This is a genomic window from Rhodococcus sp. IC4_135, from assembly GCF_011602025.1.
Taxonomy (GTDB): domain Bacteria; phylum Actinomycetota; class Actinomycetes; order Mycobacteriales; family Mycobacteriaceae; genus Rhodococcus_F; species Rhodococcus_F baikonurensis.
Window position 1 is genome coordinate 230687 of record NZ_JAAOLG010000006.1, and the last position, 57671, is coordinate 288357.

Here is a 57671-nt window from a genome sequence, read left to right on the forward strand (position 1 = left end):
TCAGGCTACTCCGACGCGCAATACCGACTACGCGTCGACGGAAATGATCACGCCGGTATCGCCGTACGGGAACGGCCCCTTGCCGATGTGGCCGAGAGTGTTGAAGAATTTCGAAATAGGCACCATCACACCGTATTTCGCTTTCACTTTGCTGCGAATCTCGTCGAATTCAGCTCCACCGCTCACCAACTGAGCTGTCCCGGCGACCGGCGACGTACCGTCGGTCACCTTTCCGCGGTTGTTGCACGGCACGACGGTGACGCGTGGGTTGTTCCGCAGCCGCTTGGCCTTGCCCGATTTCGAGGATGTCCAGAAGCCGATACGTCCGCCAGAGAGCGGTACGACCCACGTCGGAGTGGCCACGCCGTCACCACTCTTACGGAAGGTGGTGACCGAGATCGTCTTCTCTTCGCCCAGGGACATGAGACGAGCGTATGCCTCCACACACTCGACGACCATGCACGCGAATGAACTTTCTCTGCCCCAGGCGTTTCAAAACGGACAATTATCCGGACGAAGATGAACAACAGGTGCCGAATGGTGGAAATGTCGCGGAACGACCCCGCCTCAGGTCGATTTGTGGCCCGCCGATGTTGGAACATGACTTCTCGTGAATGCGGAACTCATCGTTCTCCTCGTCGTCGTCGTAACCGCTCTGGGGTTCGACTTCACCAACGGTTTTCATGACACTGGCAACGCTATGGCCACGTCGATTGCAACCGGCGCCCTCAAGCCCAAGGTGGCAGTCGCTCTGTCTGCTTCCTTGAACCTGGTCGGAGCTTTCCTCTCGGTAGAGGTTGCTGCCACCGTGGCCAAGGGCGTGGTGAACCTCGGAAATGTGGGTGGCCAAGCGCTGCTCACCATCGTCTTCGCCGGCCTTGTCGGCGGCATCATCTGGAACCTGGCAACGTGGTTGCTCGGCATCCCCTCGAGTTCCTCACATGCGCTGTTCGGCGGATTGATCGGCGCCGCCATCGCGTCCCTCGGAATGAGCGGTGTCGCCTGGAGCGGCGTCCTCAGCAAGGTTGTCATCCCCGCAGTTCTCGCCCCCGTCGTAGCCGGCTTGGTTGCAGCGGCCGGAACCTGGCTCATCTACCGCATCACCTCCAACGTCGGTGAGGAAACCAAGGACAAGGGTTTCCGACTCGGCCAGATCGGTTCGGCTTCACTCGTTTCCCTCGCCCACGGCACCAACGACGCTCAGAAGACCATGGGCGTCATCTTCCTCGCCCTGGTCGCCCACGGAACCATCTCCGCCGACGCGGACATGCCGTTCTGGGTCAAGCTCACGTGCGCACTCGCGATCGCTGCCGGAACCTACCTCGGCGGGTGGCGAGTCATCCGCACGCTCGGCAAGGGTCTTGTCGAGATCGCCGCACCCCAGGGCATGGCGGCCGAAGCATCTTCTGCTGCAATCATTCTCACCTCCAGCCACCTCGGCCTTCCCCTCTCGACCACCCATGTGGCGACGGGTTCCATCATGGGAACCGGTCTGGGACGCAAGGGTGCCGAGGTTCGTTGGGGCGTCGCCGGACGTATGGCGGTCGCCTGGTTGATCACTCTCCCGTCCGCTGCGATCGTCGGCGCTCTGTGCTGGGGCCTGGCCAACATCGTCGGCGGCCTGCCCGGTGTCCTGGTCGTCTTCGCTGTGCTCATCGCCTTGGCCGGTTGGATGTACCTGCGCTCCCGCAAGGAGCCCATCGATCCGAGCAACGTCAACGCCGAGTGGGACGGCGGCCTGGTGCCTGCAGAGGTCCCCGGTCCGGACGCCCGCGTCACCACCGACGTCAAAGCCTGAAAGAGGGAATCGACATGGATATCTTGAAAAACACCGTCGACTCGCTCTGGCAGGTCGTACTGGTCGGCCTCCTGCTGGGCGCCGGACTTCCCGCGATCTTCGCAATCGGCCTGAAGTCCCTCGACGCCGGGCAACGTGGCAGTGGCGGCGGGAGCACTGCCGTCGCGGCTCGCAGTCCCTTGGCCGTGGCAGGCGCAGTGGTGTGCTTCGCAGTAGTGCTCATCGCGATCGTCACCGGAATCCTCTTCATCATGCAGGGCTTCCTCAGCCACACATTCGGCATCGAGATCTTCTGATCCCGTGCGCCCTCACGAGCGGAAAGACATCACCGTGACTGCACCGACTCCATCCCTTCCGCAATCCATTCTGGAATGGCTTCGCGCCGGCTACCCCGAAGGCATACCGCCCAAGGATCGCATTCCGCTGGTCGCATTGCTTCGACGCAAGCTCTCGGACGCGCAAATTCGAGACATTGCCATCGGCGCTGCGCTCGCAGAACTGAGCGATGTCAACAGCGACCAGGTGATCTCGAGCGACGAGATCAGCGCTCAGATCGCCGATCTGACGAGCCAGACTCCCTCGGACGACGATATTGCGCGCGTTGCCTCCGTCCTGGCCGCCGCCGGGTGGCCCCTCGCTGATCTCGACAACGACTGAAGCTCGATTCGTTGAGTCTTCCACCACTTCTGGCTTCGATACTCGGCTGGCTGCGTGCCGGGTATCCGAACGGTGTGCCGGAGCAGGACTACGTCCCTTTGATGGCCTTGCTCCGGCGACAACTGTCCGACGACGAGATCGCCGTTCTTGCCGACGATCTCGTCGCCGAGTTTCCGGTCCCTGTCGATCCGATCGACATCGGCGTCCTCATCACCAAGGTCACCGACGATATTCCGCACGAAGCAGACGTCGCACGGGTACGTGAACACTTGATTCGTGGAGGTTGGAAAATCGAGGCGCAGCCTCCGGTTGACGACGCCTGACGGCACTTCGTAAATCGGACCAGTTTGATAACGAACCGGTAACGGTGCCGTCGAGGTCAATACAGACCACTTAGTGTCATAAGGAATTCCGCGCCTCGGGGGGCTCGGTCGGATTTCGGTGTGCAAGCACCTTTGGGGCGGGAGTGATTCATGCACGAGATACACACAGGCCTTGCAAACAGCCGAGATTCTTCGAAGAAGCAGATTTCGAAACGAATCAAGCGTCGGATCCTCGGCCTCGCCGCGACAGCACTCGCACTCCCCCTGACCGCAGGCCTGATCAGCGGATCAGTAGCGACCGCAGCGCCCGCGCGTACCGCCCCGGCCGGTGGCTACGAGGATGTGTTCGTCGACTCCTCGATGGGGCCGATCAAGGTCCAGATCCAGTGGGCTTCGCGCGGCGGCAACGCGGCGCTCTATCTTCTCGATGGTCTACGAGCACGCGACGACCGAAACGCATGGAGTTTCGAGACCAACGCTCTCGAGCAGTACCGCGGCGACAACGTCACCCTGGTCATGCCGGTCGGCGGGCAGTCCAGCTTCTACTCGGACTGGTATGCGAACAGCAATTTGAATCGCCAGCCGGTCACGTACAAATGGGAAACCTTCCTCACCCAGGAACTTCCCGCCTATCTGGAATCGCGTGGCGTCTCCCGAACCAACAACGGTGTGCTCGGATTGTCCATGGGTGGCAGCGCGGCCCTGACGCTCGCCGCCTATCACCGCGATCAGTTCAAGTTCGCCGGATCGCTCTCGGGGTACCTCAACATCTCAGCTCCAGGCATGCGTGAAGCGATCCGCGTGGCCATGGTCAGCGCCGGGTCCTTCAATGTCGATGCCATGTGGGGACCGCCGTGGAACCCCGCTTGGCTCCGCAACGACCCCTTCGTGTTTGCACCCGAACTGGCCGGGCTCTCCCTGTACATTTCCGCCGCGAGCGGCCTACCCGGACAGTTCGATCAACCGCGTCGACCCGTCGACTTCGTGAATACCGGTAGCGCCATCGGCCTCGAAGCCCTTGCCCTGATGAACTCACGCGCATTTCAGTTGCGCATGAACTCCCTGGGAATTCCGGCAACGTACAGCTTCCCGGCCAACGGCACTCACTCGTGGCCGTACTGGGGCGCGGAACTGTGGAAGGCGCGAGGCCAGATCCTCGACACCCTCGACGCTTGGTGAACTGACAACGACTCGATCACCGACAATCGCAGGCCCCGACCGAATTTCGGTCGGGGCCTGCGTCGTTCGAAATCAGAGCGAGGCAAAGAGATCCACGGTGTTGCCGTCGGGATCGAGCAGGACGGCGTAACGCTGGCCCCACACCGCATCGAACGGTGCCTTGTGCCCGGGGAAGTCGGCTGTGATGCGCTGATACGCCTCGTCGACGGCGGCGGGTGTCCCGAAATCGAAGGCCAAAGCGACGGGGTGTCGACCTTCCCCGACCGCGAAGTCAGGATCGAAGCTCGCAATGGTGGACAGCGCGTCCCAGGCCAGCCGAAGGCCACCGTCGAAAGTGAACTCCACATGCGGAGCGTCAGCGGGTGTTTCCGGAATGTCGAGCCCGAGCGTTCGGTAGAACGCGAGGGAACGAGCGAGATCGTTGGTGACGATTCCGACGAGATCGAGTCTCGGAGAGACGGACACGGTATTTCTCCTGTTTCGGGTCGAGAAGTGATCGGCGAGTGTGTGACGATGATCTGATGACCGGCACTGACACCCTCGCTCTCGACGGTAGTCGGACGATGGCGTCGAGTCTTGAACAAAACGGCCACACCTATGTCGAAACTCGGATCACCGATTCGGCCGGCCTCTTCAGTTGCACGTGGAAAAGCACTACCGAAGCCCATACGCCAACGGAAGCAAAACGAATTCTTCCCGATCTCTGCGCAGACTTCATCGTCGACAGCACCGGAAAGTCGTGGCTCGTCGGACCTGCCACCAGTGCCGATCTGGTTTCGGTCGCCGCCGGGACAACCATGTGGGGCATCCGGATCAATCCACCGGCTCTGCGGAGCCTGCTCGGCGCAGCGGCCGACGCGGTGCAGGATTCGAAGATCGCCTTCGACGACATCCTCACTTCCAGACAGGCGCGGGTGCTTGCCGACGCACTCCGTCACGAAGCAGTCGACGCTCGCCTACTGGGCGAGCTGTGGCGGGGACTGGAACCCGACCACGGAATCGAGCGTGGTTACTCCGCGCTCATCTCCTCCCCTTCGACTCCGATACGAGAGATCTCCGCAGACCTCGGTGTTTCCGAACGTCATTTTCGACGCTCGATCACGTCGTCGATCGGGCTGTCCCCCAAAATGATTCAGAAAGTGCAACGTATCCAGGACCTGTTGACCCTCAGCCGCGATGCTGATCTCACGCTGTCGTCGCTGGCGGGTCGCGCCGGCTACGCCGACCAAGCCCACCTCGCGCGCGATACGCGAGCGCTGACAGCCCTGACACCGACTCAGCTACTGCGCGAGCACCGGTAACGATGAGCGAAGACCTGTTCTCCGCCCTCGATCACCTGGCTGCCACGTCAACTGTCGTGATCGATCGCCCCCGAGGGTCGGCACACCCGCGTTACCCCGCTGCGATTTACCCGCTCGATTACGGCTATCTCGACGGGACCGTCAGCGCGGACGGCGACGGGATCGATCTGTTCCGAGGCTCTGCCGTCGGCAACGGCGTTGTTGCCATGGCCGTTATTGCCGACATCGACAAGAAGGACGTGGAAGTCAAGATCCTTCTCGAATGCACTGCCGATGAAATCGGCACTGCTGCAGCATTTCTCCGCGACACTTTAGGCCTCGGCGCCACTGTCTTGCGGCGCGAAGTCAGCTGAGTTCGTCGAATCGCGGAACAAGATGCTCCGCAACCCACTTCGCTTCCTCGATCAGAGGCCAACCGGCCAGGATCAGTGCAGTCAAACCGGTTCGGCTGCGAAGCGTGCGCACCGAGTCCGTGATCGAATCCGGATCGCCGACGTAGTACACCGCCGATGACCCGGTGCCGAAGATGTCGAGGGGTGACCACGCTGTGATACCCGCGTACAACCCGTCACCGACGTACAACTCCTCTGGTTCAGGAAGTCGGCCGGAGGCAATCTTGTCCGCCCAGCCCTGCCGCTGTGCGTCGCGGGCGGTGAAAGTTTTGAGGTCCTGCTTCCCCTGAGTACGACGACGCACTGCGTTGTCCAGGACATGAGCGATCTGCTCGACGCCAGTCTTCTCGAACAACGAACGGAACCGGTCGTGCGCCTGCGCTTTGGTGGGGCGAACGATCACACCGGTCAGCGCACCGAAATCGGTGAACTCACGTCCGGCTGCCTCCGCTGCCGCCCGCGCGGCAGAGAATTTGTCTTCGATGAACGACGTCTCGCGCAACATCGCCAAGTAGGTATCGAGAACCTTGCCTGAATTCGCCAGGCCTGCAGGCGAATCACCGGTGCCCCACAGCGGAACCTGATGCCCCGTGGGCGCATCGATACGCAGTGGTGTGTTGGGAAAGTTCGACTCGGTCCCTTCGGAGTAGATGCGGCGGAAGTCTGCCCAGTACTGCTCCCCCAACTCGTAACGCTCGTCGTGAGGCACGTTCATGTCGTACTTGGTCAGGATGTTCTCGCGTCCGTTGACCGAGTTGATCAACAGTCGGCCACCGCTGAAGGCGTCGAAGGTCAACGCCTTCTCTGCCAGCAGTCTCGCCGGCGTCATGTTCGCGTAGACGGCGACGAGGAACTTCATGCGCGTGGTGTGCGCTGCAGCCCAGGTCGCCGAGATGAACGGATCGTTCGGCCAGGTGGCAACAAGAGCACCTTCGAATCCGCCGTCGTCGATCGTCTTCGCGAGCTCGATCTGCCTGGCCCCGTCCACGGGGAACAGTCCGCCGGGGCTCCACGGGTAGTCCCCGTCGGCCTGGGTGAGATACCAGAATGTCTTGACGCCCATCAGTTCTGCACTCCAGCCGGCAGGTCGAACGATTCGATTCGGGCACGCGAGCGGATGGTGTCTGCATTCACGTTGTAGAGCGCGTCGAGGTACGCGACCGCGAAAGAACCGGGGCCCGAGGCATTTTCCTCGGCGATCTCCGACGCCACGGCAACATGCGTGTGCGCGGCAACCAATCCGTCCAGCGCGGTCGGCGTCACGGCGAGGTAGGCCGCAACAAGGCCGCCCAGAGAGCAACCGGTACTGGTCACGCGCGGCAACAGTGCGCTGCCACCGGAAACTCGGACACCCCGAACGTCGCCGCCACTATCGCGGCCCACGATGTAGTCGACCGGGCCTGATGCCGACACCGCGTCCGCATGCTTCAGGAGTGCCAGAGCGGCGGGCACTGCGTCGGCGGAGTCGGACGCACTGTCGACGCCACGGGTGTCACCGCCGAGTCCCGCCAGCGCGATGATCTCCGACGCGTTCCCTCGGATCGCGCTGGGGTGAAAGCGCAGCAAGTCCACAGCGATACCGCTCCTCCAGGGCAGTCCGCCTACACCGACCGGATCCAAAACCCATGGCGTACCGGCAGTTCGGGCCGCTTCAGCGGCTACCAGGAAGGCTTCGGCCGTTCCGTCGTCCGGCGTTCCGAGGTTGACGAGCACTCCCCCGGCGATGGCAGCGAACCCACCTGCCTCGTGAACATTGTCGATGTGAGCGTTGCTTGCGCCGGCAGCGAGCAGAACATTGGTCAAGAAATTCGCCGAAACGATGTTGGTCAGCGACTGGACGAGCGGCACCTGGTCGCGGAGTGCGTCGATCGCAGAGGCGACGGTTTCGACAGAGACAGTGTCAGACATAAGATTTCCTTCAAAGCGGATGGTGGTATCGGGACTACGGCGATTCAGGATCGCTGACATCGATCGTCCGGAATCGCGCTTTCGGACTCACGGCCGACAACCATCGGCAAAGCCGGAACTGCAGTCCATTCCTCCAACGAACCGTCGTACACTTTGACGTCCTCGTAGCCGCTGCGGATCAGCGCAAGCGCCGTCAAGCACGCCGAAACGCCACCGCCGCAATAGATCACGACAGGTTCGGCGACGGCAGGCACAACCTCGGCAGATCTCGACAGAAGATCGTCCACCGGAAGCATCCTGGCATCGGCGTCGAGAAGACTCTTCGCGGACAGATTCACACTCGACGGGATATGCCCGCGTCGCGAGTATCGCGTCTTCTCCGTTCCCTCGTACTGCTCAGGCGAGAGAGCACACACCAGCGTGCCGGCTACTTCTCCCGAGGACAGTGAGGCAACGCGCGGTAGATCGACCCATAGGCCGAGGTCCGTCACGCTCCAACGCGCCGAAGCCGACGTATGAATTACGTCGTCGCCGCTCGCGAGAGCGAAGCCGCGTCGAGTCCATTCGGCGAGGCCACCGTCGAGGACTCTCGCTTCGATGCCGACATTGCGAAACACCCACCAGAGCCGTGACGCCCAGGTGGTCGAACCCTGGTCGTAGATCACGATTGTCGCGCCAGGCTCGATACCACTGGATTGGAGATCGGAAACCAACTGCTCCGTTGACGGGTGTGTGAAATGCAGCGCCGCTTCCCTTTCGGAGAAGACGTCCATGAGGTCGATGTGCCGAGAACCCGGGATGTGCGAGGAGGCCCAGCCGTCGTACCCGGATTCCGGGCGGTAGTCACCGTCGAATCGCGCAGGGGGAAAATGAACCGTCGCGTCGAGCACAGCGACGCCTCCCTCACGCAGCATCGCGTCGAGTTCAGCGGCACCCACCAGCGGCGACGCGGTCTCTCCAGCCACTTCGGACCCTCTCCCTCGGAATCGAACAACCACGAACCTAAATGAGTACTAGCGTATACGCAAGTACTCACTCGTAGTCGATGGCATAATCGAACGCGTTCTACTTGAACGCACAGGAATGGGGACACATGGAACTCGACGCCGATACGAGCACCACCGATCTGCTGGTGCCGGAGGCTGCGCTGGGCCGGTCCGATCAGACTTCGAGGCAGTACCTGCGCCTGCGGGCCGACATCCTGGCCGGCAAGTTCCCCCAGGGCGCTCCGCTGCACGAGACTCAATTGTGCGAATCGTACGGCGCATCGCGTACCCCGATCCGGGAAGCACTCAACTGGCTCGCGCACGACGGTCTACTCGAGCGAGCCGCCCGCGGTTTTCGTGTCCGCTCCGGCACACCCGAGGACGTCATCGAAATCTACGCAGCGCGGGTGGCCCTCGAATCGGAAGCTGCCGGTGCTGCCGCACTCCGCCACAGCGATCTCGACCTTGCCCGCCTGGACGGATTGCACGAGTTCTGCTGCACTGCAACAGAAGGAACCGAGGTTCGTTCCGGGAACTTCAAGTTTCACGAGGCCCTGTGGCAAGCCGCCCACAATTCCACCATCACCTCACTGCTGATCCGCCTCACCACCCAATTGCGAATCTACGACAGCGGCCCGCCGTCGAACTACGGAGAACCGGACCTACTCAATTCGGAACATCACGAGATCTTGAACGCCATCCGCGCCAGGGACGAATCGTCCGCACGTGGCCACATGCGCAACCATCTCGAACGCAGCCGCGACCAGCGGATAAGGATGTTCGCCAGCCGCTGACTTCGGACAGCCGAGAGTTGCACACCGCCGCTTACGTCGCCGTCAGTCAGCCGGGGAGCGGGCCGATCTCGACGTCGTACACACTCTCGGCCGGGCTCGACATCACGCGGTCCGCCATCTCCTGCTTGAGCACTGTCAGCCGCGCTTCGTCTTCGGCCGTCCGGTCAGCCTTACGGGAAAGAGCGATGAACTCGTCGACGACAAATCCCTCACGAACAGTCAGCGTGACGCTCGCACCACGATAGTCGACTCGAAAGACGTACAGTGCGAGCGTATTTCCTCGTTCCGGCCGGGCCAGGGAGCTGTCGACGGTGTACCGCCCTTCGGTCACCGCGCGCGTGACCAACTCGAACGCGTCGCGCACGCCTGGTCCGCGATGTGCGGTGGCCACGACCAGGTCACGACGCTCGACGGAGCCCTCCCCGCCGAGCACCTCGAGTGCGCGCTCGAGAACCTTGTAAGCATGCGCCACGCCTCCCGGAGCCTGCGGACCGTGATAGCGCAGAGCATCCTCGTGCGTGAATTCGAGCGTCGTCCCGTGATCGGTCACGGTGAGCGTGCTGGTCATCATGGGCGTCCTTGCCGGTCAGCGCTGGCGGTCGATCGGATTGTTCCGCGAGACGATGAGCGGATCGATCGGGGTGAAAGGAAATTCCGGCAGATCGCGTTCCGGAACACCGAACGAGGCCGAGAGAACGCCGCGCGAGAACGCGGAAGCCGTTGCACGGTAGCCTATGTCGCCTGGAGTCGGCTGGTCGAAGAAGATGAGGAAGTTGATGTCCTCGTCACCTAGAACCTCGATGTGATGGGGATAGGCACGCGGAACGAAATACACCTGACCCGGCTCGAGTAGATAGGTGTCGAGCGACCCGTCCGGATCGAGAACCGTCATCCGCCCGTGACCACGATGCACGTATCCCATTTCAGCAGTGACGGGATGCCAGTGTGGCTCACGCATCCCACTCTCGCGAATAGTCAACGAGTACATCGAAAGATCCTCCAGCGCCGCCCAATACTGCTTGCGCGCCACCTTCGCCTGTCCGTACGGATAAGCGAGAGGGGCGATCTGGCCTTCGAGGTCGAAGAGATGCGCGTTGGGAAAGCCGGCGGTGTCGGGAACGACGGCGGCGCCGTCCCGCCGCACTATCTGCGACGCATCGGCCCTACCCAAGACGTCAAAGGCCGACGCGGCGAGGTCGTAGGTATTGCCGAGCACCGCGTTCGACATTGCGCTTACGCTGCTCTGCAATGAAAAGTGCTGTGGGAGAGAAGTTCGCAAGGCAGCAATGATCTCCGCTTCCCCCTCTCCGACATTCTCGATGTGATAAATCGCGCCGGATTCGACGTGATACATCTGCCCCGTTCGCACCACGAAACTGGCGAACTCGTCGGCATTGCCCAGCAACGAGACGAGCACGGTTCCGCTGGTGACGTAAGCGATCTGGTTCGCGTTGACGTTCCATTGTGGTTCGCGGATCGCGCCGGGGCCGAGAACAATTCGTTTGATCGACAGACCGGACAGGATGGGCAACGAACTCGAGTCGAGCTGCGAGATCGATCCGAGTTCGTTCTCGAAAACGCTGGGACCATCGCGCAACGTGGCAACGTGTGTAGACATGGCTGTGGGTCCTTTCGACTCTGGTCCTTCCGCCTCGCTGACGTCAGTCCTCGATGAACGCGAGAATGTCCTGGTCGAGTGTCTCTTGATATGAGCCGTAGATGCCGTGCGGTGCGCCGGGATACACCTTCAGCGTCCCCTTCTTCACCAACTTGATCGCCTTCTCCGCCGCCGCGCCGATCGGCACGATCTGATCGTCGTCCCCCTGAGCGATGAGGAACGGAACGTCGATGGCTTCGAGATCGGAAGTCTGGTCTGTCTCGGAGAATGCCTTGACGCAGTCGTAGGCCGCGGCGAGGTTGACCAACATCCCCTGCCTCCAGAAGTCGTCCTTCGCGCCTTGCGAGACGTCGGCCCCTTCGCGGTTCGCACCGTAGAAGCTCTCGCTGAGATCCTTGTAGAACTGCGATCGGTCTCGCAGAACTCCCTCACGAATGCCGTCGAACACCTCGATCGGTGTGCCTTCGGGGTTGCCGTCCGACTTGACCATGATCGGCGGAACGGCGCCGGCGGTGATCACCTTGGCCACGCGCCCTTTGCCGTGCTGCGCCGCATAACGGACCACTTCCCCGCCGCCGGTCGAATGGCCCACCAGGATCAGGTCTTTCAGGTCGAGTGTGTCGATCAGCTCAGCCAGGTCCTTGGCGTATGTATCCATGTCATTGCCGGTGTACGTCTTCGACGAGCGACCGTGTCCTCGACGATCGTGCGCGACAGTCCGGTATCCGGCGTCGGCGAACAGCTTCATCTCGACCTGCCACGCGTCGGAACTCAGCGGCCACCCGTGGCTCAGGACGATCGGCCGGCCGGTGCCGTGCTCGGTGTAGTAGATCTCGGTTCCGTCGGAGGTGGTGATGTAGGGCATGTTCTGCTCTTCTCTGTCGAGTCATGGAGTGAGGTCCGGACACGGTGCCCGGTACCCGCACTCTGCGAGTGCCCACTACGGGGGCAGTCGACTCATCGATCGACAGAAATCTGCGGGGGGCAGAAGACTGCGGCCCGGCACCACGAAGCGTGGTGCCGGGCCGGACCCTTATGCCAGAGGGAAACGATCAGTAATCGTCCTCCGTGTAGACGATCATGCCGCGCAGGTTCTTTCCCTCGAGCATGTCTGCGTAGCCCTCGTTGATCTCCTCGAGCTTGTAGGTCTTGGTCACCAACTCGTCGAGTTTGAGTGCGCCGCTTCGGTAGTGATCGAGCAACTTGGGAATCTGAGACCGTGGTCCTACCCCGCCGAAGATGGCTCCCTGCAAACGCTTCTGCAGAAGGGTCAGCTCGAAGAGGCTGAGCGTCACCTGCGAATCCGCGTAATGCCCCATTCCGACGACCACAACCTGACCACCCTTACCCGTCGCACTGAGCGCGGGCTGAATGATGTCGCCGTGGATTTCTCCCACGGTGATCACGGTGACGTCGGCCATCTTGCCCCAGGTGATCTCACCGATCACCGGTAACGCTTCCTCGAGTGAGGCAAACGTGTGTGTGGCGCCGAATTCCTTTGCCTTGTCGCGCTTGAATTCGACGGGATCGATCGCGATCACAAAGCGCGCTCCAGCGGACGCCGCGCCCTGCACCGAGTTGATTCCGACGCCGCCGACGCCGACGACCACAACCGTGTCACCGACCTTGGCTCCGCCGATCGCGGTGGCCGATCCCCAACCGGTGGCAACACCGCAGCCGAGCAAGGCCGCCTTGTCGAGCGGGATGTCCTTCTCGATCTTGATCACGGACGCCTCGTTGACGGTCACGTACGGCGAAAAAGTTCCGAGCAGGCACATCTGGATGACCGGTTCGTCGTTGAGCGTTACGCGATAGGTCTTGTCGGAGATCGCCTGCCCGGTCAGCAGGCCGGCTCCCTCGTCGCAGATGTTCTGCAGACCCTTCGCACAGGACGGACAACGTCCGCACGCGGGGATGAAGGCGAGAACCACGTGGTCGCCTTCTTCGACGCTCGTGACGCCCGGGCCGACCTTCGTCACCACTCCGGCACCTTCGTGCCCGCCGAGGGCCGGGAAGAAGGGCAGCGGGCTGGCACCCGTACGCAAATGTTCGTCCGAATGGCACAGTCCCGATGCGGCGAGTCGGACCTGCACCTCACCCGAGACCGGGTCCCCCAGCTCGACCTCTTCGATCTCCCACGCCTGACCTGGCGCCTTGACTACCGCTGCCTTGACCTTCACCTGCACTCCTCGAAAATCTTCGTGATGCACGGACGACGAAAGAACGCGCCGGCATTTGTGTCGCCGATCACACTCCATGTACGAGTGTGCCTGAAGTAGCCCGAGAATACCGCCGGTCCGCGCGCCTTTTTGGTAGCCGCCTCTACCGGAAAGGCACACGGCTAATATGGACACAGTGGCCAAGGGAACTCGCAAGACCAGAACTCGCAGCAGTACTCCCGAGCGAGGCGAGTCCGGCCCGGTCGCCGGCACTTTCCCCATCGATACCGGGACGTGCGAACTAGTCCGCGATCAATACTCCGACGACAGCTGGATCATCCAGATCAACGGAGTGCCCAGTTCCCACGTGAACGTCGCAGATCCGACGGTGCTCGATTTCGAGTACATGCGGTGGATCGCGCATCTGGTCGATTCCGAACGTGACAAGGCCGAGCGCCTTCGGGTTCTGCACCTCGGCGGCGGAGCCTGCTCCATGGCCAGGTACTTCGCCGCCACCTACCCCGACGCGCGTCAGGTGGTTGTCGAAATCGACGGCGCCCTGGCCGAACTCGTGCGCGATTGGTTCGACCTTCCGCGCGCACCACTGCTGCGCATCCGCGTCGGCGAGGCCCGCGCCGTCACCGAAACTCTCACCGAGTCCACCCGGGACATAGTGATTCGGGATGTCTTCGCCGGCAGCACAACTCCGACACCACTGACGACGGCGCAATTCACCACCCACGTACGACGCGTACTCGCACCGGGCGGCATCTACATCGTCAACTGCGGCGACACCCCGGATCTCCAGGGCGCGCGCAGTGAGGCCGCGACCATCGGCGCCCAATTCGAACACATGGCGATCATCGCCGATCCCGCAATGCTCAAGGGCCGCCGCTACGGCAACATGATCATCGCCGGCAGCGACGTACCGATCGGCGGGCAACCGTCGCTCGCGCGCGAACTACTCGGCGGCGGAGTGCCCGCCCACGTCTGGCAGGACGCCGAAGTCCGCAAGTTCGCCGCGAACGCGCCGGTTCGACAGGACTGACCGACGGCACTACTCGCCGCCGAACACCCTCTCCACCACAGCCTTTGCCCGTCGTGTGATGCGCAGGTAGTTGTCGAGGAACTCCCCTGCGTCGTCGCCGTATCCGGCGACCTGCGCCACCGCCGCGAGGACACGGCCAGGGCCGGGAAGCTGGTCTGTCGGCTTGCCCCGCACCAGAACGAGGCAGTTGCGTGCCTTCGTCGCGGTGATCCAGGCGTCACGCAGCAGTTCGACGTCGCCTTCGCTGAGCAGTTCCGCGGCCCCGATAGCGTCGAGAGTTTCCAGCGTCGACGTGTTGTGCAACGACTCGATCTTGTCGGCGTGGCGCAGCTGCAGCAGTTGCACAGTCCACTCGATGTCGGCCAGGCCGCCGCGACCCAGTTTGGTGTGCGTGGCCGGATCGGCTCCGCGCGGGAGCCTTTCGGAATCGACGCGCGCCTTGATGCGCCGGATCTCGCGCACCGCCGCGTCACTGACGCCGCCTTCGGGGTAGCGGGTCTTGTCGATCATGTGCAGGAACCGCAGTCCCAGTTCAGGGTCACCGGCAACCGGATGCGCACGTAGGAGCGCTTGGATCTCCCACGCCTGAGCCCACTTCGCGTAGTACGCGTCGTAGGACTCGAGAGTGCGCACCATCGGTCCGTTACGACCTTCCGGGCGCAGTCCGGTGTCGACTTCGAGCGGCGGATCGGTACTCGGAGCACCGAGAAGCTTGCGCACCTTGTCGGCAATGCTGTTGGCCCACTTGACCGCAACGGTCTCGTCGACGCCCTCACGGGGTTCGCACACGAACAGCACGTCGGCATCGGATCCATAGCCGAGTTCGCCGCCGCCGAGTCGACCCATGCCGATGACGGAGAAGCTGGCCGGCGCCTCGGTTCCGAGTTCGGTGACGCTGGCCTTGATCACCGCGGAGAGCGACGCGTTGAGCACCGCGGCCCACACCGAGGACAGCGCCTTGCAGACGGCGGGCACATCGAGCATGCCGAGGATGTCGGCCGAAGCGATGCGTGCAAGTTCGTGTCGCCGCAGCGAGCGGGCCGCGGCCACAGCACGATTGGGATCACTGTGTCGGCCGGAGGCGGTGAGGATTCCGCGAGCGACGTCTTCGGGCTTCGGCTCGACCAGGCGCGGACCACTCGGTGAATCCGCGAACAAACGGATCACGTCGGGTGCCTTGATGAGCAGATCAGGTAGATACGCCGACGAGCCCAGTACGGTCATCAGACGCTCGGCGACTGCAGCCTCGTCGCGGAGCAGGCGCAGGAACCAGGTCTGGTCGACGAGCGCGTCCGAGAGCCTACGGTATGCAAGCAGACCTGCATCGGGATCCGTTGTGTCAGCGAGTGATTCGAGCAGAGTCGGCAGTAGAAGCGCTTGAATCCGACCCTTACGTGAAGCGCCACTCGTCAGTGCTGTCAGATGTCCGAGTGCATGCTCGGGTGCCGTGTAACCCAGAGCTGCCAACTGCCGAACCGCCGCTTCGGGTCCCAGGACCAGTGCTTCCTTGTCCATCCGCGCCACCGATTCGAGAAGCGGGCGGTAGAACAGTTTGGCGTGCAGGCGGCGAATACGATGTGAATTCCGCTTGATCTCGGCGCGCAGGACTCCGAGGGAATCCAGACGCCCGTCGGGCCGCATGTGCGCGGCGCGGGCCAGCCAACGCAGCGCTTCCTCGTCGTCCGGCGGCGGCAGGGTGTGCGTGCGCTTGAGCTTCTGCAACTGCAGACGGTGCTCGAGAAGGCGCAGGAATTCGTACGACGCGGTCAGGTTGGCGGCGTCGTCGCGGCCGACGTATCCACCCGCCGCCAATGCGGTCAGTGCATCGACCGTGCTCTGGACGTGCAACGAACGGTCAGCCCGGCCGTGCACCAATTGCAGGAGCTGGACGGCGAATTCGACGTCGCGCAAACTTCCGCGGCCGAGTTTGAGTTCACGCTCGCGCAGTTCGGGCGGAACCATTTCCTCGACGCGTCGACGCATGGCCTGAACTTCGGGAACGAAGTCCTCGCGCTCGGAGGCGATCCACACCATCGGGCTCATCGCCTCGGAGTACTGGCGACCGAGCTCCATGTCGCCGGTCATCGGACGAGCCTTGAGCAGTGCCTGGAACTCCCAGGTCTTGGCCCAGCGCTTGTAGTACGTGATGTGGGATTCGAGGGAGCGGACCAACTCTCCGCGCTTGCCTTCGGGACGCAGCGCAGCGTCGACCTCGAAGAAAGCGGAAGTACCGATGCGCATCATCTCACCGGCAACGCGGCTGGCCGTCGCATCGGCCGGTTCGGCGACGAACACGACGTCGACGTCGGAGACGTAGTTCAGCTCGCGCGCACCACATTTGCCCATGGCGATCACGGCGAGCCGGATCGGACAGCTGCCCTCGGGGCACACCGTTGCGATAGCCACCGCCAGTGCGGCGGTCAGGGCAGCGTCCGCGAGATCGGAAAGCTGGTGACCCACAGTCTGATACGGCACTACGGGCTCGTTCTCGACGGTCGCTGCAAGATCAGCCGCAGCCAGCAGCATCAACTGGTCCTTGTAGCTCTTACGCAGAGCAACAACAGCTTCCGGCCCGGTCAGGGTGGCGCGGTAGGTCAGTGAGCCTTCGGTAGCGCCCTCGTCGAGGGTGGCGCCCACGGCTTCGAGCAAAGCAGCGGTGGCCTCGTCCTTGGTCGGCAGAGAGGTGCCGTCGAGTAGTTTCCAGCCGATCGGATCCGCGGCCAGATGATCGCCGAAGGCCGAAGACGCACCCACCAGTGCGAACAACCGGCCCCGCAAGCTTTTGTCCTTGCGCAATGCCTGATCGAGCTCGCGCCACCCGTCGTCGAGCCCGTCCTTGATCCGGACAAGGGTGCGCAGAGCGAGGTCGGCATTCGCGGCACGCGAAAGCGACCACAAGAGTTCGATACTCTCGGCGTCGACCCAACCGAGCTGACGCAACTCGTCGGCAGCGGTGGGCTCGACCAGCCCGAGTCGACCCGGTCCTGGGACTGCTGACCTCGCAGCGGGCGGTTTCACCGTCACAGACCGAGGTAGGTCTTGAGCTCGAACGGCGTCACGTGGCTGCGGTATTCCTCCCACTCACGACGCTTGTTGCGCAGGAAGAAATCGAAGACGTGTTCGCCGAGTGCTTCGGCCACCAGCTCCGACTTCTCCATCTCGCGCAGAGCGCTGTCCAAGTTGCTCGGCAGTTCCTTGTAGCCCATGGCGCGACGCTCGGCGGAGGTCAACGACCACACGTCGTCTTCTGCCTCGGGCGGCAAGGTGTAGCCCTTCTCGATGCCTCGAAGACCGGCAGCAAGCAGGACCGCGAAAGTCAGGTACGGGTTGCAGGCCGAGTCTGGGCTTCGGATCTCGACGCGACGTGACGACGCCTTGTTTGGCGTGTACATCGGAACGCGGATGAGAGCCGATCGGTTGGACGGGCCCCACGACGCAGCTGTGGGTGCCTCTCCCCCGTGAACGAGTCGCTTGTACGAGTTGACCCACTGGTTCGTGACCGCACTGATCTCGTTGGCGTGCTCGAGGATGCCGGCGATGAACGCTTTGCCGGTCTCGGAGAGCTGCATCGGATCGTCCGGATTGTGGAAGGCGTTGGTGTCGCCCTCGAACAGGCTCATGTGGGTGTGCATCGCGGAGCCGGCCTGATCACTGAACGGCTTGGGCATGAAGCTCGCCCGGACGCCTTCACCGATCGCGACCTCCTTCACGACGTACCGGAACGTCATGACGTTGTCGGCCATCGAGAGTGCGTCGGCGTAGCGCAGATCGATCTCCTGCTGACCCGGCGCGGCCTCGTGGTGACTGAACTCGACCGAGATGCCCATCGACTCGAGTGCGTCGATGGCGTGGCGGCGGAAGTTCGGAGCCGAATCGTGCACTGCCTGGTCGAAGTATCCGCCCGAGTCGGCCGGGATCGGCGGAGTGCCGTCGATCGGACCGTTCTCCAGAAGGAAGAACTCGATTTCCGGGTGGACGTAGCAGCTGAAGCCCAAGTCGCTGGCCTTGCTCAACTGGCGACGCAGGACGTGGCGCGGATCGGCCCACGACGGCGAACCGTCGGGCATCGTGATGTCACAGAACATGCGCGCGGAATGCTGCGCACCGTCCTTGTGGGCCCACGGCAGGATCTGGAATGTCGAGGCGTCGGGCCGAGCGACGGTGTCGGCTTCGGAGACTCGTGAGAATCCCTCGATGGCGGAACCGTCGAATCCGATTCCCTCCTCGAAGGCGCCTTCGAGTTCGGCGGGGGCGATCGCCACCGATTTGAGGTACCCGAGAACGTCGGTGAACCACAAGCGGACAAACCGAATGTCGCGCTCTTCCAGGGTACGAAGCACGAATTCTTTTTGGCGATCCATGCACGCGAGACTAAGCAAGCCACGTTAAATCTGTGTTACATCAGTGGTCCCGGTTAACAGAGTGATTGGTCACCATCGAATAGGCGCAGCGTACGGCGCCGCGCCGACTAACATGTCTGGCCCTCTTCCGGCGCCTTCAAGTACACGAAGTAGTCGACGACGGCATCGTCGACGCAGGAGTTTCCGTCCAGAACGACCGTGTGCTGGGTTCCGTCGAAGGTGATCAGGGCAGCGCCCAACTGCTTCGCGAGATCCACTCCGGCCTGATACGGCGTAGCCGGATCCTGCGTCGTGGACACGACGACCAGCTGAGGCAGGCCGGCATCCGCGAGGGCCTGGGGGTCGAGCGCGTGGGGGCTGCCGGTTGCCGGAACGGGCCAGAACGCGCACAGGTCGAGCGGCGCTTGACCGGTCCCTCGGCCGTCGTCGAGGAACGGGGCCGCTTCGCGGTACCGGGTATCGGACTCGCCGGCCTCGGCGCGGTCGGTGGTTGCCGGATCGTCCACGCAGCGAATGGCGTTGAACGCGTCGTTGATGTTGGAGTAGCTGCCGTCGTCCTCACGGCCTTCGTACATGTCGGCGAGATTGAGCAGCGAGTCGCCGCGTCCGTCGGCCAGACTCGACAGACCCCCACGCAGCGGCGTCCACAACTGTGGCGAATACAGAGCCTGCTGGACGCCCGTGATCGCGTCGGAATAACTCAGCCCGCGCGGATCGGTGGTCTGTGCCGGCTTCTCGATCAACGGATCGACGAGTGCCTGAAAGCGCGCTTGCGCCTGCGCCGGATCGTCACCGAGCGGGCAGTCCGTTCGCGAGACACAGTCGGCGACAAAGGCGTCGAACGCGCCTTGGAAACCCTGACCTTGCAGGACCACTTCGTCGACCGGATCCTGTTCGGGGTCGAGCGCGCCGTCGAGGACCATCGCTCGGACGTTCTGCGGAAAGGTTTCCGCGTAAGTGGATCCGAGCCGGGTTCCGTACGAGAACCCGAGGTAGTTCATCTTCGGATCGCCGAGAACGCCACGAATGACGTCCATGTCTCGAACCACCTCGTAGGTACCGACATGCGCGAGGAACTCCGTACCGGTCCGCTCAGCGCACTTGGCGGCGTAGTCCTTGCTGTCCGCCTCGGCGAGGGCAATGCCCTCCGGTGTCATGTCGACGTTGACCTCCGCACGCTCCGCGTCTGTCTCCTCCGGCGTCAAACACCGAACCTGCGGCGTCGACGCGCCGATCCCCCGCGGATCGAAGCCGATCATGTCGAAACGCTCCTGCAGTTCGGTGCCCGAACCCGACGTGGCCATCGACAGCCCGGACCCACCCGGCCCGCCGGGGTTCAGCAACAGCGAGCCGATGCGGTCACCGGTGGCCTTCGAACGCGAGATCACCACCTTCGCGGTATCGCCGCTCGGATTCGCGTAGTCGACGGGAACGCTCACCTCGGCGCAGTCGACCCCTCGCCCCAGCGGCGCAGTTCCTTCTTCGACGAACTGGTCGCACGAACCCCAGTCGAGCGTCTGCTCGTAGAATTTCTCCAGGCCGGACGGCACCGCGGACGCGGCGGAACCAGCGGGTTCCACCGATTCGGGAGTGCCTTCCGAACTGGTGCAACCGACAACCAACACGAGCACTGCTGCGCTTCCGGCGAGGGCACCGGAGAGGCGAACGAACTTCGACATGCCATCGATGGTGCCAGGAAACCGCGATAGCCAGCGGTTCGCCTCATCTCGGCACCTACCTGATACGCGCGCGGTGATGTGACCCATTGCACCCCGTCAACTATTCGTGTCGGCGATGTCCGGTGGCAGACTGAACACGTCATCACCCACACCCGGGGACCCGAAGGCGATCAACGCTCAGGGCCTCGAGGCCAGAAAGGGACAACGATGTCCGAAACACCTCTCTACGGTTCTGTACCCACTGCAGGCTCTGTACCCACTGCAGGCTCTACCGATGCACCGAAGCGCAAGACGCGCATTCACCACCTCGCCGAGATGAAGCAGAACGGCGAACGCTGGTCGATGCTCACCGCTTACGACTACTCCACGGCACGCATCTTCGAAGACGCAGGCATCCCGGTGCTGCTCGTCGGCGACTCGGCCGCCAACGTCGTCTACGGCTACGACACCACCGTGCCGATCACCGTCGACGAACTGCTCCCGCTCGTGCGCGGCGTCGTTCGCGGCGCACCGCACGCGCTCGTCGTCGCCGATCTCCCCTTCGGCACCTACGAGGGTTCCGCCGAGCAGGCCCTGGCGACTGCCACACGGTTCATGAAGGAAGGCCTCGCGCACGCCGTCAAGCTCGAGGGCGGCGAGCGGATGAGCAAGCAGATCGCGGCAATCACCTCGGCCGGCATCCCCGTCATGGCTCACGTCGGATTCACCCCGCAGAGCGTGAACTCGCTCGGCGGTTTCCGCGTCCAGGGTCGCGGCGACGCGGCCGAGCAGCTTGTGGCGGACGCCATTGCAGTCCAGGAAGCCGGGGCGTTCTCCGTCGTCATGGAAATGGTTCCGGCCGAGATCGCGGGCCAGGTCAGCCGCAAACTCACCATCCCCACCGTCGGCATCGGGGCCGGTTCCGAATGCGACGCTCAGGTACTCGTCTGGCAGGACATGGCGGGTTACACGAGCGGTAAGACAGCCAAGTTCGTCAAGCGTTTCGGTAACGTCGGTGACGAACTGCGTTCCGCAGCCGCAGCCTATGCATCAGAAGTTCGCACTGGCGCTTTCCCGGCCGCAGAACACAGTTTCTGATCCGAGACCGGCGAACGCCGCCTGTCTCTCAACCAGCCAGGGGTGCGTTCAATGATCGGTAACCGTCGAAGTTCTACTGCCGCAGCTGTAGTCGGTGCGGCAGCTCTCGTCACGGTGCTGAGCGGATGCGCGGGAGGGTCCACAAACTCTCCCGCGCCCAGCAGCACTACGCCCGCGAGTTCCACCACGACGGCGCCGGCAACAAGCTCCGCGTCCGGTTCGACGTTCACCGACGCTCAGGTCCAGCAGTTGTGCTCGGATATGGAAGGGCAGCTGCAGAACTGGCGGACCGTCACCCCGACGCTCGGCAAGGGTGGACTGAACACGATCGTCATCACGTGGGCGACGCAGAACAGCATCAACCTGCTCGATCTCGCCCAGAACCGCGAAAGCATCGACGCGGCAACCTCGGCCGCGTGCCCCGATGTCCGGAGCGGCGCGATTTCCGCACTCGAGATCCCCGATCTCGCCTCCGGACTGGTGGGCTTCTGATGACCGACACGTCAGCCACTTCAGGGCAGCCGTCGGCTCTTCGGAGTCTGTATCCCCCGATCGAGCCCTTTGTCACCGGTTTCCTCGATGTCGGTGACGGCCAGAGCATGTACTGGGAAGTCAGCGGCAATCCGGACGGCAAGCCAGTGGTGTTCCTGCACGGTGGCCCCGGTGGCGGTGCACAACCGGCGGTGCGCCAGTTCTTCGATCCGGCCGCATACCGAATTGTTCTCCTCGACCAGCGCGGCTGCGGGCGATCCACCCCGCACGTTGCCGACGGCGCCGACCTGTCGGTGAACACGACCGACAAGCTGCTGGCCGACATCGAAGCCCTGCGTGAACATCTGTCGATCGACAAGTGGATGGTCTTCGGCGGGTCCTGGGGTTCCACGCTTTCCATCGCCTACGCCGAAACGTTTCCCACGCGCGTCACGGAACTGGTCCTGCGCGGGATCTTCCTCCTGCGTCGCAGCGAGATCGACTGGTACTACAACGGCGGCGCCGGAAACATCTTTCCGGAGCGCTGGGACAAGTTCCTCGAACCGGTGCCCGAGGCGCAGCGCGGTGAAGACCTCGTCGCGGTCTATCACCAATTGCTCCATTCCGAAGACCCCGACGTCGCAGCCCGGGCAGCGATCGCCTGGTCTGCCTGGGAAGGATCGACGAGTTACCTGTATCCACAGGCGGACAAGATCGAACAGAACTCCGAGACCAGGTTCGCCTTGGCCTTCGCTCGCATCGAGAATCACTACTTCGTCAACGGCGGATTCTTCGACGAGGGTCAGCTCCTACGCAAAAGCTCCGCACTGCACGGCATTCCGGGGACGATCGTCCAGGGCCGCTACGACGTCGTCTGCCCCGCCACCAGTGCCTGGGCACTGCACAAGGCGTGGCCCGAATCCAAGCTCGTGATCGTCGACGACGCCGGACACTCCGCGATGGAGCCCGGCATCGCACATCACTTGGTGGAAGCCACCGATTCGTACCGGTAGCTCCCTACGCCGGGAACGTGAATTCCACCGTCCGTTTGACGGTGTCGACGGCGGTGAGTCGCACCTTTGCGCGCTCACCGTCGTCGGGCGTTCCGACGCATTTCGCAATCACGGCGACCGACGGGACAAACACTTCCGCCGAGCGCTTTCCGTCCTTGGCGCGCATCACCACCGCGTCGAAGACCTCGCCGACCCGGCCGTCGAGCAGCGTGGACTCGGTCAGATCGATGCACGCGCGGTCGACCTTGTTCGCCAGTGAGTCGGACCCACTCATGATGTCGGGCAACTCGGGAAGGGCGGTGCGCACCCATTCCGGTACCGCCGTACCAGCTGTGATCGCCAGACACACCTCGGTGCTGAAACGATCGGACAGGCGGCGTAGCGGAGCCGTGACGTGAGCGTAGGGCGCTCCGATCCCCGCATGCACCGTCAACTCCGGTAATCGGCCGTCGAAGGCCGCGTAGTCTGCGCCGCGCAGCAACGACGGCGCAACCGACATCAGCGCCATCGTCGACGGCTCGCCCGAGTCGAGGCCGGCAAGAATCTGCCCGACGCTTTCCCCCTCCGGCCACGTGATACCCAGCGCCACTGCAGTTCTCCGCAAGGTCCGAACCGCGGACTCCTCGGCGGGCGGCAGCGTGCGAAGCAACCCGATACCTGCGTCGATCATCATGCGGCCGGCACACATCCCGGTCAGTAGCGACACTTCTGCGTTCCAGTCGTCCGCTTCGGTGCGTGGCTCCAACTCGATCCGCCAGCGAACCGAGGACTCGTCCTCCGGCTGCTCCCGAACCACTGACTGCTCGGGCAGTTTCAGCTCGATGGCGCCCCTGGCAACCGCTGAGGCACTGCGCAATCGTCCGAACTCCGGTAGTGCGGCGATCGACGGATGCAAGGTGCCCGCGTCCGCGTCGCGCTGCACGGTCGAATAATCCAGACGCGCCACAGATTTCACCAGAGCTCGCCTCACCTGCCACGACGTGGGCTCGGCTTGGGCATCCAACTCGATACGCCACAGCGCGGCGGGGCGAACCACGTCCGGCAGCAGGCTCGCCGATCCCTCCGACAACGCCCGAGGATGCAGCGGAACGGAACCGTCCGGGAGATAGAAGGTTTGGCCACGTTTGCGGGTTTCGATGTCGAGCGCACCACCTGGCGACACCACCGCCGCGACGTCGGCGATCGCGTAGTGCACGACGTACCCGGTCGACGTCTTCTCGATGTGTACTGCCTGGTCGAGGTCCATCGATCCGGGAGGGTCGATGGTCACGAAGGCGATACCCGTTTCGTCGACACGCCCGGCACCGAAACGATCCACGGCATTCTCGGCCTCGGCCTGCGCCGCGGCCGAGAATGCTCCTGGCAAATCGAATTCCGCCCGAACCACTCCGAAGTCGATTCCCTGCACCATCATTCGACCCGCGGGCACGCGTCCTCCATGATCGGTTCGGGCCGGTCCAGCAGCTGTACCGGTCCCAGTTGTTCCAGTCTCAGTTGTTCCAGTCTTCGTCTGCCCGATCGGCGGCTTTGTTGCGTTCGGCCGCGATCTTCAATGCATGCTCGGCAGAGTCCCGATCAGGGTACGGCCCCATCCTCGTCAGCGAGGACGCACCCTTTCCCTGCGTGACGGAACCGTCGGACACGTCGAAGTACCAGAGTCGATCTTCATCAGTCATATCCACAGTGTGACATCAGAGTGAGATAGAAGCTTGTAGATCGCTGTGAGACTGATATTCTTTCTACTTGGCCTGGCAGGTGAGAACCGGACATTCGAACGGTGAGTTCTGCTTGAATGCCCAACACAAGCTACGAACAGAAAATGGAGTGCGCATGTCCGCAATTCTTTACGATTACCTCCTCCCGCTCATGGGCCATGACGCGGCAACGTACTGGGCTACGCTGCTGGTCATCAAGCCTGTCTGACAGCTTTCGACCAAAAAAGGAAGACCCCCACCGATCCGGTGGGGGTCTTCCTTTTTGCTCTCTTGCAGATCGCGGGCGGACGAGTCGGCGTGTAAGCCGGATCCTGTCCTGCGACACCGAAGTGCCGAGTGGCGACCATCCATCTGGGCACACCGTCGCCGGGTGCCTCGAGCGGTTCACCCGCAGGCTCGGGCGAGCAGCCCTCGAACACCTGCGCAGCCGCACCGCGGGCGATGCGACCTTCAACCTTGCTCCGGGCGGGGTTTACCTAGCCACCCCGGTCACCCGAGGTGCTGGTGCGCTCTTACCGCACCGTTTCACCCTTACCTGCCTCGAAAGGCAGGCGGTCTGTTTTCTGTGGCACTGTCCCGCGAGTTGCCTCGGGTTGCCGTTAACAACCGCCCTGCTCTGTGGAGTCCGGACTTTCCTCGGCCCCAGGCCTGTGCGTGGTTCACGCTGGTTCCAGAAGCCGCGGCCGCCCGGCCAACTCGTCCGCCCCCGTATGCTACCGGGCGCCTGTCGGTGGTCGGCACTATGGTCACCTTATGACTCGGTACGTGGCCCTGCTACGCGGTATCAACGTGGGCGGCATCAACATCAAGATGGCGGACCTGGCGAGAGTCTTCGGTGACCTCGGATTCGAAGGCGTGAAAACCGTCCTGGCCTCCGGCAACGTTCTGTTCGACAGTCCGAGCACCGACATCCCGTCGTTGAAGAAACAGATCGAATCCGCCCTTGCCCGCGAGTTCGGCTACGAGGCTTGGGTATTCGTCCTCGACATTCCGACACTGCGAGCGATCGTGGACAACTACCCGTTCGAGCGCGAACGCGAGGGTTGGCATGCTTACGCGATGGTTGCCTCCGAGCCTGAAATCCTCGAGGAATTGAGCGCTGCGGCAGCGCAACTCGATGCCTCGGTCGAACGCGTGGTGGCCGGCGACGGAGTCCTGTACTGGGAGGTCGAGAAGGGGCAGACCGTCAAGAGCGCGTTCGGCAGGAACACCGGAAAACCGAAGTTCAAGGCCTTCACCACAACCCGAAATCTGAACACGCTCTACAAACTGCTCAAATGACGCTCGCCCCGACACGGAGCACCAACGCGTGACTCTTCTACCGATCCTGCTCGTCGCCCTCGTCCTCGTCTTTGCGATCGTGCGTCCACGCGGGCTCCCCGAGATCGTCATCGCCGGGCCGGCAGCCGTCGTCGTTCTCCTGACCGGCATCGTCACTCTCGACGAAGCCCGCGAAGAACTGACGAGCATGGCACCCACCGTCGTCTTCCTGGTTGCCGTGCTGGTTCTCGCTCATGCCGCGGACGCTCTCGGCGTCTTTCGCTGGGTCAGCCAGATCCTGCAGCAAAAATCCCTTGCCGATCCGCAGCGGTTGCTGATGTACGTATTCGGCGCCGCTGCCCTGACCACGGCTGTCCTGAGCCTCGACGCCACCGTCGTGCTGCTGACGCCCGCAGTGATCGCGGCCGCACGATCCATCGGAGCAAGTCCGCGGCCCCATTCCTATGCCAGTGCGCACCTGTCGAACTCGGCGTCGACGCTCCTGCCGGTGTCGAACCTGACCAACCTCATCGCTTTTGCTGCAACAGGTTTGACGTTCTTGCACTTCACCGCATTGATGGCGTTGCCGTGGGTCGTGACGATCGCTGTCGAATATCTGATCTTTCGACTGTTCTTTCGTTCGGAACTCGTGCGGGACGACAGTGCAGATCCGCCTGCGGCAGCCAGATCTGCGCCTGCGCCGATTCTGCCGCTGACGGTGATCGGACTGACGCTGCTCGGTTTCGCGGTTTCGGGTTTCTTCGGGATCGAACCCGCCTGGATCGCCGTGGTGGGTGCGAGTGTCCTGGGAGCGATCGCTCTGGCTCGGCACCGTACGACCGCCGCCAAGATGATCTACGCTGCCGACCTCTGGTTCTGCGCGTTCGTCCTGGTTCTCGGGATCATCGTCGCCGGCGTCGCGAACGGGCCGGTGGGCGAATGGATTGCGCAGATCCTGCCAGGCGACACCAGCTACGGCTCACTGCTCTTTGTCGCCGCGGTAGCGGCGGTTGCGTCCAATCTCGTCAACAACCTGCCGGCAACCTTGCTGATGATCGCGGCGCTCGGAACGGCGGCACCTCCAGCTCTGGTGCTCGCGATGTTGATCGGCGTCAACCTCGGCCCCAACCTCACCTACGTGGGCTCTCTCGCCACTATGCTCTGGCGACGAGTTGCCACCAGCGCGGGCGCACCGCCCACGCTGGCGACATTCACTCTGCTCGGGATCATCACGACGCCACTGACGCTGCTCGCCGCCGTGAGTGCCCTGTGGTTGGTGATCTGATCAGAGGCTGATCAGAGGCTGATCAGCCGTCAGGGTTCTTTCAGCGAAGGTGTGACGTGTCGTTGACCAACCGGACCGAAGCTCCCCCGTCGGGGTAGAACTCGGTGATGCTCAGCGACGCCAGGTCCAGATGCAAGCGGTACAGCAACGACGGCCCGGCATCGAGCGCCAACTGCACCAAAGTCTTGATCGGGGTGACGTGAGAGACGACCAACAGCGTCGCGCCGCCGTAGGTCGAGATCAGGTCGTCGCGCGCGGCGACGACTCGTTCTCGCACCTCGTCGAAACTCTCGCCGCCGGGTGGACGCACCGAAGTGTCCGAGAGCCATTCGCGATGCAGGTCCGGGTCGCGCTCGGCTGCCTCGCGGAACGTGAGTCCGTCCCAGTCGCCGAAATCGGTTTCGATCAAACCCTTGTGCTCGACGACGGGAAGACCGAGCACGCGCGCCGATGCCTCTGCCGTCTCACGGGTTCTGCCGAGGGGTGAGCAGACGATGGCGTCGATACCGCCGCGGTTCCCGAAGCGTCCGGCCGCGCCGGCAGCCTGCGCGCGGCCCAGTTCCGTGAGCTCCGGATTGCCGCGCCCGGAGTAGCGGCGATCGACCGACATCGCTGTCTGTCCGTGACGTAGCAACAACATTCGCGTCGGCTTGCCGGTGGTGGCGATCCATCCGGGAGAGCCGGCGATCTGAGGCTCCGACGTCTCTTCGGACGGCGCGGCGGGTGCAACAGGTGCGGGGGCCGCGCTTTCGATGCCGGCAGCCGCGTCCATCGCCTCGTTGGCAAGACGATCGGCATGAGAATTCTCGCCGCGCGGAATCCACGTGTAGGTCACTCGCGAGAACTGCGTCGCCAACTCGGCAGCGCGTCGCTGCAGCGGAATCATGTCCGGGTGCTTGACCTTCCATCGCCCGGACATCTGCTCGACGACCAGCTTGGAGTCCATGCGGACGTCGACCGTCGACGCTCCGAGTTCACCGGCGGCAGTCAACCCTGCGATCAGTCCGCGGTACTCGGCGACGTTGTTGGTCGCGATTCCGATGCTTTCCTTGCGTTCGGCCAACACCGAGCGGTTGGAGTCGAAGACCACGGCACCGTAGCCGGCCGGGCCGGGGTTGCCGCGCGATCCACCGTCGGCCTCGACGATGACCTGCGTGGGACTCACAGACCGGACTCCTTGGTACGCACCATGATTGCATTGCACTCAGGGCAACGAACGACGACATCGGCGGGCGTCGCGGCGATTCGGGAGATCTCGCCGCGGTCGATCTCGATCCGGCAAGCGCCACATCGGCGTGCCTGCAGAAGCGCTGCGCCCGGTCCGCCCAGGGTGCGCTGCTTCTCGTACACAGCAAGGAAATCGGCGGGGAATTCGCCGACGAGTCGTTCGCGATCGGCGGCGCAACGCTCCTGCGCCTTGTCCAGATCGGCGACGGCGTCGTCGCGGCGACGCTTGGCGTCGATCAGCTCTTCTTCGGCCTGGGACAGCTGGGCACCGGCGTGATCGTGATCGGCCTGCAATGCCTCACGCTGCTCCATCACTTCGAGCAACTCGTCCTCGAGGAGCCCCTGCCGCCTGACCAGGCTGCCGAGTTCGTGTTCGAGTTCGGTGAGCTGCTTCGCCCCGACCGACCCACTCTGCAACAGCGTGCGGTCACGATCCTCACGCTGACGAACAGCGTCGACCTCGCCTTCGAGCTTGCGAATGTCGCGATCGATGTCGTCGATCTGGATTTCGACGGCTACGGACGCGTCTTTACGGCTGATTCGCTCGGCCTCGAGACGTTCGACTTCCTGCTGCTCGGGAAGCGCTCCGCGTCGGTGGGTGATCCGAGTGAGCTCAGCATCCACCCCGGCGAGGTCGAGAAGCTTGGACTGCACCTGTGGTTCGACGTTCACGCTGTATAACTCCTGCTGTAAGTCCGATGTCGGCAGTGCTCGCGAAGGACGGCTCTCGAAGAACTGCTCTTGAATTGTTCGTGCAACCGTACCTTGCAGAGCGCTGCACTAATGCGCACTCAAACACCAAGGATCGGTGCGAATTGTCGAAACCCGGCTTTCCCACCCCGGATTGTCGGCAAACGCGGCGTCGAGCACCGATTTCGCCTGTGCACACCACGGGTATTCACTCGCCCAATGGGCGACGTCGACCAGAGCCGGGCCACCGGCACGTAGGTGCTCGTCCGCAGGATGATGCCGCAGGTCCGCAGTGACGTAGACGTCGGCGCCCAGTCCCGCCACCACGTCGAGATACGAGTCGCCGGAACCGCCGCACACCGCCACGGTACGAACGGTTGCGTCTGGATCTCCGGCCGCGCGAACACCCCACTCGGTCGAGGGCAATGAGCGCGCTACTCGCGCGGTGAACTCCCGCAAGGTTTCGGGGTGGTCGAGCTCACCCAACCGCCCCAGTCCGAGCGAACTGGGGAACGCTGCGAGCTCGAAGACATCGAAGGCCGGTTCCTCGTACGGGTGGGCCGCCCGCAATGCGCCCAGCACCGCACTTCGCTTTCCGCGTGGGGCAATCACTTCCACACGATCCTCGCGAACCTGCTCCACAGCGCCCACAGTCCCGATCGTCGGATTCGCACCGTCGGCTGGCAAGAACTGACCCGTACCGGTGACCGTCCAACTGCACTGGCTGTAGTCACCGATCCGCCCAGCCCCGGCCTCGAAAAGTGCATCCTGCACGGCCGATGCATTCTCCACCGGAACCATGACGACCCACTTGTCGAGCGGCTGCGTCGGCTTGGGTTCGATCGGGCGCAGCACGGTCAGGCCCAGAGCCTGCGCCAACGCGTCAGACACTCCAGGGTCGGCGGAGTCCGCATTGGTGTGCGCCGAGAACAGCGCACACCCGGCCTTGATGAGTTTGTGGACCAGCGCACCCTTGGGCGTGTGAGCGCCGACGGTGTCCACCCCACGCAGCAGAAGTGGATGGTGAACGACCAGAAGGTCGGCACCGGAGGCGATGGCGTCGTCGACCACTGCCTCGGTCGGATCCACCGCGAAAACCACTCGCGTCACCGCGTCGGCCGGATCGCCGCAGACCAGACCGACCGAATCCCACGATTCCGCCAGGGCCGGCGGGTAAGCGGATTCCAGCACGGCTATGACGTCCGCAAGAGTTGCGCCGCTCACAAGATCTCCTTCATCGCTTCGATCAGTACCGAAACCTGCTCGGCTGGACGGACGGCCACACGCAACTGATCCGGGCCGAGTCCGGGAAAGGTGTCGCACCGGCGGACGGCGATACCGCGGACACGCAGGTGCTCCCGCATCGCGGCGCCGTCACGGACGTCGATGAGCACGAACGGCCCCGCAGCGGGTTCGTGCACGGCGATCCCGATCTCGGTCAGTCGCCGGGACATGTCTCGGCGGTCCACGGCAATCGCTTCGGCTTTGATCCTCGACTGCTCGACCGCGAACGGTTCGCAGCATGCCGTGATGGCCTCGATCTGCAGACTGCCCAATGGCCAGTGGGCTCGGCCGTGAGTGAGTCGAGCGAGAAGATCCGGAGAGCCGATCGCGTACCCACACCGCAATCCGGCGAGCGCCCACGTCTTGGTCAGGCTCCGAAGCACCAGTACATCCGCCGACTCGACACCGGCGACGCTCTCCGTTTCGCCGGGCACCGCATCGCCGAAGGCCTCGTCCACCACCAGGATCCGGCCCGGCCGACGCAATGCCAACACATCGGCCTTGGGGTGAAGCACGGACGTCGGGTTGGTCGGATTGCCGAGAACGACAAGGTCCGCGGATTCGGGTATCTGTGCGGTCCGAAGCTCGAAAGGCGGCTCCAGAATCACCTGCGTCACCGGCACACCGGCCTCTCGCAGCGCCAATTCCGGCTCGGTGAACGACGGATGGATCAGCGCTGCCGAACGAGAGCCCAGGCGCGGCAGCATCGCGAATCCCTCGGCACCGCCCGAGAGCAACAACACCTCTTCGGGCCGGCGCCCGTGCCGCTGCGCGACCGTTTCGCGGGCTTTCAGTTCCGCTGCAGCCGACGGGTACGAACCGAGCGTCGACAGCCCTGCGGCCAGCCGATCCCGCAACCACTTCGGTGGGCCGGAGCCTTGGACGTTGACGGCAAAATCGAGCAACCCGGGCTCCGCTTCGACATCGCCATGATGTCTCAAGCTCTCCAGGTCAACCGTTCCGGTACTCACCCGGTCAGCCTACGGTCGAGCACCGTGCGCGGACATCACCCCTGCCGTCCGGGACAATGAGTGCCGTGACGACACCACCCCTCGACCGTTTTCCGGTAGTTCTGTTCGATCTGGACGGAACCATCACCGATTCCGCTCCCGGCATCCACGGCGGCTTCCGACATGCGTTGGCAACTGTCGGCCATCCGGAGCCGACGGAAGCGATGTTGGCATCGGTGATCGGCCCACCGATGGTCGACACCTTCAGGTCACTCGGTATGGCCCCGGCGGACGTGGACCGGGCGATCGCCGCGTACATCGAGCGCTATGACGCGACCGGGTGGCAGGAGAACTCGGTGTACGAGGGCATGGACGTCGTCCTGGGTAAGGCTCGCGCGAGCGGCACCCGACTGGCCGTCGCGACTTCGAAGTCGGAGCGGTTCGCCATTCGTATCCTCGAGCATTTCGGTCTGGCCGAGCACTTCGAGTTCATCGGCGGCGCAAGTGACGACGGAACTCGACGGGCGAAACCCGATGTGATCGCACACTCGCTGACCTCACTCGGGATCACACCCGTCCTCGCCGCCGACGGCGGAACCCCCGACGTGTTGATGATCGGCGATCGTGATCACGACGTCCTCGGCGCCGCGAAGTACGGCATCCCCACCGTCGTCGTCGAATGGGGCTACGGTTCCGCCGAGGAAGCGCGGCAAGCGTTTCGCTCCGTATCGTCGGCATCCGAACTGGGAGGACTTCTCGATGGCCGCCACTGAACCACTCCATGTGACGTTTGTGTGCACCGGCAATATCTGCCGGTCACCGATGGCCGAAAAGATCTTGCTCGCGCATCTGGGCCGCGAAGGCCTCGCCGACCGGGTCCGTGTCAGCAGCGCCGGTACCGAGGGCTTTCACACCGGCAGTGACGCCGACGAGCGGACCAACGTCGTGCTCCGAGCGGCCGGATATCCGACGGGCCACAGCGCCGCGCAGGTCAACGCAGATCATCTCGCAGCCGATCTCGTCGTCGCCCTCGACACGGGGCACGAACGTGAGCTTGCTCATCTCGGCGTGCCCACCGAGCGCCGGCGCCTACTGCGATCGTTCGACCCCGAGGCGGACGGAGAATCGGTTCCGGACCCGTACTACGGGGATCAGGAGGACTTCGAACTGGTTCGAGACCAGATCGAAGCGGCCATTCCCGACATACTCGACTGGATCCGCGAGCGAGCCTGAACCCGGAGCAAAATTCACTCCCGTTCGGGCAACGGATACCGTGGACGTGTGCGAAGACTGAAATTCCTGTTGCGGCCCGGTTGGTTGGTACTGGCAGCTGTGGTCGGGCTCTTCGCCTACCTGTGCTTCACCGTGCTCGCTCCGTGGCAACTCGGCAAGAACACGAAGACCGAGCATCGCAATGATCTGATCTCGAACTCGATCAACGCGGAGACCGTGCCGATCGGTGACGTCATCGCCGATTCGACGATCGCACCGGACGACGAATGGCGAAACATCACCGCGGCAGGTACCTATCTGCCCGACGCCGACATCCTCGTACGACTGCAGTCCATCGAGGGCGCACCGTCGTACGAGATCCTGACGCCTTTCCTTCTGGACGACGGCCGCACGATCCTCGTCAATCGCGGATACGTTCGGCCGATCAACGGCGCCGAGGCACCGCCCATCGCTGCTCCGCCGACCGAGCCGGTCACCCTCAACGGCCGCGTGCGCCTGTCGGAAGGCACTGCGCCCGGCCGAGTTCCGATGTTCGAGGACGGCGCCAAACAGGTCTACTCCATCGACGCACGACCGATCGGCGAGTTCATCGGAACGGACCTGATCGACGCGTACATCCAACTCGAACCCGACCAGCCCGGCGGCCTGGGGACGATCCCTCTCCCCCAGCTCGACGCGGGCCCGTACCTCTCGTACGGGTTCCAGTGGCTGGCGTTCGGCATCATGGCGCCGCTCGGACTGGCCTACTTCATTCGCGCGGAGTGGCGCGAACGTCGCAAGGAAAAGGCGGCTCAAGCAGCTGTCGACGGCTTCGCAGCGGACGACGCCGCGACCGAGAAGACTCCAGATGCGGCAGCGACCGCGCCTGCCGCACCCCCCGCCGAACCGGCTCGTACCTTCAGCCGTCGCAAGAAGCCGGAACCGGAATCAGTGCCCCTGACGGCGCAGGAAGCCAAACTTGCCGATCGATACGGCAATACCCGCTGACATACCCGCCGACACCACTGCCGCACTGATCTGCACCGCCGACGAGAGCCTCGACGCGCGGCGCAGATCGTTCGGCGTCGGCACGGGCCCGCGGCCGAGGACGGGACGCATCTCCACCCCGTGCGCGTACTCGGTCCGGCCGCCCAACGAAATGCCCAACGCCCCTGCCGCCGACGCTTCCGCGACGCCCGCATTGGGGCTTGGATGAGCCGCTGCGTCGCGTTTCCACGCTGCCAGTGATTCCTGAACCGAGCCGCCCACCACCGGTGCACACGCAGCCGTCAGCGCGCCGGTCAGCCGAGCCGGGATGATGTTGACCAGGTCGTCGAACCTCGCCGCAGCCCACCCGAATCTGAGGTATTTCTCGGAGCGATAGCCGATCATCGCGTCGAGTGTGTTGACCGCGCGGTAGGCGAACAGACCCGGCACACCCGCAACCGCACCCCAGAATACTGCGCCGACACTGGCGTCGGAGGTGTTCTCGGCGACCGACTCCAGCGCAGCTCGAGCGAGGCCCTCTTCGCCCAACACCGAGGGATCACGTCCACACAGTGAAGGAAGAAGCTCACGCGCTTTCGTCAGGTCGCCGTCGACCTGTGACGCCTCCAATCGAGCGGCCATGTCGATGCCGGTGCGTGCAAGCGACGTCCCGCCGAGCACGGCCCAGGTGGCTATCGCCGTCGTACCCGTGACGGCCATCCAACCGGCCCGGCGCGAGGCTGCTTCGGCTGCGAGGCCGAGCCCAGCGGCGCCGGCCACGAGCACGGCGACATGAAGCGCTCCGGCCGTCCGCGAATCTCGGTAGGACATCTTCTGCAGCGCGACAGCTGCGGTTCCGAAGCCGGCAACGGGATGGAACTGCCCCGGATCGGCGAATGCCCGATCCGCAACGTAGCCGAGGAGAAGCCCGGCGGCTCGCGCATTGAATCGAGATTGGGACGAACGAACCGAAATCTGCACGAGCGTAGTTGTAGCAGCGACGCTCGTTCTCTGGCCAACCGTCACGTGTCTGCCCGAGCTGAGCACTACCGGTCCCAGTCGATCGTCAGATAGATCAAGCGGTGCATTCGGTTGATTTCCCAGACACGGGCAATCCCGGTCGCCAGCGCGTCGCTTTGGGAACGAACCCGGATCGTCTGCCCCGCGAACAACGCAACACTGAGACTGGGCATCTCGGCGATGTGTATGTGCGGACGGGTGGGATGCACGCGCGTCGGGTCGACGGCTACTTCGATCACAGAACTGGACATGCGTCCAGAATGGCGTATTGCGGACAATTCGTTGTCGAAAACGAAAAACCCCGATCTGCATCGACATGCAGATCGGGGTTCAAATACTTCGGTGGGCGCGGAGGGTTTCGAACCCCCGACCGCTGGTGTGTAAAACCAGAGCTCTACCACTGAGCTACACGCCCGAACTCCCGGTGAGACCCTCACCGGGAGTGCTCTAAGACTCTAGCGCGGCAAGCGCGTTTGCCCAAAGTCCGTGGTCACGAGCTTCTCCGGGGCCGTTCATCTCGGCAAAACGAATGATTCCGTCTTTGTCGATGACGAAGGTGCCACGATTGGCGAAGCCCAACTTGTCGTTGAACACCTCGTACTTCTGAGCGACTTCACCGTGCGGCCAGAAGTCCGACAGCAAGGGAAATGTGTACCCCTGCTCGGCCGACCAGATTTTGTGCGTCGGCGAAGCACCGACAGAAATCGCGAGAATGGCAGTGTCGTCGTTCTCGAACTTCGGAAGCTCGTCACGGACCTTGCAGAGTTCCCCCTGACAAGTCCCGGTGAAGGCCAACGGATAGAAGACCAACAGAACATTCTTCTTACCGCGGAAATCTGCGAGCGAAACTTCCTGGTTGTTCTGATCCTTCAAGGTGAAATCCGGTGCCTGGGCACCAACTTCGAGAGGCATGTGCGATTCCTTGGGAAAGTGCGGAAAGGACCGGGTCAGCGCTTGTTGGCCGGACGAGCCTTCGGCTGAACCAGTCGACTTCCCGACCAGTCACCGAGGTTGGCTGCCGATGTCTGCGTCAGGCCGGCAGTCGGCGCCGATTCGGCGATCTCGCTGGGCTCGACATGTCCGTCGAGACCGGTCTTGGGAGTGAGAACCCACACGAAGCCTTCGTCGGCGAGGGGCCCGATGGCATCCATCAGGGCGTCCACCAGGTCACCGTCCTCGTCGCGCCACCACAGCAGCACGACGTCGATGACCTCGTCGGAATCCTCGTCGAGCATTTCCCCGCCGATGGTTTCCTCAACCGCGGCACGAATGCCGTCGTCGGTATCCTCATCCCAGCCCAGTTCCTGCACCACCATGTCAGTGGTAATCCCGAGTTTCTGAGCGTAGTTCTGGGCATCCGCCGCGGCGACCACGGTGGGGTCCTCCTTTTGTTGATGGTGTGTGGCGACCCCGCACACCTACCGTTTGACGATCAATTAGGGAAAGCGAACATGGTCTGAGGCGTTAGCGCAAGCCGACCACGCCGAAAACTTTCACCAAAGATCGTCTTCTGACACACGCCGAACCTTACGCCTGCGGATTACCGCAGGTCACAGGGATCCACATTCATCGAAGATCGACTTGCGAATCGAATTGCTCGCATCGCTGATCGAATTGATTTCATCCGCCGAATGATCACTCTCGATGACGACGGCAGATGAACGCAGGTTCGCGGCCAATTCGTCGAACAGTCCGGAAAGTTGCGCCGGAAGTTCACTCGAGACCGAGTCGAACCACGAGGCGGTATCGCGTGCCGACGAAGCAGCGGCGCCGGCTTCAGCCCTCAGATCCGTCTCACCGTGATTTCCGGCGTCGACGTAGGCATTGAACGCGACAACGTCGTCCTTCGATCGAGAGACCGCTTCCTCACAGATCGCGAAAGCCGCCTCCGCCGCATCTGCCGCCGCTTTCGACGAGGACGCCGCGGCCACCGAGACACTCACCTCGGATCGGTATGCAGCCACTTGCGCTTCATTGGGTACCGCCGATCCGGTCACCGCCGCCGAGCACCCCACGATCACTGACAGTCCCACTGCGATCGATCCGATCGAAACCCACGCCCCGACCCTGCCGTAATTGATTTCTTTGTTTATTTTTTCCCACCCCTTCATACGTTCCGATCGATCCCCCAAGCCTGTGACTACGGGGAACCATCACACCCCTGCGTCACGCCGAAAAACGCTACCCGAGAGTAACCAGAGGCGAGGTGTGCCGGACCGACCGGGATGGTGAAAGATGAGGTACGCGCCATATTCACGATGGAAGTGCGTCGGACCTAACAAGGCCTCGATCACCTATGTAAGGACGCCCCACCACGCGTCCCCAAACCAATGAGGAGCACACGTTGTCTGACCTGATCCAGGGTCCCGCGTCCGGGCAGAACGCCGATTCCGGCGCCGCCGGCGAGTCGGGTTCGCCCGCATCGAACACGCCGGGGGGAACCGACGGTCGCGTTCGCGTCATTCGCGAAGGTGTTGCGTCGTACCTGCCGGACATCGATCCGGACGAGACCACCGAATGGCTCGAATCATTCGACGGACTTCTGGATCGATCCGGACCCACGCGTGCCCGCTACCTCATGCTCCGCATGCTCGAACGCGCCGGTGAGAAGCACGTCGCACTCCCCGCGCTCACCTCGACCGACTACGTCAACACGATTCCGACCGAAAACGAGCCGTGGTTCCCCGGCGACGAAGAGGTCGAGCGCCGATACCGCGCCTGGATCCGTTGGAACGCCGCGATCATGGTCCACCGCGCCCAGCGACCGGGCGTCGGCGTCGGCGGTCACATCTCCACCTACGCATCCTCGGCAGCGTTGTACGAGGTCGGCTTCAACCACTTCTTCCGCGGCAAGGACCACCCGGGCGGAGGCGACCACATCTTCATCCAGGGTCACGCCTCCCCCGGCATCTACGCGCGCGCCTTCCTCGAGGGCCGCATCCCCGCGGAACAGCTCGACGGATTCCGCCAGGAGAAGTCGCACGCGGACTTCGGCGGCGCACTGCCGTCCTACCCGCACCCACGGCTGCTTCCCGACTTCTGGGAATTCCCGACGGTTTCGATGGGCCTCGGCCCGATGAACGCCATCTACCAGGCCCGGTTCAACCACTACCTCAACGACCGCGGCATCAAGGACACCACCGATCAGCATGTGTGGGCGTTCCTCGGCGACGGCGAAATGGACGAGCCCGAATCACGCGGCCTCGCTCACGTCGCGGCAACCGAAGGCCTCGACAACCTCACGTTCGTCGTGAACTGCAACCTCCAACGCCTCGACGGCCCGGTCCGCGGCAACGGAAAGATCATCCAGGAACTGGAATCGTTCTTCCGCGGTGCCGGCTGGAACGTCATCAAGGTCGTCTGGGGTCGCGAGTGGGATGCACTGCTGCATGCCGATCGCGACGGCGCACTGGTCAACCTGATGAACGTGACGCCGGACGGTGACTACCAGACGTACAAGGCCAACGACGGCGCGTTCGTACGCGATCACTTCTTCGGACGTGACCCCCGCACCAAGGAACTGGTCAAGGACCTCACCGACCAGGAAATCTGGAACCTCAAGCGTGGTGGCCACGACTACCGCAAGGTCCACGCCGCCTACGCAGCCGCCATGGCACACAAGGGCCAGCCGACGGTCATCCTCGCGCACACCATCAAGGGCTACACCCTCGGCAAGCACTTCGAGGGCCGTAACGCCACACACCAGATGAAGAAGCTGACGCTGGACGATCTCAAGGCATTCCGCGACATGCAGCACATCCCGATCTCGGACGCCGAGCTCGAGAAGGATCCGTACCTGCCTCCGTACTACCACCCGGGCGCGGACGCTCCCGAGATCAAGTACATGCTCGACCGTCGTAAAGCACTCGGCGGATTCCTGCCGTCCCGTAACACCGACGCTGCTCCGCTCAAGCTCCCCGAGGACAAGACGTACGACGTCATCCGCAAGGGTTCGGGCAAGCAGGAAGTCGCCACCACCATGGCGATCGTGCGCATCCTCAAGGAACTGTTGCGCGACAAGGAGATCGGCAAGCGAATCGTGCCGATCATCCCGGACGAGGCTCGCACCTTCGGTATGGACTCGTGGTTCCCGTCACTGAAGATCTACAACCGCAACGGACAGCTCTACACCTCCGTCGACGCCGAACTCATGCTCGCCTACAAGGAGAGCCCGATCGGCCAGATCCTGCACGAGGGCATCAACGAGGCAGGTTCGACGGCTTCGTTCACCGCAGTCGGCACGTCGTACGCCACCCACGGCGAACCGATGATTCCGCTGTACATCTTCTACTCGATGTTCGGTTTCCAGCGCACCGGCGACGGCCTGTGGGCGGCCGCCGACCAGATGGCTCGCGGATTCGTTCTCGGCGCGACCGCCGGTCGTACCACCCTGACCGGCGAAGGTCTCCAGCACGCCGACGGTCACTCGCTGCTGCTGGCATCGACCAACCCGGCCGCTGTCACGTACGACGCCGCGTTCTCGTACGAGTTGGCGCACATCGTCAAGGACGGCTTGCGCCGCATGTACGGCGGCACCGAGGGCGTCGACGGTTTCGGTGGCGAGAACATCTTCTACTACCTGACCATCTACAACGAGCCGTACGTTCAGCCGGCCGAGCCCGAAGGTCTCGACGTGGAGGGATTGCTCAAGGGCATCTACCTCTACAAGACGTCCGAAGCAACCGGCCCGAAGGCACAGATCCTCGTCTCCGGTGTCGCGATGCCCGAGGGGCTGCGGGCGCAGAAATTGCTCGCCGACGAATGGGGCGTCTCGGCCGACGTCTGGTCGGTCACGTCCTGGGGTGAGCTGCGCCGCGAAGGCGTCGAGTGCGAACGTCAGGCGCTGCTCAATCCGTCCGAGGATGCTCCCGTTCCCTTCGTCACCACGGCGTTGTCCTCGGCGCAGGGCCCTGTCGTCGCGGCTTCGGACTGGATGCGGGCGGTCTCGGATCAGATTCGTCAGTGGGTTCCCGGCGACTACACCACGCTCGGCACGGACGGGTTCGGATTCTCCGACACCCGCACTGCAGCGCGTCGCTACTTCAACGTCGATGCCGAGTCCATCGTCGTCGCGGTGCTCATCGGTTTGGCGAAGGAAGGATCGATCGAGCGGTCGAAGGCCGTCGAAGCAGCGAGCCGATACCGCATCGACGACGTGAATGCCGCTCCCGAGCAGACCGGGGACACCGGTAGCGCTTAAGTCGCAGCGCACCAGTCCGCGCGATCGAAAACAGACCTACGCCCATCGCCGCGGGTGTCATCTCGACATCCGCTGCGGCGATGGGCGTAGGTTTTTCTCATGCCCGAACCTGATCCCGAGAAACCCGAAGAGGGCGTACGCCGCACTCGACCACAGTCGTCCGGGTTGCAGGCTGTCCTCGCCCGCCGTCGTCAGGTTCGCGATCCGCTTCCCGAGGCCTTGCTCCGCCGCGTCAAACAGTTCTCCGGTCGGCTCTCCACCGAGGCCGTGACCGTGATGGAGGAGCAGCTTCCGTTCTTCGACAGTCTCGACGCTTCGCAACGTGCCGACGTTCAGCTCCTGGTTCAGACGTCGGTGGTGAATTTCCTCGAATGGCTGCGGCAACTCGACTCGGAGATCAGCTTCGGATACGAGTCTTTTCCGGTCATCCCTCAGGATCTTGCTCGACAGCTCACGCTGCGCCAGACCGTCGACATGGTCCGGGTGGCGATGGAGTTCTTCGAGAAGTGGCTACCGGCTCTCGCCCGCAACGATCAACAGCTGATCGCGCTGACAGAAGCCGTCCTGCGCTACGGGCGTGAACTGGGCTTCGCAGCGGCGACGGTGTACGCAAGCGCCGCCGAATCTCGTGGCGCGCTGGACACGCGGCTGGAAGCGCTCGTCGTCGACGCCGTCGTGCAAGGAGACACCGGATCGGACATGCTTTCCCGTGCCGCGACGTTGAACTGGGATGCGACGGCTCCGGCCACCGTCATCGTCGGGTCTCCCCCGCCGGACGAGCGCGTCTCGGTTGCCGGCACCGTCCACGCGACCGCCGCCGCGCACGGGCGCGCTGTTCTTGCCGTGGTGCAGGGTCCGCGACTGGTGATGATCGTCAGCGGCGAGCTGAGCAGCAAGACGGAGGGCAGCCAATTCCTTCAGGATCTGCTCATGAGTTTCGCCGACGAGCCGGTGGTGATCGGCCCGACCACGCCCTCGTTGAGCGCCGCGCACTTCAGTGCATCCGAAGCTCTGGCGGGAATCAAGGCCGTCGCCGGGTGGCGCGGCGCACCTCGTCCGGTTTTTGCGACTGAACTACTCCCCGAACGGGCACTACTGGGAGACGCCGCTGCCGTAAAGGCTCTCCGCGATTTCCTGGTCGCACCTTTAGCTGAATCCGGCACAGTCTTGACCGATACTTTAGACAGCTATCTCGACTGTGGAGGTGCGGTTGAGACTTGTGCACGCCTTCTGTTTGTTCATCCAAATACCGTTCGGTACCGCTTGAAGCGGATCGCCGAAGTTACCGGCCGGGATCCGACGAATCCACGCGACGCGTACGTACTACGAATCGCCGCTACCGTGGGCCGATTGACACAAATCGATCTCAAATCGAACAATTCGGTTACTTCAGTCACATCTTTAACATCCGGACAAACAAACCTGTAACCCCGGAGCGTCCAATTTCGATGGCCAAGCGCGACGTGGGATTTTGTAGGAACCCTACAAAACACTTCGCCAGAGTTCATCGCGACCGACATCTCGCAGGTCACTCGCGGCGGTGTTCTCTTAATAAGTGATTTCGTTGCTCGCCCCGGGACAGGGCTCTCAGACACCCGGCATGCTCAGCCCCTGGCTGGCACTGCCCGGAGCGCAAGACCGCCTCGAAGTGTGGTCGAAGGCAGCCGGCCTGGACCTCGTTCGACTCGGCACGACCGCGACTGCCGAAGAAATCACCGACACCTCGGTAACCCAGCCCCTCGTCGTTGCCGCTGCTCTGCTGGCATATGAGGAAATCGAATCACGTGGGCTCCTCGGCGCCGACGTCATCGCTGCCGGCCATTCGGTGGGTGAACTTGCCGCTGCTGCGGTCGCCGGTGTCATTTCCGCCGACGACGCCGTCGCGCTTGCCGCCCTCCGCGGCGCCGAGATGGCCAAGGCCTGTGCGCTAGAGCCCACCGGCATGTCAGCCGTTCTCGGTGGCGACGAAGCCGAAGTGCTCGCACGACTCGAAGAACTCGGATTGGAACCGGCCAACCGCAATGCGGCCGGCCAGATCGTGGCTGCCGGACTGCTCACCGCGCTCGAAGAACTCGCAGCAAACGCACCTGAGAAGGCCCGCGTCCGCGCACTGCCCGTCGCCGGCGCTTTCCACACCCGGTTCATGGCACCTGCCCAGGAAGCCGTCGCAGCTGCTGCCGCCAAGATCACCCCGTCCGATCCGACGCGCACGCTGCTTTCCAACTCCGACGGCGCACCCGTTTCCTCGGGCGCCGACGCCCTCACCAAACTTGCCGCGCAGGTAACCCGCCCCGTTCGTTGGGACCTCTGCTCCGCGTCGTTGCGGACAGCCGAAGTCACCGCGATCGTGGAACTCCCGCCGGCCGGAACCCTCGTCGGAATTGCCAAGCGCGAAATGCGTGGCACACCGACGGTGGCCCTCAAGAACCCGGAGGATATCTCCGCACTGTCCGAGCTGACCTAGCTCGGGCGCCCACCCGGCCGATCAGCCCGAACGGCGGCCGGACGTTTCACCCCACCTCAATCGATCAAGAAGGGAGCCACACCAGTGGCCCACACTCAGGAAGAAATCATCGCGGAACTCGGCCAGATCGTGGAGGAGGTCACCGGTATCGAGCCTTCCGAGGTCACCGTTGACAAGTCCTTCGTGGACGACCTCGATATCGACTCCCTGTCCATGGTCGAGATCGCTGTTCAGACCGAAGACAAGTACGGCGTGAAGGTCCCCGACGAGGATCTCGCAGGCCTGCGCACCGTCGGCGACATCGTCGCGTACATCCAGAAGCTCGAAGCCGAAGGCGCCGAAGCCAAGAACGCAGAGTGAGCCGACCGTGACTTCCGCTTCTACCCGCAAAGGGAAATTCCCCGACATCGTCGTCACGAGCCTCGCGACGTCGACCTCGGTGGCTGGTGATGTGGATGGCACGTGGAAGGCGCTACTCGCCGGCGAAAGCGGCATCGGAATCCTCGATGACCCGTTCATCGACGAGTTCGACCTTCCCATTCGCATCGGCGGGCACCTGAAGGTTTCACCGGACGAGGGCTTGTCCCGCGTCGAAATTCGACGGATGAGCTGGGTGGAACGCCTTGCCCTCACGTTGAGTCGCACGGTCTGGAGCAACGCCGGCAGCCCCGAAGTCGATCAGGACCGCCTCGCGGTTGTCATCGGCACCGGACTCGGCGGCGGCGACACGCTCATCGACGCCGTCGACAAGCTCCGTGGCGGCGGATACCGCAAGGTGTCCCCGTTCTCGGTGCAGATGGTCATGCCCAACGGACCAGCCGCAACGGTCGGGCTCGAACTCGGGGCCCGCGGTGGCGTCATCACCCCGGTTTCGGCATGTTCGTCGGGATCCGAGGCAATTGCTCACGCTCACCGCATGCTTGTCATGGGTGACGCGGACATGGTTGTGGCCGGTGGAGTCGAGAGCTTCATCGACGCGGTTCCGATCGCGAGCTTCGCCATGATGCGTGCGATGAGCACCAACAACGACAATCCGGCCGCAGCTTCACGTCCTTTCGACAAGGACCGCGACGGATTTGTCTTCGGCGAAGCCGGCGCACTGATGATCCTCGAAACCGAGGAACATGCAAAGGCACGCGGGGCAACGATTCACGCCCGCCTCCTCGGTTCCGGAATCACTTCGGACGGGTACCACATCGTGGCACCGCATCCGGAAGGCCTGGGCGCGGCGCGAGCCATGACCCGAGCAATCGAGATGGCCGGACTGACGAAGTCCGACATCAAGCACATCAACGCCCACGCCACTGCGACGCCGATCGGTGACATCGCAGAGGCAAAGGCAATCAACGCAGCGGTCGGCAATCACGCTGCGGTGTACGGCCCGAAATCCGCGCTGGGACACTCGATCGGCGCTGTCGGCGCCCTCGAATCAGTCCTGACGGTTCTGGCAGTGCGTGACGGGATCATCCCGCCCACGCTCAACGTTGACAGCCAGGATCCAGAAATCGATCTCGATGTCGTCAAGGGTGAACCCCGAACCGGCTCTTTCGATTTCGCACTGAACAACTCGTTCGGTTTCGGTGGGCACAATGTCGCGCTCGCCTTCGGTCGGGCCTAGCCCGAACCGCGGTTTGCACCTGTCCGCGGGTGTCGTTGCACCACAACGTCACCCGCGGACAACACCGACCTTTCGTTCCACCCAAGGCTCGTACTGAAGGAGGACGCGATGACCATCCTGGCCCCCGTGACAAAGTCCGAATCATCGACAGACCCGCGCGATCCTCTTGCGCGCCTGGAAAATCTGTTCGACCCCGGCACGACAGTGCCGCTCCACGCCCGCGACCAGTCCGGCGTGCTCGCTGCGTCCGGAAACATCGACGGCGTGCGCACCATCGCATACTGCTCCGACGCCACCGTCATGGGCGGCGCCATGGGCGTCGACGGTTGCAAACACCTCGTCAAAGCCATCGATACCGCCATCGAGGAAGAGTCCCCCATCGTGGGCCTCTGGCACTCCGGTGGCGCGCGTCTGGCTGAAGGCGTCGAAGCGCTCCACGCCGTCGGACTTGTCTTCGAGGCCATGGTCCGCGCGTCGGGTCTCATACCTCAAATTTCGGTCGTGCTCGGCTTTGCCGCCGGTGGAGCCGCGTACGGTCCAGCCCTCACCGATGTCGTGATCATGGCGCCGGAAGGCCGAGTGTTCGTCACCGGCCCAGACGTAGTTCGCAGTGTCACCGGCGAACAGGTAGACATGGTGTCACTCGGCGGCCCGGACACACACACCAAGAAGTCGGGTGTCGCGCACATCGCCGCACACGACGAGGCCGACGCATTGCACCGCGCGCGCCGCCTGGTCTCGATGATGTGCGAGCAGGGCGAATTCGATCAGCGGGCAGCGGAACTCGGCGACAGTGATCTGCGCGCCATGATGCCTGCATCCGCAAAACGTGCATACGACGTTCGTCCGATCGTTCACGAAATGCTCGACAACGTCGAAGGTGAGTCGAGTTTCGAAGAACTGCAAGGTAATTACGCCCGGAGCATCGTCACCGGTTTCGGTCGGATGGCCGGACGCACCGTTGGTGTCATCGCGAACAACCCACTCCGACTCGGCGGGTGCCTGAACTCCGAAAGCGCCGAGAAGGCCGCTCGATTCGTGCGACTGTGCAACGCATTCGGCGTGCCGCTCGTGGTCGTCGTCGATGTTCCCGGGTATCTGCCGGGCGTGTCGATGGAGTGGGAAGGTGTGGTTCGGCGCGGAGCGAAGTTGCTTCACGCCTTCGCCGAGGCAACTGTCCCCCGCGTCACCGTCGTTACTCGAAAGATCTACGGCGGCGCCTACATAGCAATGAACTCGCGAGCACTCGGTGCCACGGCCGTATTCGCTTGGCCCAACTCCGAAGTAGCCGTGATGGGCGCGAAGGCCGCGGTCGGCATCCTGCACAAGCGGGCTCTCGCTGCGGCACCGGACGACGAGCGTGAAGCATTGCACGACCGTCTCGCCGCCGAACACGAGGCGATCGCGGGCGGCGTAGACCGCGCGGTTGAAATCGGCGTCGTCGACGAGGAAATCGACCCGGCGAAGACTCGCAGCATCGTGACCGCTGCGCTCGCATCTGCACCATCTGTCCGCGCGCGGCACAAGAACATTCCGCTCTGACAACCCTTGACAGCAAGGTGGGCCTCGCCGATACGGCGGGGCCCACCTTTTGTCATTCAAGTCTTGGTCGTTCAACTCTGTGTCGTTCAACTCTGTGTCGTTCAAGCCGAAAGGTTCACTCCGGGTTCAGGATGGACCTGGATCAGCTGACACGCCTCCGCAGCCAGGTTACTTCTGCACCTTCGCCGGAACTCCGGAAGGGTTCGAGTTCTTCGTCCCACGGTGCGCCTATCGCCCGATCGATTTCCGCGGCGATGTCTCCTCCGGAATTCATGATGGACCGTAGCTTCATCTCCCCGACGACGACATCACCATTCGCACTGGTGGATCCGCGCCACAAGCCGAGACCGGGTACATGGCTGTACCGTTCGCCGTCGACGCCATGACTCGGGTCCTCGGTGACCTCGAACCGCAACATCGGCCAGGCGCGTAGCGAATCGACCAGGCGGGCACAGGTTCCGACGGGACCTGTCCAGTCCGTCGTCGCCCGGAGAAGCCCGTCGTAGGCGGGCTGTGAGGTCCATCTGAGCTTGGCAGGGCTGTCCAACGTGGCGGACAGAGCCCAATCCACGTGCGGGCACAGCGCCGCGGGCGACGAGTGGATGTACACCACACCAGTCGTCACGTCCGCGAATTGATTCATCTCGCGCACTCGAGCCTCCTGCTTCGACGAGGGACGTCTTCCCCAACGACCTCTGTCGAGTTCGTGCAGCACGCTCGATTGAACAGTGTGCCTTGTGTTACCCGTGTTGCGCCAGTGGAAGGAGAGAAATTTGTGCTCTATCGGGAAACTTCGCCGATCACACCATCGGACAATTCAGTCCACAAAGGCTTGGCCCAATCACCGAAATCACGATCGGTCAGCACGACGCACGCAGTGTGGATCGTGGGATCGACCCACAGGAACGTCCCCGACTGGCCGAAATGACCGAAGGTTGCAGCCGAGTTCTCGAGCCCCGTCCAGTGCGGACGCTTGTCGGCGCGGATTTCGAATCCGAGTCCCCAGTCGTTGGGGCGCTGAGAGCCGTAACCCGGAAGAATTCCGTTGAGCCCCGGGAACTGCACGGTTGTCGCCTCTGCGAACGTCTGCGTCGAGATCAGCGTCGGCGAGAGCAGTTCGGCCGCGAACTTGGCCAAGTCGTCTGCCGATGCCTGCGCACCGTGGCCGGCCGGACCGACAAGAGCCGCGCTGGTCATCCCCAACGGCGCGAACACCGCCTCGGCCAGGTAATCGGCAAACTCGATCTCGGTCTCCCGGGAAACCAACTCGGCAAGAACTTCGAAACCCGCACTCGAATAAATCCGCTTCGACGCCACCGGCGCCTGAACGACACGTTCGGCGAATGCCAACCCCGAGGCATGCGCGAGGAGGTGACGAACGGTCGACCCCTCGGGCCCGGCCGGCCCATCCAGCTCGACCGCCCCTTCCTCCACTGCCACGAGAATCGCGTAGGCGCACAACAGTTTTGTCACCGAAGCCAGGGGGAAAACGTGCGACTGGTCGCCGCTTAAACCACGAACGCGGTCGCCCTCTACCGGATTCTTCCCGGAGAGGACGACCGCTGCCGCGTTGTCGACCGGCCACTGCTGGATTACGTCGAGACTGTGAGTACTGGGCACCCGATCAGACTACTGGCACAAGAGTTGCGAGCTTCCGATCACCAGTCAGCTTCGGTGTAGCGGATGACGCCGCGGATGTTCTTGCCATCCAACATGTCCTGGTAGCCGTCGTTCACGCCTTCGAGCGTGTAGGTCCGAGTGACCATGTCGTCGAGGTTCAGCTTGCCCGCCTTGTACATCGCGAGAAGGTTCGGGACGTCCTGGCGAGCGTTGCCACCACCGAAGATGTTGCCCTGAAGATCCTTCTGAAGCATCGACATCAGGAACAGGTTCAGCTTCACATCCATGTCCGTCAGATGCCCCATTGCGGTGACAACACAACGGCCAGCCTTGGCCGTCAGAATCATCGCTTCTTCGACGTACTCACCCTTCATTTCGCCGACGGTGATGATCGTCTTCTGCGCCATGCGTCCATACGTAGCGTCGATGATCGGCTGAATGGCCGCGGCGGCGCTTTCGAAAGCATGCGTTGCACCGAACTTCAGAGCCTGCTCACGCTTCCACGGCACCGGGTCGATGGCAAAGATGTACCGAGCACCCGAGGCAACTGCACCCTGCAGGGCACTGATACCGACGCCGCCGACACCCATGATCACCACGTCTTCGCCCGGCTTCACATCGGCGATGTGGGTTGCCGATCCCCAACCGGTGGGAACACCGCAACCGACGAGTGCGGCAACCTCGAACGGGATGTCCTTGTCGATCTTCACCACTGACGACTGGTTCACGACCATGTAGGGCGAGAACGTCCCTAGCAGGCACATCGGGATCACGTTTTCGCCGCGAGCCTGGATCCGGTACGTGCCGTCGCTGATGGCCTGGCCGCTGAGGAGGCCCATCCCGAGGTCACACAGATTCTGATGTCCGGCCGAACACGCCGGACAGGTTCCACAAGCCGGAATGAAGGACAGAACGACGTGGTCGCCGACCTCCAGGCCCTTGACCTCCGGGCCGAGCTTGGTGATGACGCCCGAACCCTCGTGCCCGCCCATGACGGGGAACGACGGCATCGGAGTCGCGCCGGTGACGATGTGGTGATCGGAGTGGCACATTCCGGCCGCTTCCATGCGAATTTGAACTTCGCCGGCTACCGGTTCGCCGATCTCGATCTCCTCGACGGACCACTTTTCGTTGAGGCCCCACAGGATTGCACCCTTGGTCTTCACGTCACTTCACCCTTTCATTCGCACACCCGCATCTATCTCTGTGACCATAGCCACAAATCCGCGAAATTGGAACGTGTTCTAACGAAAGATTTTGCACTGCAGGTCAGACGTCCAAATGACCTGGCACAATCGGCGCGGCGAGCACGTAAATAACGACCCACTGAGTGGGACAACGGCACTGTCTCTCCCCGAAAGCACGGCACCTCCGAAAGCACGGCACCCCGGAAAGCACAGCCCCACTGAAAGCAATCCCCAACGAAGGCACGCTCCCTGGGCTCCGCCTCCAACAGATAAGTCGGACGCGGAGCCTGGCCGTGTTCTGTTGTGCCTGAGGTTCGTCCTCAGGTTGTGAAGGTGGTGTTCGCCGGCCGCGGGTGCCGCTGCGGGTCGATCGAGGGCGGTGGGATGAACCAGGGTTTGTTGTCGATGCCGATCCGGATTTCCCATTTTCCGACGAACCCCGTTTTTCGGTGCATCAACCGGTGATGTGAACGGCACAGCAGGACCAGGTTGTTCATCACCGTCGGGCCGCCGTTGGCCCAGTGCCGGATATGGTGCGCATCCGTCCACGCCGGCACACACGTACAGTCGGGGAACGCGCAGCCTTTGTCTCTCGCGATCAGCGCGACGCGTTGTTCGGCGGTGACCAATCGTTTCCCTGGTTTCGCATCGAGCGGCGCTCCGTGATCATCGAGCAGAACGGTTGACAGGAAGCAGTCGCACCCGAGAAGCCTGGTTTGCGAGATCGACAGTGGTCCGAGCCAGGGCATGTGGCCTACATCGAGATCCGACACAGACCCACCACCATCAGTGGGTGTCGCGGCGCAGTCCCGGTGCTCAGCCAGATCACGGGCATTGATGTGCACGTTCACGTGCGGCCGCTGACCACCGTCGGTGCCGGTCTTGGCGCAGTCCAGGTAGCGGCGGATCAGTTCGGTGAACCCGTCCGCGGTCCGCTTCGCCGCCGACCGGGCATCCGGGGTTCCATCGGGTGCCGGGGTGGGCATCGTCAGATTCGACAACGCCGACAGCAGCATTTCGCCGGTGAGGGCATCGAAATCCCCGCGCACCACCACTCGACCATTCAACGTCGACGCGATCCTCAACTCGTTGCGGTCGATATCTTCGGCGGGCGGAATTTCATCGGATTCGAAGATTCGCTCCAACGTCGCGATGACGTTCCGCACCTTCGTCGTCGTCGCCTCCACACCGGACGCGGCAGCCAACAACAAGTCGATGCACTTCGGTAGCGCTTCGTCCGGCATTCCCTTCGGTGGTGACTCGCAGAACGCCACGATCAACGCGGCGTGCTCGAACGAGCAATCCCCGCAATCGAACCGAGCCGCCACTGCCGGAAACGGCCGCAGCGCAGCACCCAACGCGGCGATCTTCTTCCCGTCCCGAACCTGCAGCATCGTGTTCGACGCCAACCACGCACCGACTCCGCGGCTGGCGATCACCTGATCATCGGGACGCACCGACAACTCGTCCACCACCGCCACCCGAACAGCCTCGAGACGCAGAATCTCCGCACTCGCCGACACCGCAGCAGCCCGCAACTCAGCAGCCGTCAACTGCCACAGACGTCCACGCAACCCCACCGCAGAACCAGCCACCACATCCGACAACAAGACACTCATTGAACCCCCCGATCCCCTGAATCACAGGGTACTCGAACACCCGTTCGAGTCAAGAGTTTCTCGAGTCAATCCACCGAACGTCCCGGAACGACCAAACCGCATTGATAGGCCAGAACCACCAGTTGCGCGCGGTCACGGACATCCAGTTTTGTCATCGCCCGGTTCACGTGCGTTTTTGCGGTGACAGCGCTGATCACCAACTCCGCGGCGATTTCGTCGTTGGACATCCCCAGGGCAACGAGAGTTACCACTTCGAGTTCACGTGGGGTCAATTGACCGAAAATCCCAGACGTCGAGTCGGCCCGCGACGGGGTGGAAAGGAATCGAGAAATCAACGCACTGGTCGCAATCGGCGACAACAAGGAGTTCCCACTCGCGACCGTCCGCACGGCATCGAGCAGGTCTTCAGCCCGGATTCCTTTGCCGATGAACCCGCTGGCTCCCGCCCGAATCGCCTGTGCCACATGCTCGTCCACTTCGAAGGTCGTCAGGATCAACACATGTACGTCGGAGAGATCCGGATGATCGGCAATCATTGCCGTTGCTTCGACGCCGCTGGTGCCCGGCATGCGAATGTCCATCAGTACGACGTCGGGTCGGTGCGCGAGCGCCGCCTGGAATGCCTGCTCTCCGTCTGCTGCCTCGGCGACCACCTCCATGTCGTCTTCCGAACCGATCAGCAGCGCAAGCGTTTGACGGAAGAGTGCCTGATCGTCTGCCACCACCACCCGAATACTCACGACTCCTCACGCTCCGAACCGCTTGACACCGAGACAAGCGGTAGTTGGGCGTCCACACGAAATCCCCCGTCCGCGCGGAATCCTGCCGAAACCTCGCCTCCCATCGCTTGCGCCCTCTCCTTCATTCCCAGCAGTCCGTACCCGGGTGGCGAAGTCGAAGGCACTGCCGTTCCGGCGTTTTCGACCGTCAGGACCAGAACCTCGGCTTCGTACGACAACGTCACGGTGACGGCACCGGGCAGCGCGTGCTTGCTCGCATTCACGAGTGCTTCCTGGATGATTCGGTACGCCGTGAGGTCTACCGCAGGCCCGAGAGGGCGCAGCGAACCCACAGCGCGCACGTCGATTTCCATTCCTGCACTGACGAATTGATCCACCAGCGCCGGTAGATCCGACAGCCCTGGGGCCGGCTTCATCGAGCGATCGCTGTCCTGAGCATCACGGAGAACTCCAACCGTAGCCCGAATTTCGTCGAGTGCCGCCTTGGACGTTTCCTCCACGCCGCGTAGTGCAGTCGTCGCCTTCTCCGGGTCTTTCCCGATCAAGTGCGACGCGACCCCGACTTGCAGGTTGACCAAGGCAATGTGGTGCGCGACAACATCGTGCAGGTCCCGCGCAATCCGCATCCTTTCTTCCACGACACGATGTCGAGCCTCGTCCTCGCGCATTCTTTCCGCTTGCACCGCGCGCGCCTCGACGGACTCCAGATAGGCGCGGCGAGAACGGACCTCGGCGCCGGCAAAACTCGCCATCAACAACCAAGCCAACAGCCCCAGGGCCTCCTGCAGGAGATTGTTCCCGACTCCCAGGAAGATCGTGACGAGCATCAGCGAGCTGACGGTGCTCGCCGCTGCGAAAAAGGTCCTCCGGCGGTCACTCGTGCTGGCAACGTAATAGAGGCACACCATCGCTGCGGAACCTGTACCGGCATTCGGCGGCGCTGACAGTGCAATCATCAACACGCCGAGGAGTACTGCCACCGCCAGCGCCGAGAACGGATAGCGCCTGCGGAACACGATGGTTGCCGCTGCGATCGCTGTTACAAGGACTCCTACAACTGTTACTTCGCGGGTGTCATTGCCATCGAGCGCGATGCGGTGCGCCGTCCACGTGGCAAGGAGCACGAGAATCGTCAGTGCCAAGTCGATGGTGCGCGGGTGTTCCGCACACCATCGACCCCACGTCGATGTCGAAGTCATCGATCTACCGTATCCGGGTCACACCGACAGCTTGTCGCTCGTGGGCTCACTGGATTCCCTCGAATCAGCGAGCAGCGCAGTCAACTGCTCCCCCTCGACATCCACGTTCGGGACCAACCGGTCCAGCCAGGCGGGGAACCACCATGCCTTCGAGCCCAACAGCGACATGACGGCGGGCACGACGGTCATACGAATCACGAAGGCGTCGAACAGAACCGCGAACGAGAGCCCGAGTCCGATCTGCATGATGAAGGCGTCGCCACCGAAGATGAAACCTGCGAAAACGGCGATCATGATCAGCGCGGCGGCCGTGACCACTCGGGCGCCCTGGTCGAAGCCCTTCACGACTGCTTCGTCCGGTCCGTCACCGTGGACGAACGCTTCACGCATTCTGGTCACCAGGAACACCTGGTAGTCCATCGCCAACCCGAAGACGATGCCGATCATGAAGATGGGCAACATCGCGACAACTGACCCGGTTTGACCTTCGATTCCGAGAATGCCGGCGAACCAGCCCCACTGGAAGATGGCAACCAGCACACCGAACGTCGCGCCGATGGAGAGCAGAAATCCGAGAGTTGCCTTGAGCGGTACCAAGATCGAGCGGAACACCAACATGAGGAGAACGAAGGCGAGGCCGACGACCAATGCGAGGTAGGGAACGAGGGCATCGGCAAGACGGTCCGATACGTCGATCGTCAACGCTGTCTGCCCGGTGACCGACATCGTGGCCCCGGTCTCGTCCGTCAGCGATCCGGCAACCTCACGTATATCTGCGACGAGCGCCTTTGTTGCCTCGGTTTCGGGGCCGCTCGACGGAACCACCGTGATGACTGCTGTGTCACCGGCCTGATTGAGTGCCGGCGGCGTCACTGCTGCTATGTCGGGCAGAGCACCGAGTTTTTCCTGGGCCCCACTCAATGCCGATGCCGGATCCGCAGCGTCGGCAACGTCGACGACCACCATGAGTGGACCACTGAACCCGGCACCGAATCCCTCGGAAAGTCGGTCGGTGGCTCGGGCCGCAGTGGTATCGGGGACAGGTGGGCTCGCCAGGCTCAGGTTGATGCCGAAGGTGGGGATTGCCAGCAATCCCAGCCCGAGGACCGACGCGAGCAAAACCGGAACTCGACGCCGGATCACGAACTTGGCCCATCGCGATCCTGCGCCCTCTTTCGTTTTGCGATGCGTCAACTCCCCACCGGATGCAAGCAATCGACGGTCGGAGCGACTCAGAACGCGCGATCCTGCAAAACCCAGCGTGGCCGGTAGCAGAGTCAGTGAAATGACCACTGCAACAGCAACTGCGAACGCTGCAGCCAGACCCATGCTCGTCAGGAACGGGATATTCACGACGAACAATCCCGCCAAGGCGATGAGCACGGTCAATCCCGCGAATACTACTGCCGAACCCGCTGTCCCGGCTGCACGGCCCGCTGCGATTTCGGGATCGTGCCCGTCACGTAGTTCCGCGCGGTAACGCGAGACGATGAACAGCGAGTAGTCGATCGCTACTGCCAACCCCAGCATCATTGCCAGGACGGTTGTGCTCGAACCCAATTCGATGAAGCCCGTTGCGATGGTGATCGTGCAGATCGCGATACCGATACCGATGAGCGCGCTGATCAACGGAAGCCCTGCCGCCACCAACGAACCGAAGGTGACCGTCAGCACCACCGCGGCGATCGCGACTCCGATCACCTCTCCCATGGATTCGGCGCTGCTTTCCATCAGCACGTTGCCGGCAACATCGACTGCCAGTCCTGAATCCGAGGCGTCATGGACAGCAGACTCGAGAAGTTCCTTCGAACTGTCCGGCAAGTCCATCGAGTCGGCAGTATAGGAGACCTGCATGTATCCGATCGTCCCAGTCGGCGACACACCGCCGGAGGCATACGGATCCGACACCGCTGCAACCTCGGGGTCCTTCCCGAGCACAGAGACCAATTCACCGACAGATCGTTGAATGGCCGGATCGGCGAGCGTTGTGCCCGCGGGAGATTCGAAGACGATGCGAGCACTGGCTCCACCAGTGGACGATTCCGGGAACCGTTCAGCCAGAAGGTCTTGCGCAGCTTGCGATTCGGTTCCCGGAATCGACAATGTATTGACGGTCGGGCCGGACAGCGTTGCTGCGCCTACTCCACCCGCCACCAGCAGGACGACCCAGAAGCCCACCATTGCCCAGCGGCGACGGAACGCGAATCGCGAGAGTTTGTACAGGAATATCGACATGCGTATCACTGTGCCGATACACGGGCCCGTCGCACATCGTGCACAGGTAGGCAGTTCGACGTACTGCGCTCGCAGTAGGGCGGTGGTCCCCAGGGCTAGACGGGCAGGCCCAACTCCCTTGACCACGGCGGATCCGCCCCGGGTCGTGACACAGTAACGGCTGCCGCACGTGCCGCAAAGGTCAATGCGGCCGACCAATCTGCCTCGGAGAACCCACGCACAACGGCGGCGTCGAGTGCGTCGTGACGATCGAGATAGGCCAACAGGGCTCCATGTACCGTATCGCCCGCACCGATCGTGTCCGCGACGTCGACCGCGGGCGCCGGAACCGAAACATCGAGTTCCTTGGTGATCAACCTCAATCCATCGCCGCCACGGGTGAGTAGGACGGCGCCGACGCCTTCGTCGAGCCACTCGGCGCCGTCGACCGAACCCAACCACTTCGCGTCGTCGTCGCTCACTTTGAGAATATCGATGGCGGGCAACCACGATCGAAACCGTCGTCGATATGCGTCCGGGTCGGAGATCACCGCCGGACGAATGTTGGGGTCCACCATGGTGAGTCGACCGCGAGAGTGCGCTTCGTGCAGCATCGCTTCGTAAGCGGAGGCCCCGGGCTCGAGCACCAGCGACAGCGTCCCGAACGAGAACGCCCGAGCAGAGGGAAGTTTCGGCAGCGCGAACTGTCGATCCGCCGTTCCCTCGAGGTAAAAGGAATACCGCGCACCTCCGTCCGCTGCAAGGTTCACGACGGCCAGAGTTGTCGGCTCTGGCCCACGCTCGACTCCGGTTGTGTCGACATTCGACGCGGCCAGCGAGTCGATCATCCGATCTCCGAACGCGTCGAGGGACAAGCGCGAGACGAATCCCACGTCGGATCCCAGTCGCCCCAGTGCGATCGCAACGTTGAACGGTCCACCGCCCAACTTAGGTGAGAAGTTCTCCCCCACCGGAACCAGATCGACCAGTCCCTCACCACACACCACGACGGATCGTTCGCGTGTATCACTCATCGGTAGACCCTAACCTTCTCACCAGTCGAAGATGGATGTGACCTGCTCGGTACGAACGAGTTCGGGTGCCGAGCAGGTCACGATTGTGGTGGGATTCAGCTACCCACGCGCTCACCCGTAGTCGGGTCGAAGAGGTGAACAGGACCGTCCACCCGCTCGAAGCCCAGCGTCTGGCCGTACTGCAACTTCGATCGCCCGCCGGTGCGGGCAACGAGCGAAATCGGGTCGGCTTCGGTACCAGGCACGTGTGCGTAGATGTACGACTCGTTACCCAGTTCCTCTACCAGGTCGATCTGAGCTGCGATTCCGTCTCCGGCAGCGACCACCTGGAATTGCTCGGGCCGAATTCCCACTGTGACCGAGGCCAGACCGGCCGCGGCGATTGCCGCCATCTGCTCGCGGTCCAGCGGAACCTCGACGTCACCGAAACGCACCCCACCCGAACTGACCGGCGCCGTTACCAAGTTCATCCCTGGAGATCCGATGAAGCCTGCAACAAACGCATTGGCCGGCCGATCGTAAAGTTCTGTGGGAGAAGCGAATTGTTGCAACTTCCCGCCCTTGAGCACTGCCACGCGGTCACCCATCGTCATCGCTTCCACCTGATCGTGCGTGACGTAGACGGTGGTGGTTCCGAGACGACGCTGCAACGCTGCGATCTGCGTTCGGGTCTGCACACGTAGCTTTGCGTCGAGGTTGGAGAGCGGCTCGTCCATGCAGAACACCTGTGGTTCGCGAACGATGGCGCGGCCCATGGCAACTCGTTGCCGTTGACCACCGGAAAGCTTGGCCGGCTTGCGGTCGAGATACTCCGTCAGGTCAAGCAGTTTGGCCGCTTCGGCAACTTTCTTCTTACGCTCCTCGACGGGCACACCGCGCATCTTCAACGCAAACCCCATGTTTTCGCCGACGGTTTTGTTGGGGTACAGCGCATAGTTCTGAAAGACCATTGCGATGTCGCGATCCTTCGACGGGACATCGGTCATGTCCTTACCGTTAATGGTGATCGCCCCGGAATCGATGTCCTCGAGCCCTGCCAACATGCGCAAGGCCGTGGACTTTCCGGAACCTGACGGACCGACGAGCACGATGAACTCGCCGTCCTTGATATCAAGATCGAGTGAATCGACAGCGAGGGTCCCAGCACCTTCGTAGATGCAAGACGCTTTCTGGTACGAGATTTCAGCCATGACGAACTCCTGAGAGGGTGAGGAGAATTACTTGATTGCACCGAAGGACAGGCCACGCACCAGTTTGTTCTGGGCGAACCAACCGGCCAGGATGACGGGCAATGCCGCCATGGTCGCTGCCGCGGAGAGCCGAGCCCAGTACAGGCCCTCGCCCGTGATGAACCCGACCAGGAAGACCGGAATCGTCTGCGCTTGAACAGCTGTCAGATTGACTGCGAAGAAGAATTCGTTCCACGAGAAGATCACGCAGATCAGCGCAGTCGCAGCAATTCCGGGCGAGATCAGCGGGAGTATCACCTCGCGAACGGAAGTCCACAAACTCGCGCCGTCCATGCTGGCGGCTTCGAGAAGTTCTCCGGGGACTTCGAGAAAGAACGAACGCATCATCCACACTGCGATCGGCAGATTCATCGATGTGTACAAGATGACCAGCGCCCAGATGTTGTCGAGCAATCCGATGTCGTTGACGATCACGTACAGCGGCACGATTGCGGCGACGACTGGGAGCATCTTGGTGCTGATGAAGAAGAACAGAACATCCTGAGTCTTGGCAACCGGGCGAAGCGACAATGCAAACGCAGCCGGAACACCGAGTAGCAGAACAAGAATCGTCGACATGGCCGTTGCAAATGCAGAGTTTGCCAACGTCGTGCCGAGACCGGAGTCGAGGACGGCACGGAATTGTTCGAGGGTGGGAGTGAAGAACAGCTTCGGCGGATCCGTGTAGGCGTCTGCCTCGGTCTTGAACGCGGTCAGGACCATCCAGAAGACCGGGAAGAAGAACCCGAGAGCGGCGATCCACGCCACAACGGACCACGGACTGAACTTGCTGCTCTTCTTTTTCTTGACGACGGGCTTGTCGGCCGTCGCGCTTGTCGTCTCTACGGCAGTCATCACGCCGCCTCCTCGTTGCCGGTGAAGCTCTTGAAGATCAATCGGAGCGCAAGTGTCGACACGATGATGGTCGCGATCACTGTCACGACACCCATCGCCGCAGCTTGACCTACGTCGAAGCCGAGGAACGCGCGCTGGTAGATGTAGAACGGCAGGTTCGAGCTGGCCACGCCGGGCCCACCCGAGGTCATCATGTACACCGCGTCAAAGGTGTTCACGAGGTAAATCGCACCGAGAACTGCACCGAGTTCGATGAAGCGGCGCAGGTGCGGCAACGTCAGTTCGCGGAACATCGCAAACGGCTTGGCTCCGTCCACCCGTGCGGCTTCGAGAATGTCTCGGGGCATGGACTGCAAACCGGCCAGAATGAGCAGCATCATGAAGGGCGTCCACTGCCAGATCAGATTGATCATGACGGCGGCGAGCGGAAACTTGCTGACCCAGTCGACCTGGCCGACACCGAAAGGCTGGAGGACGAAGTTCACGATACCGAATACCGGGTCGAACATTGTTGTCTTCCAGAGCAATGCGCCAGCGACGGGGGTGATGAGAAATGGCGTGATCAGCAGTGTCCGCACGATCCCGCGACCGAGGAAGGCTCTGTCGAGTAGCAGTGCCAACGCGAGTCCGAGGATCACCGAAACGATGACCGTACCCACGATCATGATGACCGTGTTGACCGCGACTTCCCGAAACTGACTGTCCTTGAAAACCTCGATGTAGTTGTCGAACCCGTTGAAGTGCCGCGATCCCGGA

57 protein-coding genes, 1 tRNA gene and 1 other RNA gene (1 of these 59 cut by a window edge) are annotated in these 57671 nt (G+C 63.0%); 23 read left to right on the top strand and 36 right to left on the bottom strand.

What is annotated here, in order from left to right; translation table 11 throughout:
- Positions 1-27: 27 nt before the first annotated feature.
- The gene (locus G8767_RS14435) at positions 28-423 is read right to left on the bottom strand and encodes a PPOX class F420-dependent oxidoreductase (RefSeq protein ID WP_166810532.1); all 396 of its coding nucleotides are present in this window, start codon (positions 421-423) and stop codon (positions 28-30) included.
- Positions 424-610: 187 nt separating this feature from the next.
- Between G8767_RS14435 and G8767_RS14440 the strand changes: the two genes are divergently transcribed.
- The 5 genes from G8767_RS14440 to G8767_RS14460 all read left to right on the top strand — a co-directional run bounded on the left by G8767_RS14440 (position 611) and on the right by G8767_RS14460 (position 3957).
- The gene (locus G8767_RS14440; RefSeq protein ID WP_003941590.1) at positions 611-1798 is read left to right on the top strand and encodes an inorganic phosphate transporter; all 1188 of its coding nucleotides are present in this window, start codon (positions 611-613) and stop codon (positions 1796-1798) included.
- Positions 1799-1812: 14 nt separating this feature from the next.
- The gene (locus tag G8767_RS14445; protein ID WP_003941641.1) at positions 1813-2094 is read left to right on the top strand and encodes a hypothetical protein; all 282 of its coding nucleotides are present in this window, start codon (positions 1813-1815) and stop codon (positions 2092-2094) included.
- 34 nt (positions 2095-2128) lie between these two features.
- A complete protein-coding gene (locus G8767_RS14450) occupies positions 2129-2455 on the top strand; it encodes a DUF3349 domain-containing protein (protein ID WP_346842991.1) in 327 nt (108 codons plus the stop codon).
- Positions 2456-2466: 11 nt separating this feature from the next.
- On the top strand, positions 2467-2778 hold the full coding sequence (locus G8767_RS14455) for a DUF3349 domain-containing protein (RefSeq protein ID WP_095969827.1): 312 nt from the start codon (positions 2467-2469) through the stop codon (positions 2776-2778).
- Between the two features lie 150 nt (positions 2779-2928).
- Positions 2929-3957: an alpha/beta hydrolase family protein gene (locus G8767_RS14460; protein ID WP_206029341.1), complete on the top strand. Its 1029-nt coding sequence runs from the start codon at positions 2929-2931 to the stop codon at positions 3955-3957.
- A 72-nt stretch (positions 3958-4029) separates the two neighbouring features.
- On the opposite strand, the gene G8767_RS14465 is transcribed toward G8767_RS14460, so the two are convergent.
- On the bottom strand, positions 4030-4422 hold the full coding sequence (locus G8767_RS14465; RefSeq protein ID WP_124569305.1) for a VOC family protein: 393 nt from the start codon (positions 4420-4422) through the stop codon (positions 4030-4032).
- Positions 4423-4478: 56 nt separating this feature from the next.
- Here G8767_RS14465 and G8767_RS14470 point away from each other — a divergent pair, with 56 nt between their 5' ends.
- Both G8767_RS14470 and G8767_RS14475 read left to right on the top strand, forming a co-directional pair.
- Complete coding sequence (locus tag G8767_RS14470; RefSeq protein ID WP_206029342.1) at positions 4479-5258, top strand: helix-turn-helix domain-containing protein; 780 nt, start codon at positions 4479-4481, stop codon at positions 5256-5258.
- Between the two features lie 2 nt (positions 5259-5260).
- Entirely contained in the window at positions 5261-5611 is a 351-nt protein-coding gene (locus G8767_RS14475) for an inorganic pyrophosphatase (protein WP_166810534.1), read from the top strand.
- Here the strand turns inward: G8767_RS14475 and G8767_RS14480 are convergent.
- The 3 genes from G8767_RS14480 to G8767_RS14490 are packed head-to-tail and all read right to left on the bottom strand — an operon-like array spanning position 5604 to position 8523.
- Positions 5604-6713, bottom strand: coding sequence for an LLM class flavin-dependent oxidoreductase (locus G8767_RS14480; protein ID WP_124569303.1), 1110 nt, complete (start codon positions 6711-6713; stop codon positions 5604-5606). The genes G8767_RS14475 and G8767_RS14480 overlap by 8 nt on opposite strands.
- Positions 6713-7558 carry a hydroxyethylthiazole kinase gene (gene thiM, locus G8767_RS14485; protein ID WP_166810535.1) on the bottom strand — a complete coding sequence of 282 codons (846 nt, stop codon included), beginning with the start codon at positions 7556-7558 and terminating at the stop codon, positions 6713-6715. Before thiM ends, G8767_RS14480 begins: the two co-directional genes overlap by 1 nt.
- A 44-nt stretch (positions 7559-7602) precedes the next feature.
- Positions 7603-8523, bottom strand: a complete 921-nt coding sequence (locus G8767_RS14490; RefSeq protein ID WP_166810536.1) for a rhodanese-like domain-containing protein — start codon at positions 8521-8523, stop codon at positions 7603-7605.
- 128 nt (positions 8524-8651) lie between these two features.
- On the opposite strand from G8767_RS14490, the gene G8767_RS14495 reads away from it, so the two are divergent.
- Positions 8652-9338, top strand: coding sequence for a GntR family transcriptional regulator (locus tag G8767_RS14495; RefSeq protein WP_095969820.1), 687 nt, complete (start codon positions 8652-8654; stop codon positions 9336-9338).
- A 46-nt stretch (positions 9339-9384) separates the two neighbouring features.
- Here G8767_RS14495 and G8767_RS14500 read toward each other — a convergent pair whose 3' ends face one another.
- The 4 genes from G8767_RS14500 to G8767_RS14515 all read right to left on the bottom strand — a co-directional run bounded on the left by G8767_RS14500 (position 9385) and on the right by G8767_RS14515 (position 13136).
- A complete protein-coding gene (locus tag G8767_RS14500) occupies positions 9385-9906 on the bottom strand; it encodes a hypothetical protein (protein ID WP_166810537.1) in 522 nt (173 codons plus the stop codon).
- Between the two features lie 18 nt (positions 9907-9924).
- Positions 9925-10956 carry a cupin domain-containing protein gene (locus tag G8767_RS14505; RefSeq protein WP_166810538.1) on the bottom strand — a complete coding sequence of 344 codons (1032 nt, stop codon included), beginning with the start codon at positions 10954-10956 and terminating at the stop codon, positions 9925-9927.
- A 43-nt stretch (positions 10957-10999) separates the two neighbouring features.
- Entirely contained in the window at positions 11000-11821 is an 822-nt protein-coding gene (locus tag G8767_RS14510; protein ID WP_095969819.1) for an alpha/beta hydrolase, read from the bottom strand.
- 187 nt (positions 11822-12008) lie between these two features.
- The gene (locus G8767_RS14515) at positions 12009-13136 is read right to left on the bottom strand and encodes an NDMA-dependent alcohol dehydrogenase (RefSeq protein WP_095969992.1); all 1128 of its coding nucleotides are present in this window, start codon (positions 13134-13136) and stop codon (positions 12009-12011) included.
- Positions 13137-13302: 166 nt separating this feature from the next.
- Between G8767_RS14515 and G8767_RS14520 the strand changes: the two genes are divergently transcribed.
- Positions 13303-14163: a fused MFS/spermidine synthase gene (locus tag G8767_RS14520; protein ID WP_166810539.1), complete on the top strand. Its 861-nt coding sequence runs from the start codon at positions 13303-13305 to the stop codon at positions 14161-14163.
- A 9-nt stretch (positions 14164-14172) separates the two neighbouring features.
- Here G8767_RS14520 and G8767_RS14525 read toward each other — a convergent pair whose 3' ends face one another.
- From G8767_RS14525 to G8767_RS14535, 3 genes are all read right to left on the bottom strand, one after another.
- A complete protein-coding gene (locus tag G8767_RS14525; RefSeq protein WP_166810540.1) occupies positions 14173-17187 on the bottom strand; it encodes a bifunctional [glutamine synthetase] adenylyltransferase/[glutamine synthetase]-adenylyl-L-tyrosine phosphorylase in 3015 nt (1004 codons plus the stop codon).
- Positions 17184-18524 (bottom strand): glutamine synthetase family protein, encoded by a 1341-nt coding sequence (locus G8767_RS14530; protein ID WP_003941637.1) that lies wholly within the window; start codon positions 18522-18524, stop codon positions 17184-17186. The genes G8767_RS14525 and G8767_RS14530 overlap by 4 nt, the downstream gene beginning before the upstream one ends.
- Before the next feature lie 107 nt (positions 18525-18631).
- Positions 18632-20203 carry an alpha/beta hydrolase gene (locus tag G8767_RS14535; RefSeq protein ID WP_166810541.1) on the bottom strand — a complete coding sequence of 524 codons (1572 nt, stop codon included), beginning with the start codon at positions 20201-20203 and terminating at the stop codon, positions 18632-18634.
- A gap of 207 nt (positions 20204-20410) precedes the next feature.
- Here G8767_RS14535 and panB point away from each other — a divergent pair, with 207 nt between their 5' ends.
- Genes panB through pip form a run of 3 tightly spaced genes read left to right on the top strand, consistent with a single transcriptional unit; the run spans position 20411 to position 22764 of the window.
- Complete coding sequence (gene panB / locus G8767_RS14540) at positions 20411-21280, top strand: 3-methyl-2-oxobutanoate hydroxymethyltransferase (protein ID WP_166810542.1); 870 nt, start codon at positions 20411-20413, stop codon at positions 21278-21280.
- A 51-nt stretch (positions 21281-21331) separates the two neighbouring features.
- Positions 21332-21772, top strand: coding sequence for a hypothetical protein (locus tag G8767_RS14545; protein WP_206029343.1), 441 nt, complete (start codon positions 21332-21334; stop codon positions 21770-21772).
- Positions 21772-22764: a prolyl aminopeptidase gene (gene pip, locus G8767_RS14550; RefSeq protein WP_075833467.1), complete on the top strand. Its 993-nt coding sequence runs from the start codon at positions 21772-21774 to the stop codon at positions 22762-22764. The genes G8767_RS14545 and pip overlap by 1 nt, the downstream gene beginning before the upstream one ends.
- A gap of 4 nt (positions 22765-22768) precedes the next feature.
- Here the strand turns inward: pip and G8767_RS14555 are convergent, their stop codons facing one another.
- From G8767_RS14555 to rnpB, 3 genes are all read right to left on the bottom strand, one after another.
- Positions 22769-24178, bottom strand: a complete 1410-nt coding sequence (locus G8767_RS14555) for an RNB domain-containing ribonuclease (RefSeq protein WP_095969812.1) — start codon at positions 24176-24178, stop codon at positions 22769-22771.
- A 76-nt stretch (positions 24179-24254) separates the two neighbouring features.
- Complete coding sequence (locus G8767_RS14560) at positions 24255-24440, bottom strand: hypothetical protein (RefSeq protein ID WP_007735457.1); 186 nt, start codon at positions 24438-24440, stop codon at positions 24255-24257.
- Positions 24441-24763: 323 nt separating this feature from the next.
- An RNA gene (gene rnpB, locus G8767_RS14565) (RNase P RNA component class A) lies at positions 24764-25178 on the bottom strand.
- A gap of 54 nt (positions 25179-25232) precedes the next feature.
- Between rnpB and G8767_RS14570 the strand changes: the two genes are divergently transcribed.
- Both G8767_RS14570 and G8767_RS14575 read left to right on the top strand, forming a co-directional pair.
- Positions 25233-25760 carry a DUF1697 domain-containing protein gene (locus G8767_RS14570; protein ID WP_166810544.1) on the top strand — a complete coding sequence of 176 codons (528 nt, stop codon included), beginning with the start codon at positions 25233-25235 and terminating at the stop codon, positions 25758-25760.
- A 28-nt stretch (positions 25761-25788) separates the two neighbouring features.
- A complete protein-coding gene (locus tag G8767_RS14575) occupies positions 25789-27024 on the top strand; it encodes an SLC13 family permease (protein ID WP_166810545.1) in 1236 nt (411 codons plus the stop codon).
- Positions 27025-27064: 40 nt separating this feature from the next.
- Here G8767_RS14575 and G8767_RS14580 read toward each other — a convergent pair whose 3' ends face one another.
- From G8767_RS14580 to cobC, 4 genes are all read right to left on the bottom strand, one after another.
- Positions 27065-28189 (bottom strand): bifunctional RNase H/acid phosphatase, encoded by a 1125-nt coding sequence (locus tag G8767_RS14580; RefSeq protein ID WP_166810546.1) that lies wholly within the window; start codon positions 28187-28189, stop codon positions 27065-27067.
- Complete coding sequence (locus G8767_RS14585; protein ID WP_019748955.1) at positions 28186-28923, bottom strand: C4-type zinc ribbon domain-containing protein; 738 nt, start codon at positions 28921-28923, stop codon at positions 28186-28188. Before G8767_RS14585 ends, G8767_RS14580 begins: the two co-directional genes overlap by 4 nt.
- A gap of 108 nt (positions 28924-29031) precedes the next feature.
- The gene (locus G8767_RS14590; RefSeq protein WP_166810547.1) at positions 29032-30165 is read right to left on the bottom strand and encodes a Nif3-like dinuclear metal center hexameric protein; all 1134 of its coding nucleotides are present in this window, start codon (positions 30163-30165) and stop codon (positions 29032-29034) included.
- Entirely contained in the window at positions 30162-31196 is a 1035-nt protein-coding gene (cobC, locus tag G8767_RS14595) for an Rv2231c family pyridoxal phosphate-dependent protein CobC (RefSeq protein WP_166810548.1), read from the bottom strand. Before cobC ends, G8767_RS14590 begins: the two co-directional genes overlap by 4 nt.
- 56 nt (positions 31197-31252) lie before the next feature.
- Between cobC and G8767_RS14600 the strand changes: the two genes are divergently transcribed.
- From G8767_RS14600 to G8767_RS14610, 3 genes are read left to right on the top strand one after another with little or no spacing between them, the layout of a single operon-like run.
- Entirely contained in the window at positions 31253-31948 is a 696-nt protein-coding gene (locus G8767_RS14600; protein WP_095969806.1) for an HAD hydrolase-like protein, read from the top strand.
- Positions 31935-32408, top strand: a complete 474-nt coding sequence (locus G8767_RS14605; protein ID WP_166810549.1) for a low molecular weight protein-tyrosine-phosphatase — start codon at positions 31935-31937, stop codon at positions 32406-32408. The genes G8767_RS14600 and G8767_RS14605 overlap by 14 nt, the downstream gene beginning before the upstream one ends.
- Positions 32409-32456: 48 nt before the next feature.
- A complete protein-coding gene (locus tag G8767_RS14610) occupies positions 32457-33395 on the top strand; it encodes an SURF1 family protein (RefSeq protein ID WP_095969804.1) in 939 nt (312 codons plus the stop codon).
- Here G8767_RS14610 and G8767_RS14615 read toward each other — a convergent pair.
- The 6 genes from G8767_RS14615 to G8767_RS35820 all read right to left on the bottom strand — a co-directional run bounded on the left by G8767_RS14615 (position 33336) and on the right by G8767_RS35820 (position 36358).
- Complete coding sequence (locus tag G8767_RS14615) at positions 33336-34355, bottom strand: cobalamin biosynthesis protein (protein ID WP_346842992.1); 1020 nt, start codon at positions 34353-34355, stop codon at positions 33336-33338. The two genes, G8767_RS14610 and G8767_RS14615, sit on opposite strands and share 60 nt — an antisense overlap.
- 65 nt (positions 34356-34420) lie before the next feature.
- Positions 34421-34645, bottom strand: coding sequence for a hypothetical protein (locus G8767_RS14620; protein WP_081558012.1), 225 nt, complete (start codon positions 34643-34645; stop codon positions 34421-34423).
- 92 nt (positions 34646-34737) lie between these two features.
- Positions 34738-34809: transfer RNA gene (locus G8767_RS14625), tRNA-Val, on the bottom strand.
- Positions 34810-34841: 32 nt separating this feature from the next.
- On the bottom strand, positions 34842-35306 hold the full coding sequence (locus G8767_RS14630; protein WP_003941619.1) for a peroxiredoxin: 465 nt from the start codon (positions 35304-35306) through the stop codon (positions 34842-34844).
- Between the two features lie 35 nt (positions 35307-35341).
- Positions 35342-35767 carry a DUF3052 domain-containing protein gene (locus G8767_RS14635; RefSeq protein ID WP_003941575.1) on the bottom strand — a complete coding sequence of 142 codons (426 nt, stop codon included), beginning with the start codon at positions 35765-35767 and terminating at the stop codon, positions 35342-35344.
- A 177-nt stretch (positions 35768-35944) separates the two neighbouring features.
- A complete protein-coding gene (locus G8767_RS35820) occupies positions 35945-36358 on the bottom strand; it encodes a hypothetical protein (RefSeq protein ID WP_240952289.1) in 414 nt (137 codons plus the stop codon).
- A 380-nt stretch (positions 36359-36738) separates the two neighbouring features.
- Between G8767_RS35820 and aceE the strand changes: the two genes are divergently transcribed.
- The 6 genes from aceE (at position 36739) to G8767_RS14675 (ending at position 45218) form a co-directional block, all read left to right on the top strand.
- On the top strand, positions 36739-39594 hold the full coding sequence (gene aceE / locus G8767_RS14650) for a pyruvate dehydrogenase (acetyl-transferring), homodimeric type (RefSeq protein ID WP_095969802.1): 2856 nt from the start codon (positions 36739-36741) through the stop codon (positions 39592-39594).
- Between the two features lie 99 nt (positions 39595-39693).
- A complete protein-coding gene (locus G8767_RS14655) occupies positions 39694-41022 on the top strand; it encodes a helix-turn-helix domain-containing protein (protein ID WP_003941635.1) in 1329 nt (442 codons plus the stop codon).
- A 127-nt stretch (positions 41023-41149) separates the two neighbouring features.
- The gene (locus G8767_RS14660; RefSeq protein WP_166810550.1) at positions 41150-42058 is read left to right on the top strand and encodes an ACP S-malonyltransferase; all 909 of its coding nucleotides are present in this window, start codon (positions 41150-41152) and stop codon (positions 42056-42058) included.
- Between the two features lie 84 nt (positions 42059-42142).
- Entirely contained in the window at positions 42143-42418 is a 276-nt protein-coding gene (gene acpM, locus G8767_RS14665; protein ID WP_003941649.1) for a meromycolate extension acyl carrier protein AcpM, read from the top strand.
- Positions 42419-42425: 7 nt separating this feature from the next.
- Entirely contained in the window at positions 42426-43676 is a 1251-nt protein-coding gene (locus tag G8767_RS14670) for a KasA/KasB family beta-ketoacyl-ACP synthase (protein ID WP_003941591.1), read from the top strand.
- A gap of 108 nt (positions 43677-43784) precedes the next feature.
- Complete coding sequence (locus G8767_RS14675; RefSeq protein ID WP_166810551.1) at positions 43785-45218, top strand: carboxyl transferase domain-containing protein; 1434 nt, start codon at positions 43785-43787, stop codon at positions 45216-45218.
- Between the two features lie 142 nt (positions 45219-45360).
- Here the strand turns inward: G8767_RS14675 and G8767_RS14680 are convergent, their stop codons facing one another.
- The 11 genes from G8767_RS14680 to G8767_RS14730 form a co-directional block, all read right to left on the bottom strand.
- Positions 45361-45870 (bottom strand): DUF3145 domain-containing protein, encoded by a 510-nt coding sequence (locus G8767_RS14680; RefSeq protein WP_003941617.1) that lies wholly within the window; start codon positions 45868-45870, stop codon positions 45361-45363.
- Positions 45871-45998: 128 nt separating this feature from the next.
- On the bottom strand, positions 45999-46838 hold the full coding sequence (locus G8767_RS14685) for a serine hydrolase domain-containing protein (protein ID WP_166810552.1): 840 nt from the start codon (positions 46836-46838) through the stop codon (positions 45999-46001).
- Positions 46839-46876: 38 nt separating this feature from the next.
- Entirely contained in the window at positions 46877-48004 is a 1128-nt protein-coding gene (locus tag G8767_RS14690; protein ID WP_019748970.1) for an NDMA-dependent alcohol dehydrogenase, read from the bottom strand.
- Positions 48005-48345: 341 nt separating this feature from the next.
- Positions 48346-49644 carry an HNH endonuclease signature motif containing protein gene (locus G8767_RS14695; RefSeq protein ID WP_166810553.1) on the bottom strand — a complete coding sequence of 433 codons (1299 nt, stop codon included), beginning with the start codon at positions 49642-49644 and terminating at the stop codon, positions 48346-48348.
- Positions 49645-49709: 65 nt separating this feature from the next.
- On the bottom strand, positions 49710-50384 hold the full coding sequence (locus G8767_RS14700) for a response regulator transcription factor (protein ID WP_095969798.1): 675 nt from the start codon (positions 50382-50384) through the stop codon (positions 49710-49712).
- On the bottom strand, positions 50381-51583 hold the full coding sequence (locus G8767_RS14705) for a sensor histidine kinase (protein WP_095969797.1): 1203 nt from the start codon (positions 51581-51583) through the stop codon (positions 50381-50383). Before G8767_RS14705 ends, G8767_RS14700 begins: the two co-directional genes overlap by 4 nt.
- Positions 51584-51601: 18 nt before the next feature.
- Complete coding sequence (locus G8767_RS14710; protein ID WP_166810554.1) at positions 51602-53818, bottom strand: MMPL family transporter; 2217 nt, start codon at positions 53816-53818, stop codon at positions 51602-51604.
- A gap of 95 nt (positions 53819-53913) precedes the next feature.
- A complete protein-coding gene (locus tag G8767_RS14715) occupies positions 53914-54831 on the bottom strand; it encodes a carbohydrate kinase (RefSeq protein WP_124569287.1) in 918 nt (305 codons plus the stop codon).
- A 95-nt stretch (positions 54832-54926) separates the two neighbouring features.
- Complete coding sequence (gene ugpC / locus G8767_RS14720) at positions 54927-56021, bottom strand: sn-glycerol-3-phosphate ABC transporter ATP-binding protein UgpC (RefSeq protein ID WP_019748976.1); 1095 nt, start codon at positions 56019-56021, stop codon at positions 54927-54929.
- A gap of 27 nt (positions 56022-56048) precedes the next feature.
- A complete protein-coding gene (locus G8767_RS14725) occupies positions 56049-56915 on the bottom strand; it encodes a carbohydrate ABC transporter permease (protein WP_003941600.1) in 867 nt (288 codons plus the stop codon).
- A protein-coding gene (locus G8767_RS14730; RefSeq protein ID WP_019748978.1) for a sugar ABC transporter permease crosses the window boundary here: on the bottom strand, positions 56915-57671 show its 3' portion. It continues 194 nt past the right edge of the window; only the last 757 of its 951 coding nucleotides appear in the window; its start codon lies beyond the right edge, outside the window — the gene reads right to left on this strand; its stop codon occupies positions 56915-56917. Before G8767_RS14730 ends, G8767_RS14725 begins: the two co-directional genes overlap by 1 nt.

Excerpts from the sequence above, each read along its gene's own strand:
- G8767_RS14475 (WP_166810534.1), top strand. The coding sequence starts at position 5,261 with ATGAGCGAAGACCTGTTCTCCGCCCTCGATCACCTGGCTGCCACGTCA.
- G8767_RS14510 (WP_095969819.1), bottom strand. The coding sequence starts at position 11,821 with ATGCCCTACATCACCACCTCCGACGGAACCGAGATCTACTACACCGAG.
- G8767_RS14555 (WP_095969812.1), bottom strand. The coding sequence starts at position 24,178 with ATGATGGTGCAGGGAATCGACTTCGGAGTGGTTCGGGCGGAATTCGAT.
- G8767_RS14715 (WP_124569287.1), bottom strand. The coding sequence starts at position 54,831 with ATGAGTGATACACGCGAACGATCCGTCGTGGTGTGTGGTGAGGGACTG.
- G8767_RS14435 (WP_166810532.1), bottom strand. The coding sequence starts at position 423 with ATGTCCCTGGGCGAAGAGAAGACGATCTCGGTCACCACCTTCCGTAAG.
- G8767_RS14710 (WP_166810554.1), bottom strand. The coding sequence starts at position 53,818 with ATGTCGATATTCCTGTACAAACTCTCGCGATTCGCGTTCCGTCGCCGC.
- G8767_RS14530 (WP_003941637.1), bottom strand. The coding sequence starts at position 18,524 with ATGGATCGCCAAAAAGAATTCGTGCTTCGTACCCTGGAAGAGCGCGAC.
- ugpC (WP_019748976.1), bottom strand. The coding sequence starts at position 56,021 with ATGGCTGAAATCTCGTACCAGAAAGCGTCTTGCATCTACGAAGGTGCT.
- G8767_RS14545 (WP_206029343.1), top strand. The coding sequence starts at position 21,332 with ATGATCGGTAACCGTCGAAGTTCTACTGCCGCAGCTGTAGTCGGTGCG.
- G8767_RS14535 (WP_166810541.1), bottom strand. The coding sequence starts at position 20,203 with ATGTCGAAGTTCGTTCGCCTCTCCGGTGCCCTCGCCGGAAGCGCAGCA.
- panB (WP_166810542.1), top strand. The coding sequence starts at position 20,411 with ATGTCCGAAACACCTCTCTACGGTTCTGTACCCACTGCAGGCTCTGTA.
- G8767_RS14675 (WP_166810551.1), top strand. The coding sequence starts at position 43,785 with ATGACCATCCTGGCCCCCGTGACAAAGTCCGAATCATCGACAGACCCG.
- G8767_RS14445 (WP_003941641.1), top strand. The coding sequence starts at position 1,813 with ATGGATATCTTGAAAAACACCGTCGACTCGCTCTGGCAGGTCGTACTG.
- G8767_RS14500 (WP_166810537.1), bottom strand. The coding sequence starts at position 9,906 with ATGACCAGCACGCTCACCGTGACCGATCACGGGACGACGCTCGAATTC.
- G8767_RS14605 (WP_166810549.1), top strand. The coding sequence starts at position 31,935 with ATGGCCGCCACTGAACCACTCCATGTGACGTTTGTGTGCACCGGCAAT.
- G8767_RS14570 (WP_166810544.1), top strand. The coding sequence starts at position 25,233 with ATGACTCGGTACGTGGCCCTGCTACGCGGTATCAACGTGGGCGGCATC.
- thiM (WP_166810535.1), bottom strand. The coding sequence starts at position 7,558 with ATGTCTGACACTGTCTCTGTCGAAACCGTCGCCTCTGCGATCGACGCA.
- G8767_RS14725 (WP_003941600.1), bottom strand. The coding sequence starts at position 56,915 with ATGACTGCCGTAGAGACGACAAGCGCGACGGCCGACAAGCCCGTCGTC.
- G8767_RS14480 (WP_124569303.1), bottom strand. The coding sequence starts at position 6,713 with ATGGGCGTCAAGACATTCTGGTATCTCACCCAGGCCGACGGGGACTAC.
- G8767_RS14655 (WP_003941635.1), top strand. The coding sequence starts at position 39,694 with ATGCCCGAACCTGATCCCGAGAAACCCGAAGAGGGCGTACGCCGCACT.
- pip (WP_075833467.1), top strand. The coding sequence starts at position 21,772 with ATGACCGACACGTCAGCCACTTCAGGGCAGCCGTCGGCTCTTCGGAGT.
- G8767_RS14560 (WP_007735457.1), bottom strand. The coding sequence starts at position 24,440 with ATGACTGATGAAGATCGACTCTGGTACTTCGACGTGTCCGACGGTTCC.
- G8767_RS14705 (WP_095969797.1), bottom strand. The coding sequence starts at position 51,583 with ATGACTTCGACATCGACGTGGGGTCGATGGTGTGCGGAACACCCGCGC.
- G8767_RS14630 (WP_003941619.1), bottom strand. The coding sequence starts at position 35,306 with ATGCCTCTCGAAGTTGGTGCCCAGGCACCGGATTTCACCTTGAAGGAT.
- G8767_RS14495 (WP_095969820.1), top strand. The coding sequence starts at position 8,652 with ATGGAACTCGACGCCGATACGAGCACCACCGATCTGCTGGTGCCGGAG.
- G8767_RS14600 (WP_095969806.1), top strand. The coding sequence starts at position 31,253 with ATGAGTGCCGTGACGACACCACCCCTCGACCGTTTTCCGGTAGTTCTG.
- G8767_RS14520 (WP_166810539.1), top strand. The coding sequence starts at position 13,303 with ATGGACACAGTGGCCAAGGGAACTCGCAAGACCAGAACTCGCAGCAGT.
- G8767_RS14460 (WP_206029341.1), top strand. The coding sequence starts at position 2,929 with ATGCACGAGATACACACAGGCCTTGCAAACAGCCGAGATTCTTCGAAG.
- G8767_RS14505 (WP_166810538.1), bottom strand. The coding sequence starts at position 10,956 with ATGTCTACACACGTTGCCACGTTGCGCGATGGTCCCAGCGTTTTCGAG.
- G8767_RS14470 (WP_206029342.1), top strand. The coding sequence starts at position 4,479 with ATGACCGGCACTGACACCCTCGCTCTCGACGGTAGTCGGACGATGGCG.
- G8767_RS14695 (WP_166810553.1), bottom strand. The coding sequence starts at position 49,644 with ATGAGTGTCTTGTTGTCGGATGTGGTGGCTGGTTCTGCGGTGGGGTTG.
- G8767_RS14620 (WP_081558012.1), bottom strand. The coding sequence starts at position 34,645 with ATGTCCAGTTCTGTGATCGAAGTAGCCGTCGACCCGACGCGCGTGCAT.